We start from the raw sequence: 57,671 nt of genomic DNA on the forward strand, positions 1-57,671 counted from the left end.
CCTGCAGGTCCTTGAACACCTTGAGGTCCTTGAGGCCCAGTAGCGCCAGTAGCACCTGCAGGTCCTTGAACACCTTGAGCCCCCGTAGCGCCAGTAGCGCCTGCAGGTCCTTGAACGCCTTGAGGTCCTTGAGCCCCGGTAGCGCCGGTAGCCCCTGCTGGCCCTTGAACACCTTGAGGTCCTTGAGCGCCTTGAGGCCCTTGAGGTCCAGTAGCGCCTTGAGCGCCTGCCGGTCCCTGAGGCCCAGTAGCACCTTGAGCACCCGCCGGTCCTTGAGGTCCAGTAGCACCTGTTGCGCCAGTAGCACCGGTAGCACCAGTTGCTCCTCCTCCTCCAAGGCATCCTGACCCGTATTGAACTAGGATAGCTTGGATCTCTGTTATGAGTTTAACTAGTTTGTCGGTCGTACAACAATCTACTTTGAATAACTTAGCGATATACAATAAATAATTAAGCAGGCTTTGTAGTTCAACGTACAACGCTCCGCATGAGAAAGGTGTTGTTCTTAAAATAGTTAATAGATTAGCAATGATAGAATTTCCAATTTGTCTTTGTGCTGGAGATAAATCTAAGCAATTGAGAAATTTTTGTAAGTTATTTAGGGCAGCGATCAAGTTATCGATATTATTTTGAGAAGGGTTTTGAAAGACAGCTTGAATAGCTTGGCCAAGAGCTTGAAGAAGTCTAACGAATTCTGTAAGTTCGGACTTAGAGATGTTAATATGACTACAAGCTCTGACTTCGCAACAGTCATTACCATAAAATACTTTTCCTTTATTTTTATTGTTCATCTTTTCATTCCTTTCTTTCATAGAATCAATAGTCATTACTATATATTAAAATGAAATTTATACTAAATCCGTGATGGACAAACTACCATTTCTAAAAAAATAAGAAATTGGCCCGCTTGGCAAACAAATAAGTAAGATATAGAGAAGGTTTCATATAATGTAAAGAAGAAAAGTTCAACATAAAAAACTGCATGTCGATTGTTAAGGGATTTAACAATTGACATGCAGTTCGTGGATTGGATTTTATTTGTCTTGATTTAATCTTTCAAGGGCTGTTTTAGGTAAGATTGGAATTGAAATAGTAAAAGTAGTACCATCTTCATTACTAGTCATTTTTAATGTACCGTTATGATTTTGAATAATTTTTTTCGTTACTGCCAAGCCGAGTCCTGTACCGGAATCTTTTGTTGAGAAGAATGGATCAAATATATATTCTTGAATCGCTGATGGAATACCAGTTCCATTATCAGTGAAAGTAATACGAACAAAATTATCTAGGCGGTAACTAGTAATTTGGATAGAAAGTTTTTTTTCTCCTTGAGCATCGACAGCGTTCTGGAATAAGTTTAAAAAAACTTGCACAAGTTCATGACGATCAATATGAACTAAAATATCATCTAATTCGGTAGAAAAATTATAATCAATTGAAATGTTATGTAAAAAGACTTCGCTAGCTAGTAACTGTTGAATATAATCACGTAAAAATGTATTAATTGGAAAGGGTTCTCTTGTAAATTCACGTGTTTTTGAAATAGATAAAAATTTTGTAATGATACTATTTGCGCGATCTAATTCAGGAATAAGTAAGTTTTTAAATAGTTCTTTATTAGATGGAGAAACAGTTTCTTGTAAAAATTGTAAATAACCTCGTACGGTTGTAAGAGGATTACGTACTTCATGTGCAATACCAGCTGCAATTCGCCCTGCTAACGAAAATTTTTCTGCATCACGTTCTGTGTTTAAATAATGAAAGACACTAATAACTCTAAAAATTTCTCCGTTATAATCACGAATAATCCGGTTATTTAAAATGCCATAGTTTTTGTCTAAAACTTCTTCATTATATATTTCTGTGCCTGTTCTTAATGTTTCAAGAGCTTTAATTTTTTCTTCAGGTAATTTTAGTAATTGTTGAATTGGCTTTCCGATTATATCATTTCGGACTACACCAAAATCATCTGCCGCAGCCTGATTACATAAGGTTATATTTCCTTTATTATCAACAAAGGTTACATGATGTGAAAAAGCATCAAAAATATGAACAAAGTATGTTTCAAGTTGTTTAAATAAAAATAATGAATCGCAAGTAAGCTGAAAATCAGCCTCTTTATTCTCTTTTTGTATGTTTTGAATAGAATGAGTTGATCTCGTTTTCTTTATTTGTAAACCAATCTGTGGATTTTTATATGTGAAATGATGTGGTAATTGATTCACAAGTTCTTCATAAAAACGTACTTTATTTTCTAATTCTTCTATTCGTTTTTCATGAGACACAATATCATCTTTTGGAAGCATAAATAAATAACCCCTCAATTTAAAAATTCTTCCATCTAGTATATCATATTTTTATACGGATACTCTTAAAGAAGGGACTACTTAATGAAATTGATTGGTCGAAGTGTTCAGGAAGTGAGTAGAATGGATAGTAGGTGAAGTTAAAAAGGGAGGAATATATTTGCTTTTCATTGGAGTAACAGGGTGGGGAGATCATGATTCTTTATATATAGACCCCTATGAAAATAGAAATAAATTACGAACATATAGTGAGTATTTCCCTATAGTAGAAGTGGATAGTTCATTTTATGCGATGCAACCTGCACGAAACTATACGAAATGGGCAATGGAAACACCGAAAGATTTTTCTTTTATCGTCAAAGCATATCAAGGAATGACAGGACATATGAAAGGTGAAATTCCTTTTTCTACGTTCGATGAGATGTTTGATGTATATAAACAATCTACTCTTCCTTTAATTGAAGCTGGTAAATTAAAAACGATTTTATTTCAATATCCACCATGGTTTGATTGTAAAAAGAAAAATGTAGATTTTCTCCGATATACGAAAGAAAAAATGGAAGGTTTGCCGTGTGCAATAGAATTTCGAAATCAAACATGGTTTTATCCAGAAATGAGAGATAAGACGTTACAGTTTCTAGAGCAAGAGAAATGGATTCATACAATTTGTGATGAGCCACAAGCAGGGATGGGTTCAGTACCACTCGTATTAGAAGTAACGAATGCAGAGATGGTGTTAATACGTTTTCATGGCCGAAATGTTCATGGCTGGCTTGATAAAGGGGAAAATTGGAGAGCGGTTCGTTGCTTATATCGCTACAACAATAAAGAATTAGAAGAATGGGTAGAAAGACTAGAACAATTAAAAAAGAAGACAAAGGACATATACGTACTATTTAACAATAATTCAGGCGGAGATGCGGCTGATAATGCGAAACAGCTTATGAAAATGATGAACATTACATATGGTGAGCCAAAGCCTGAGCAATTAAATTTGTTTGAGTGATAATAAACAAGAAAGGCACTGTACAAACAGGGGGAATGTACAGTGCCTTTCTATATGAAAAAGAGGGGTAACAATGTTACTGAGCGTTTGGTTGATTCATCAATTGTTGGCTTCGTAATAAATGATAATGGTTATCATTATCATTGTCAATGGTTTTCCTGAAAATAAATAAAAAATTTTTTGTGAGGTAGTAACGATAGGGAGATGCCTAATAGAAGTTTGGCTAAAGTAAGGAATTGTTTCGAGGTAGATTTCCGGCAAACCCCTGATAAAGTATAAAAAAAGAACAGCAATTAATGCTGTTCTTTGCTAGTGATGAATTGTTGTAAATCAAAAGGAGTTATCGCTTGGATAAATTCTTTTGAGATAAGTGTTTGAACAAGAGTACTCTCAGAAATAGAAGCACCTGTTTTCTTTTCATAAGCTTGTTTTAATAAATCAAGTTTTTCAGCCGTTTCTTTCGGTAATTCAATTGTTAAAGTGTTCATAATTTCTCCCCCTTACTATTAGAGTACCACTACAATATAGGAGAGACAAGAAAAGAGAATGTGAAACATAAAAAAGGTTACCATTTATAAATGGTAACCTTTTTTATGTATAAGAGTTATTAAGCAATACCGATATACTTTAAAGTTTTTGATGGAGTACTATGATCAAAGAAGTGTTGTAAAAATGCGATATCAACACCTGATTTGTATGCACAATATCCCCAAGTTTTTCGAAGTGTATGTGAGCTAATCCCTTCTAATCCAACTTCTTTTGCAGCTTTGTTTAAAATGTACCACGCATGTTGTCTCGTAATAGATTTTGTTCCTTTTTGAGACTTTAACAATGGTTCATTACGTTTCCAAGTTTTACGTTCTTTCATATAGTCTTCGATCGCGTGCTGTAAGTCTTCATTTACAGCGAACCATTTATGTTTCTTTACTTTTTCATTGTAAAATAAAATGGAATGGCGAACATTTTCATTTTCATCGATTACATCACTAACTTTTAATTGTAAGATTTCGCTTACTTTTAAGCCAGAATTTACAGCTAATACGAATAATAAGCCATCACGTTTCGAAGATTGTAAAAGTATATTTTTGATAGTTTCTAATTGTTTTTCGTTTTGAATAGGTTGTCCTGCTTGTTTCATTTCACGCACTCTCCTCTTTTATATGTGTAAAGGAAAGGATTAACTTGTTTCTTACTATAAAGGGAGAGTGTGAATTTCATGTGAACTCCTAGTGAAATTAAGACAAATTATTTGACTTCTTTTACTTTTTGTAAATTAAAGTAGAATACAACACTATTAGTCGTATTATATACACCGTACTCGGCATGGTGGAGGTCTAAAATATTTTTAACAATAGATAATCCAAGACCAGTACCACCAGTATGACGGCTACGCGATGCATCTAAACGATAGAAACGATCCCAAATTTTTTCAAGACTTTCTTCTGGAATAGGGTTTCCTGTGTTTTCGATTTCAACTTTTACTGTATCTTCCATTTCCATAACGGAGACTTGTATTTTTTCTCCATCTGGTGTATAGCGAATTGCATTGCTAAGTAAATTCACAACTACTTGTTCAATACGACTACGATTCGCTTTCACAAATATAGAAGGGTCTACATCTATATTCACTTGTAAATGCTTTTCCTCCATGCTAAATAATAACTTTGTATAGACTTGTTGAATTAATTCACCGATTGAGAACGTCGTCATATCTAGTTTGTACGTACCTGATTCTAATTTTGCTAATTCTAACATTTCAACAATAAGTCTGTTCATATTTTCAGTTTCTTCTAAAATAACATCTGTGTAATACGTCGTATCTTTACTAACGCCATCTTTAATTCCCTCAGCGAAACTTCTAATTACACTGAGCGGTGTTTTTAATTCGTGTGATACACCAGAAATGAATTCTTTTCGCGTTTTTTCTAATTGACGTTCACGTTCAATATCTTGTTGTAATTTTGTATTGGCAACATTTAATCGATCGATTCGGTCTTTTAAATTTACAGATAACGTATTAATACTACCGGAAAGCCCTCCAATTTCATCGTCTGCTGTTACAGGTAATTTTTCGCTAAAATCAAAATTGGCCATTTTCTTTGTAACGCGATTCATTTTAATTAATGGTTTTACAATGATTTTTGAGTAGTAGAAGGATAACAAAATAATTACGAGAAATACGATGATTAAGGCATAGACATAATAATCTTTCAAAACGAGCATCGCTTCATTAACAGGTTGCAAAGATGCTATCGCAAAAGCATATTCTGTAATCTCTCCATTTTCTATAATAGGTTTTACAAAGATACTATTCTTTATATTCTCCCCGCTATCTATTATATAAGTGTTTAATTGCTGCGAGTTAGCAGTGCCATTTCTAATAAGCTCTGCAAAATATTGAACGGCTTGCAATGTTTCAATATCATTTGCAAGACGAACCTCCGCTTTCGATGGAAGCTGTAATTTAGAGATCGTACCAGTAAACTCAATTTGAGTAACAGTTTTGTATCGGTTTGTAAGTCTATTTTTAGAAGGGTTACCATTAATAGATGAAAAATCTGAATTGGTATATTCGTTTTGCCATCGATTATAATTTGTTGTCAATTTTATTGGTGTTATTGTTTTGTTTTGTAGCAAACCGACGACGTTTATCACATCGTCTTTTTTCAATCCTAAGTTTTCGAATTTCTTATATTCTTCGGGTGTTAAAAGATTATTGAGAGGAATAGAATATGTCTCATTATTTTTAGGATTAAATACATCAATATAGTAATTGTTGTCGCTTTTAATAATGCCATTCGTATTTAAAAATTGCATGTCAGCATTTGTTTTATCATGAAATTCTTGTTTTAGTTTTCGAATTTCTTCATAAGTTTTCCCACTTTTTTCGTACGTATCTACGAACTTTTCAAAAGCAGTTTGAACTGTTTTTACTTTTTTATTAATATAAAATTTCTCTAAAAATAGAGATTGTCCTAGGAAAAATAGGAGGAATATGATTGTAAATAATGTTGATGTTAATAGAAATAGTTTAAAGACGATACTTCTGTTTTTCACTGCGTCACCTCTTGTGAGAAATACTGTAAATGGTTTCTTTATTATAACAAACGTTACAAAAAAGTAGAGGAGAAAATCTGTCTCTTCTGGAAGTAGTTTTTAATAAAAAGTCACATAAAAAGAACTCGACAGACGTATGACGAGTTCTTTAATGTATTATTGTTGAATTGCTGCATCTAAAGCGATTTCAATCATTTCGTTAAATGTAGTTTGACGCTCTTCAGATGTTGTTTCTTCACCAGTGAAAATGTGATCGCTTACTGTTAATACAGATAACGCATTTACACCGTATTTCGCTGCTAATGTGTAAAGCGCAGTTGTTTCCATTTCTACTGCTAGTACACCGTAATCTCCAAGCTTTTTAACCATGTCCATGCTTTCGCGGTAAAATACATCTGCTGTTAAAACGTTACCAACACGAACGTGTAGGCCTTTTTCAGTTCCAGCATCGTAAGCTTTCTTTAGAAGATCGAAGTTTGCAGCTGGTGCAAAATCAAATCCTGGGAATGTTAAACGGTTCATATTAGAATCCGTACAAGCTGTCATTGCAATAATAACGTCACGTACTTTTACGTCTTTTTGAATGGCACCGCAAGTTCCAACGCGAATTAAATTTTTAACTCCGTAGCTTTGGATTAATTCGTTTACATAAATAGAAATAGAAGGAACACCCATACCTGTACCTTGCACAGATACACGTTTTCCTTTATAAGTTCCAGTGAAACCTAACATACCACGCACGTTATTATAGCAAGTAACGTCCTCTAGAAATGTTTCAGCAATATATTTTGCACGCAATGGATCACCAGGTAATAGAATAGATTCAGCAATTTCGCCTTGTTTTGCTTCAATATGTACACTCATGAAAAGTCCTCCTTATAATGTATTGATAGAAATCAATATCATTTGCATTATACACTACGAATCCTTTCAATTAAAATCTTTTTATTATTTGTAATATGTGCAAAACAGAAGGATTTCATAAATTGTCATCTAGAATATATATGTAAGAAGTTTTGTATGAATAGAGACTATAAAAATGGTAGGTGATGTTTTGAAAAATCTTGTCATTGGACTCGTTGCTTTGCTATTTGTTGTAGTAGGCGGATTTTACATAAAAAAGTATCAAGAAACTACAGAGACTGTAGGTGATGTTCAGGAAGTAAAATGGGATGTGGCAAATGGAAAAGGAAATGAGAAAGCAGATATTGTGTTTCAATTATTAAATAATAAAAGTAGCGAAGTGCGTGGTGTGAATGATCAAATTCGGGCAGTTATTGTAGACGGACAATTAAAACATGTACAACAAATGAAACCTACATTCGCAGGAAATGGATCATATAAGGTATCTTCTAAAATAGCGAAAGATGAAGGATATACAATATTTTTATATGAAGACAAAAATAAGTCTGTGCAATCATTTGCGAAGAAAGATTTTGGGAAGGAAATAGAGGAGAAAAATAAGAAAAAAGTAAAATTTCCAATCGATAGTGTACTTACAAAAAAAATAGGGGAGTATGAAGTTTCTCTTTTATTCGGTGCACTGCATCCGAATGAGCCAGTGACGTTAACATTTCAATTTCAAGCGAAAAAGGGTGAAAAATTGAAATTACATTCAGAGAGAGGAGAAGTGGAGGCGCTCTATATTGTGGACGAAACGAGAGAAAATTTTTTATATGCAATCCCTGTTGATACAGATGGACAATTACAATACCGTATTACATTTCCTGCTGAAGGAACGTACAAAATATGGGGAGATTTCTATATAAATGGTAAGAAATATGAAAAAGAATTTATTGTACAAGTTCAAAAAAGGAAAAACAGCTAACTATTTAGCTGTTTTTTCTTTTTCCTATTAATTTTGTTACAGAGAGCATTGTAATTGGTAAAGAATGATTCTTTCTAAATGCTAAATATTTACCGCTCCATGCTGGTTTATATTTTTCTTTAAAATGTCGTAACCCGCTGAAACTATATGTGTAACGAACATTATTAAAGATGGCAGCAGCAACCCGTTCAGACCAGAAAGATTGTGTCGATAAACCTACATTTGAAAGTGGTGCCATACCAATATTAAAGGAGTGGTATTCATTTTCTTTTGCCCACTGGAATAGGTGGATGAAAATTGCATCCATAATGCCGCTAGGCGCATCTGGATAATAGCGCATTAAATCAACAGACAATGATCCGTCTTGATATACGGGCATAAATGTCGTGAATGCAATGATTTTTCCATCTGCATCAGATAATGTAGCGATAGGAGCACGGCTAATATATTCACGATCAAAGTATCCGAGTGAGAAACTTTTCTCTTTTTTTCCACCGAGCCACGCATCTGAAACTTTTCTTAATTCTTCAAATAGTTCATCTGAGAACGGCGGCTGGTGAATAGAGAATGTATAGCCTTCTCGTTCAAAACGGTTGAAAGTTGCTCGCATACCGGCACGTTTTTTTCCTGTTATTGTAAATGTGTTCAAGTCAACGACAGCCTCTTCACCAAGCTTAAAGAAGTTGTAACCAAAATCATGATATAAACTCATCCATTTACTTTCGATTTGGTAGAATACACAAATGTATCCAAATCGGTCAGCTTCAGCTAAAAACTCTTGTAACACAGTACGGTAGGAGGAAGGATCTCCAATTGGATCACCTAGCACAACAAGACGTTTTCCAGTTATAGAGAAGAGAAGGAGCGCTTTCCCATCACTACTAAAGAAGAATTGTTTATCACCTAAAAAACCTAAATGACTAAGTACATTTCCACCATGTTCATCTAAAAAGTTTTGCAATCTTTTATCGTTAGCTGGTTGCCCGGGAAATTCATTTCGATAACGATTAGCAATGAGTGAGCCAATCAGTAAAAATGTAGGAACGAAAAAGGCAGCTGCTAATGCACTTCGTTTTACTTGCGTAATATTACGAACGACAAAATCAGGTTTAAAAGCTTCTTTTGCACCTGCAAATAAAATCCCTAAGTTTTTATATAAATATAAAGTTATAAGTAAGAATATAAAAACTTTTACGATATCAGAAAGTGAGACTTCCATTTTCTCGCGTACAAATCTTTTACGAAGCATATATAATACAGCGAGTACAATTAATAAAATAAACGTTTCTTCAATATCAATCCCTTTTAGCGTATTAAAGATAGCTGCTCCGATTAAAGAAACAATCGTCATATAGTAAGAACGCTTTGTTCCATAATATATGCCTCGTGAAAGGATTAGGAGGAGAATACCGAATGTTAGTGATAAGCTAAAAGAAAATTGAATAAGATGTTTTGGAGCTAGAATATGTAAGGCGTGTGCTCTGTTTATACTTGTCGGTAGAATGGTCGATAAAATAACCATTAATCCAGCAAATACTGTTAAAGCAGCAGAGGCCCATGAACCTAGTTTTCCTAGAAAATCACGCTGCAAAGTCCATATAACACCAGTTGTTTCTAATGCAGGCGCAATAAAAGGTTTGTCTTCAAACTTTTTAATGGCCACGCCTGTCATTTCAAAAGCTGCAAAAATAAGACCGAGGCAGAATGGTAAAATGTAATAGACGAGGCGATATAATAACATAGCAGGTAGTAATACGCCTGTATCAATGCCATATTGTCCGAGCCCAGTTAAAAAGACAAGGTCAAATGAACCAAGTCCACCAGGTACAAGACTAACAACACCAGCTAAAGCAGCAATGACATACACACCTAAAAACTTTTGAAATTCGATATCAATGCCAAATAATATTAGTATGACGTACATAACAATGCCAGCAGATACCCACTCAACTAATGAAACTAATGAGTATAAAACAGTTGGATTTTTCTCTTCTTCTCGTTCATCTTGTCCTTCGGTTTGCTTTGGTTTTCTATTTTTTAGTTTAGAAAAGCCGATGTATATAGGGACGAAAAGGGCGAAGAAGATCAAAACAGGCCATAGCCACGGTTTTTCATGCAAAATAAAACTTGTGTCTAATATTCCAATAAGGCCGAGGAATGAAAGAATAGCGAGTCCGTTAATAAAAGCAGTTGTCATCCAGGCGATACTTTTAATCAGCTTGCCATTTTCTTTTATGTATGGACGATAAAGCATCGTACGTACACCCGCTCCAACGAGACCACCAAATCCAATAAATCCATTTAAGGTATTAGCAATCCATGAGATACGAAAAATCTTTTGGACAGGTATATCAGCTTTTAAATAACGAAGCATAACATAGTCGTAAAAGAACATTGTTGATACGGCAAATGCACCAAGTGTAATTGCTAAAAAGACTCCTCCGGTTGGAATGTTTTTAATTGTATTGATTGCTTCTAAAAAAGAAATGCCTGCTAATTCTTTTTTTGCTTGAAAGAATACAATAGTTAATACAACAAATGGGAAGATAATTTTCCCGATTTGTAAGAAACGTTTCCATGAAAACGACATAAATACAACTCTCCTTGTATAAGAAAACTGAGACAATAATATTATTATGACAAACTTCAAGAAAAATAAAAAGGTAAATTCCTGTATGAGGAAGCTATTTTTTTATAGGGATTATATTTAAAAGAGTATTTCGTTTGTCAGAAAATTAAGTTAAAATAAATTGAAAGAAGGAAGAGAGGGGAAGTAGATGATTATAATAGGTTATGCGGGATATGAGCTAGAGAAAGCAAAACCTAATACATCAGAAGATTTCTTTAATAGATCTGAAGTGACATATATATTAAATGATAAAGAAAGAACCTTTTCTGTTTTATATGTTCGATATTTTGAAGAAGTTTTACAAGAAATTACTCCTTTTGAAGGAAATCCGGTATGTAAAGTAGAAAATCAAGACATATATTTGCGGGATATTGTAGCGATCTGTTGTTTACTGAAAGAGAATGAGCTTCGCATGCAAAAACGTTTGTATTTAAATAATATAGAAGAATTCCAACAATATTTTGATGAGGAAATAGTCGTGAAAGTACAAGAAATATTGGCTGAATTACATAAAAATAAAAGAGTAGAAATAGCGTGAACTGGCAAAGGAGAGGGAAAAATGTCTAATCTAATGGTGGAAAATCAAACAGAACAAGTTTCTATGTTTTTAGAAGATGTTATTCATTTGATAACCAATTATGTAAATTATCATACGTTGCCTTCTTTATTAGAAGAGACACCGGCAGGAAACGAACAATATTATAAAGGGTTATTAGCGTCAATAAGACGTCTTCTCGTTTTTTGTGAAGAAGGGCATGATGCGTGTTTTGTTTTGTTAAATAGCCAGCCATTTCGAAAGACAGCAGCTGAAAAGATTTTATATAAAATTTATCATCAAGTAATTGCAGAGTTTTTTTCACCAAAGAGTGATCATTGGTATGAAAATAGTCGATCTGCTTATACAGGGAAAAACTCCATCGTTTTTCAACAAACGCCACCTGCATCTATAGAGCAAGTAATGAAGAATTTAGAAGGTAAATTTCAATTGATGCGTGAAGAACTAGAATATTATGAGACGGATTACCAAACAAAGATGTTACACAAATATTAATTGTGAAAAAGAAGCTAAGGGTACTTAGCTTCTTTTCCTTTTGCACAGTTATATAAGGGATTTCCTTTGAATATATTTAAGGGGATAGCATTAAGGAGGTGTAACATGAGTCAGCAAGGTGTATTCACAGATTACTTTCATGAAGTAGAAAGCTGGTGTGAAAGTGTTCTTCACGTATTAGATAGCCGTGCAATGGAAGTGTATGATGTCCATATGCTTGCTTATAAAATTCAAACGTTATTAGATCGTATGAAAGAGCATGAGTATGATACAGATGCAGAGTTTATGTATGAAATAAGTGATGATGTAGAACATATTCAGCATCATTTGCAGGAAGTATTCGTGCAGGGAGAAGAGGAATATGAACTATGTGAAAGAGGGGATAGTGAACGAGCTGTTCCAATTGGAGGGCATACACTCCCGCCACTACCATATCCATATAATGCGTTAGAACCGTATATTTCTAGAGAAATTATGATGTTACACCATGATAAACATCATCGTAGTTACGTGGAAGGATTAAATAAGGCAGAGAAGATGATGGAAGAAGCGAGAAAAACAAATCAATTTGATTTAATTAAGCATTGGGAAAGAGAAGCTGCTTTTCATGGATCAGGTCATTACTTGCACACAATATTTTGGAATAACATGAAGAAAGGTGGCGGCGGAAGTCCAAGAGGGGCTCTTTCACACCGGATTGAACAAGATTTTGGAAGTTTCTTGCGTTTTCAAAAACATTTTACAGAAGCAGCCTCTAAAGTGGAAGGTTCAGGATGGGCAATTCTCGTTTGGGTTCCGCGCTCGGGAAGATTAGAAATTTTACAGAGTACACTTCATCAATTATTTACACAATGGGATACGATACCGCTCCTTGTACTAGACGTGTGGGAACATGCGTATTATTTACAATACCAAAATCGAAAAGATGAATATATTAAAAATTGGTGGAATGTTGTAAATTGGCCGGATGTAGAAAAAAGATTTGAAAGTGCAAAACAAATAGAATGGACACCTTATTAGACGCAGGTTCTCTGCGTCTTTTTTATTGGTAGGAGAGGGAGATTTCGTTCATATTTTAAAAGGCCAAGCATACACTTGTACAAAAAGTGCCAAAAGGACGTGGGGGGAAATATGAGACGAATTTGTGTAATCATTACGCTTCTTATTATGTACGCAAGCGTTATACCAATTCCTACATATGCAAAGATGACCAGCAATGTTAGTGCTCGAAATGCTGTATTAATGGAGCAACAGTCAGGTCGCGTATTATACGGAAAAGCAGAACATGAGCCGCAAAAGATTGCTAGTATAACAAAAATTATGACTGCCTTGTTAGCTGCTGAGTCAGGAAAAATGAAAGAAATGGTCTCGGTTAGTAATGAAGCAGTGAGAGTAGAAGGCTCAGCAATTTATTTAAAGCCTGGACAGAAAGTAAAATTAGAGGATTTAGTATACGGACTCATGCTTAGATCTGGTAATGATGCAGCACAAGTAATTGCTGAAAATGTAGGAGGGAGTATAGAAGGGTTTGTATATTTAATGAATGAAAAGGCGAAACAAATTGGAATGAAAGATACTCACTTTTCAAACCCACATGGTTTGGATGGAGATGGATCCCATTATTCGTCGGCCTATGACATGGCACTTTTAACAAGGTATGCAATGGGGAACGAAACCTTTAAGAAGATTTTTGGGACAAAAACGTATAAATCAGATTCGTGGGATTATCCGTGGAAAAACAAACATAAACTTGTGACGTCTTATTATGAATTTGCAACAGGAGGAAAAACGGGTTTTACGAAGAAAGCAGGACGGACGCTTGTTACAACAGCATCAAAAGATGGACTAGATTTAATTGTCGTGACTTTGAGCGCTTCTAGCGATTGGGATGATCATATGAATTTATTTGATAAAGGTTTTGAACGTTTCAAACAAACAAACGTTGTAGGACAAGGAGCTCTTGCTGAAATAACTGAAAAGAAATATGCCAATCATGTTTATACGAAAAATAGTTTTGCGGTACCTTTAACTGAGCAGGAAAGAAAGAATGTCGTATTAAAAGTTGAACTCGATAAAAGTGCGAAACTTAAGGATGGAGTAAAGGTTGGAAAGACAGAAATTTATGTTGGCAATGAGAAAGTTGGAGAACGAAATTTATTTTATAGTAAACGAAAGTTAGTAGCTACAACGGGAGTGTATTGGAATAATGTGAAAGAAATTTTTTCTCATATGATAGGTGTTGGAAGCGATGGTTAATCTCGTATGGGTAGCGATGGCAGTCATAGGGATTGTATATGCCATGATAAATGGAACGATGGAAGCAATCAATAAAGCAGTATTTGATGGAGCAAAAGACGCAGTAACAATTTGTATAGGGCTCATTAGTGTTTTAGTATTTTGGCTCGGTTTAATGAAAGTTGCAGAGGAAGCAGGGTTGTTAAAAAAGTTAGTGTCACTTTTTATGCCGATAGTAAAAAGATTGTTTCCAGAAATACCAAAGGACCATCCGTCAATGGGATTTATTTTATCGAATATGATGGCTAACTTTTTTGGGTTAGGTAATGCTGCGACCCCTCTTGGTATAAAAGCGATGGAACAATTGAAAGAGTTAAATGGGGGAAAGGATTCGGCGAGCCGTTCTATGGTGACGTTTCTTGCGTTAAATACATCAGCGATTACTTTAATTCCTACTACTGTCATTTCGATTCGAATGACGTATGAATCAGCGAATCCAACTGAAATTGTTGGGGTAACATTCATTGCACAAGTACTCTCTATGATCGGAGCGATTTGGATTGATCGCTATTTTTACCGAAGAAGGAGTAGGAAGGGGCGGAAAAAATGAGTATTGTTAATACGATATCATTATGGGTAATCCCTTGTGTAATTGGTTTTATTCTTTTATATGGAACGATAAAGAAAGTGCCGACGTATGAATCGTTCGTTGAGGGGGGAAAAGAAGGAATTCAAATTGCAATCTCTATTTTACCGTTTATGGTTGGAATGCTCGTATCTATTTCTATATTTCGAGCTTCAGGTGCATTGGATGCAATGATATCAGTAATGAAGCCGATGTTAGATTTAATTCATGTCCCAGCAGAAATTGTTCCACTGGCACTTATACGCCCTATTTCGGGCTCTGCTGGTTTAAGTATTACGACCGATTTAATTGCCACATATGGGCCAGACTCGTTCATTGGGCGATTGGCTTCTACGATGCAAGGGAGTACAGATACGACTTTTTATATTTTAACAGTATACTTCGGAGCTGTTGGAATTAGAAAAATGGGAGATGCATTAAAAGTAGGACTTTTTGCTGATTTAATCGGAATTATTTGTTCGATTGTGTTTGTTTCTTTAATGTTTAAGTAATACTATTCATTTTTTATGCTATTTCGCTTATAATACGTATACGACCACTATTAAGGTGTTGCTTAATAGTGGTTTTTTTATGCGGTATTTTTGACAAAATAATGAACTTTTATTGTGAGCAATATGAAAAATATGGACAATAATAAAAGGTAAAACCATGATTTGACCTTTATATGTTTATTATCATCGCTATGTTGTTTAAGTAAGAGGAAGCGAAAAGCCGTTAAGCGTATGCGGTTGCCAAGTCTTTCTAATGTAAGGTAAGATAAATTCGAGGTGAAAAAAAGAAATGGAACGATTACAAAAAGTGATTGCGCAAGCAGGTATTGCATCGAGAAGAAAGGCTGAGGAATTAATTCAGCAAGGAAAAGTGAAAGTTAACGGAAAAATAGTGAAGGAGTTGGGAACGAAAGTAACTCCTCAAGATAAAGTAGAAGTAAATAACATCCCTCTTGAAAAAGAAGAACCTGTTTATTTTTTACTATATAAACCAACTGGCGTAATTTCAAGTGTATCAGATGATAAAGGAAGAAGTGTTGTAACAGACTTTTTCCCGGAAATTACACAACGTTTATTCCCAATCGGACGATTAGATTATGATACGTCTGGCGTATTATTAATGACAAACGATGGGGACTTCGCAAATGTATTAATGCACCCTAGATATAAAGTTGAAAAAACATATGTTGCAAAAATAAAAGGTCCTCTAACAGGTGAGAAAATTCGCATGTTAGAACGCGGTGTTATGTTAGAAGACGGAAAAACAGCACCAGCGCGTGTGAAAATCATTTCTTGGGACAAGCGTAAAGAAATGGCGATTGTACAATTAACAATTCATGAAGGTCGTAACCGTCAAGTACGTCGTATGTTTGAAGCTTTAGACTGTAAAGTAGTGAAACTAAAGCGTGAACGCTATGCCTTTTTAGAAGTGGGTAGCTTGCGACCTGGTGATGCAAGAGAATTGACACCGCATGAGGTGAAACAATTACGTGCATTGGCTTCTACAAAGCCTCGCTAATCGATATTGTGAAACTTTCACCAGTGGAATGCTCCGCTGGTGATTTATTAAAAATACATATATTCATCACTCGTCGAAGAGAGGGGAAACAATATGAAAAAAAATCGCTTATTATTTCGCGTTATTATTCTGCTCATTTTAAGCGGTGCTGTAGGATTTACACTTTATCAAGGATATTTCTCTAAAGAAGAGAAAATGGAAATTGGAAAAGAAGCACCTAACTTTGTTGTGACAGATTTAGAAGGAAAGAAAATTGAGCTAAAAGATTTTAAGGGAAAAGGTGTATTTTTAAACTTTTGGGGTACGTGGTGTAAACCTTGTGAGAAAGAAATGCCTTATATGAATGAACTATATCCAAAGTATAAAGAAAAAGGCGTTGAAATCATTGCTTTAGATGCAGATGAAACGGATATTGCTGTTAAGAATTTTGTGAAACAATACGATCTTAAGTTCCCCGTTGCAATCGATAAAGGTGGAGAAATTATAAAAACGTATGGAGTAATACCATTACCAACAAGCTTCTTGATTGATAAAGATGGTAAGGTGATTCAAGAGATTAAAGGTGAACAAACGAAGGAACAATTGGAGGAGTATTTAAAGAAAATCACTCCGTAATAAAGAAAACCTTTACATACAAGGCGCTTACCTATAGTGCCTTTGGTTTAAAAATTCTGAGTATTGTGGTAACTTGAGGTTAGAATATACAATAGTACATATAGATACAGGGGCGGTGAGAGTGTTGAAAGAAGTTAAATGTGAATGTGGACATGTGAATCCGATAGGAACTGTTTTTTGTGAAGCTTGTGGGAAACCATTTGAAAGCAATGAAAATACAAAACTATTGGATATGCGCTATGAGGGGAGTGCTCGGAGATCTCTCACGCAAACAAAAACGATTATTGATAAAATTTGGAGCTTTTTCTCTTCTGTAAAAGTAGGTGTATGGCTCATTGTAATCACTTTAGCTGCATCGGCGATAGGGACTATTTTTCCGCAAGAAATGTACATAACTCCAGGAATTGCACCAGCTGAATATTATAAGCAAGAATACGGATTTTTAGGGCAATTATACTATCAATTAGGCTTTAATAATTTATACGGTTCATGGTGGTATATGATGTTAATTGCTTCAATTGGTATTTCTCTTGTGATATGTAGCTTAGACCGTGTCATTCCACTTTATAAAGCTTTAAAGAAGCAAGGGGTAAAAAGACACCCTAGTTTTTTAAAGAGACAAAGATTATATGGCACTGGTACACCGCAAGAGGGAGATTTTGAAAAAGTTCAAAAGAATTTAAAGAAAACGAACTATAATGTGAAAGTGGAAGACGGAAACGTTTTAGCAGAAAAGGGACGTTTCTCGCGTTGGGGTCCATATGTAAATCACATCGGTCTTATTATCTTTTTATTCGGTGCGATGCTTCGTTTTTTACCGAGTATGTATGTAGATGAAACGCTTTGGTTACGTGATGGTGAAACGAAAGAAATACCAGGGACGGATGGCCAATATTATTTAAAAAGTGAGAAGTTTATAAAGGAAGTTTATGATAAAAGTAAGGACAAGGAAGTTTTTGATGAAGCAATTGACCGTGTAGGTGATAAAATGATTGCGAAAAACTTCCAAACGAATGCCGTATTATATAAAGCGGTAGGTGAAAAGATAGCTGGACAAAAACCAAAATTGGAAAAAGTAAAAGAAGTTGAAATTCGAGTAAATGAACCGCTGAAATTTGATCAATTTGCTGTTTATCAATTGAGTTATAGAGAAAATGAATTTAAAAGTATGTCCTTCCGTTTGCAAAATAAAGAAAATAATCAAAAGTGGGGACCGATTAAAGTTGATTTAACAAACCCTGCAGAAAAATATGATTTAGGAAATGGTTATTCTTTAGAACTATTAAGCTATTTCCCTGATTTTTATTTTGATGAGAATGGAAGGCCAAATACAAAAACAAAATTACCAAACAACCCTGCATTTGTATTTAAAATGTTTACGCCTGAAACACCAGATGGTGAAGTGAGTTTTGTTGGTATTCAGCAAAATATAGAACCTGATGGAAATAATAAATATAAAATGTCGTTTGCAGGCGTGGAAATGCAAAATGCAACAGCACTTACTGTAAGGAAAGATTTAACGCTTTGGATTCTCGGTATTGGAGGATTTATATTTATGGTTGGTGTCATTCAAGGAATGTATTGGAATCATCGCCGTATTTGGATACAACGCGTTAATGATGAATGGTGGATTGCAGGACATACGAATAAAAACTGGTTCGGTTTAAAGAAAGATATTGAAAGAGTACTAGAAGGTACAGCAATTCCGCAACCAAATGATAAAGTAGTCGATAAAAAAATTAGTTAAGGTGGGGAAACGATATGGTGCAAATAAGTAGTAACTTTCTCTTTACCGCATTTATTTTATATTTAATTGCCACTCTATTTTTTGGGGGAGCAATTAAAGAAAAGGGTCATAAATGGGCAAACGTAGGAATAACGATTACAATTTTAGGGTTTATTGCACAAACAGTTTATTTTGTAACAAGGTGGATCGCATCAGGTCATGCGCCAGTTAGTAACTTTTTTGAATTTGGTACGTTTTTCGGCATGATGCTTGTCGGAGCATTTATTGTCATGTACTTTATGTACCGCGTAAGTATAATCGGACTATTTGCATTACCAGTTGCGCTTTTATTAATTGCTTATGCAAGTATGTTTCCGAGGGAAATATCACCGCTTATTCCATCTTTAAAAAGTAATTGGTTACATATTCACGTGACGACTGCGGCTGCAGGACAAGCAATTTTAGCAATTAGTTTTATTACGGGCGTTATGTATTTATTGAAAAATGTAGATCAATCAGTGAAAAGTAAACGTACATTTTGGCTAGAGACTGTAGTATTCACACTTGTTTGTACAGTTGGGTTTATTGGAGTGACAACGGTATTTTCTAGTATGAAATATGAAGCGAAGTTTCAATGGATTGATAAAAATGAACAACAAGTGGAAATGAAATACAATCTTCCGGCTTTAGTGGGGCCGCATGAAGGGAAGTTACTGACAGAAAATAAATTAGAGCCGACAGTTGAAGTTCCGGCGATTGTAAATGCGAAAAAATTAAATACTGTTATTTGGTCAGTGTTAGTCGGAACGTTACTCTATATCGTATTAAGGCTAATTTTACGTAAACGAGTATCAGCGGCACTTCAGCCGTTAGTGAAAAATACGAATAGCGATTTGTTAGATGAAATAGGATATCGTTCTATTGCAATTGGATTCCCAGTTTTCACATTAGGTGCATTAATTTTCGCCATGATTTGGGCTCAAATAGCGTGGACACGTTTTTGGGGCTGGGATCCGAAAGAGGTTTGGGCACTTATAACGTGGCTCTTTTATGCGGCAGTATTACATTTACGTTTATCAAAAGGGTGGCACGGAGAGAAGTCAGCATGGTTAGCTGTAATTGGTTTTGCAATCATTATGTTTAACTTTATTGTAGTAAACTTAATTATCGCGGGTTTACATTCATACGCATAGAGAAATAAAATAGGAGAGTGTATGTCACTTTCCTATTTTATTTTTGTCAACTTTTCTTCTTTTTTGAGAAAAACATGACAAAGTAGCGGTTGATTTTGTAAAATGATGTCGAGGACATTATATACTGTTCAAAAAAAATACATAGTTTTGGAAAAAAATTGAACAAACTTTATTATTCTTGTGAAGCATAATATGGGAAGTGAAACATTTAGAAGGTTGCTTAAATAAACGAGAATAGCGCAACATAATAGTATAGAAGGGTAGGTGTGAACCGTTGTGGTAAAAGTACGCAACGGGTAGAAATGGAAAATGAATCAAGAATTTTAATTGTAGACGATGAGGATCGTATTCGTCGTTTGTTGAAAATGTATTTAGAGAGAGAACAATACACAATTGAAGAAGCAGACAATGGTGATACAGCTTTAGAAATGGCGCTGCAAAATGATTATGATTTAATTTTATTAGATCTTATGATGCCGGGTAAAGATGGTATCGAAGTATGTAAAGGGGTTCGTGAGAAGAAAGCGACGCCAATTATTATGTTGACAGCAAAAGGTGAAGAAGTAAATCGAGTACAAGGGTTTGAGGTAGGAACTGATGATTATATTGTGAAACCATTTAGCCCACGTGAAGTAGTGCTTCGAGTGAAAGCGGTCTTACGCCGTTCTGTACCAACAACATTCTTTACACAAGATACAACGACAAAAGATGTTACTGTATTCCCTCATTTAACAATTGATAATGATGCACACCGTGTTACAGCAGATGGTAATGAGGTGAACTTAACACCGAAAGAATACGAATTACTATTATTCTTAGCGAAAGCGCCTGATAAAGTATTCGATCGTGAGCAATTGCTAAAAGAAGTATGGCAATATGAATTCTTCGGAGATTTACGTACAGTTGATACGCATGTAAAGCGTTTACGTGAGAAGTTAAGTAAAAAATCACCCGATGCTGCGAAGATGATTGTTACCGTTTGGGGAGTAGGTTACAAGTTTGAGGTTGTGAACGACTGATGCTTTGGAGAAGTGTAGTAGGGAAGTTATGGATGACCATATTACTTCTCGTTTCGTTCGTGCTTGGATTTGTTGCGATTTTACTTTCACAGTTTTTTAGAACATATTATGTTGATATGAGTGAAGCTAGGCTTCAAAAAGTTGCAACAAGTGTTTCAGAGTTAATTGAAGAAGGTGCCGATGTAAAAACGATTGAGAATATCGCATACAAATTCTCTGATCCACTTTCAAGGATCATTATTGTAGAAGATGGAAAAGAAATATCTTCTTCACCGAAACAAGAAGGATTAGTCACTCTTACAATGGATGACTTAAAAGAAGATAAAGAATTAGCGGCTGTGTTTACAGACAAAAAAGAAATTAAGAATAACATTAGAAAAGCCTCTAATAGTAGAAAGAATAAAAATACTGAAAATGATATTATGATTGTTGGAAAACCAGTACAGTCAAAAAATCAAAGTGCAGTGTTTGTATACGAATCTTTACAAGTGCCGATACAAGGTATGGAAAGAACGACTGATTTTATATTCTTATCAGCAGGGATTGCGATTATATTAACAACTTTCTTTGCATTCTTCTTATCTACTCGAATTACAGCACCGCTTCGTAAAATGCGTGAGGTTGCTTTTGAGGTATCGCGTGGGAAGTTTGATGCAAAAGCTCCTATGGTATCCCAGGACGAGATTGGTGAGCTTGCAACAGCCTTAAATCAAATGGGGAAACAGTTGAAGTTTAATATGAATGCCCTGCAGCAAGAGAAAGAACAGTTAGCTAGTATTTTAAGTAGTATGGCAGATGGGGTTATTACATTAAATCAAGAGGGTGAAGTCGTTGTAATCAATCCGCCGGCTGAACATTTCTTACAAGTTTGGCAAGAAGAAAAAGAGATAGAGCTCAGTAAAAAACTACCTTCTGAACTTGTTGAACTATTCCATCTCGTTGTAGAAAGCGAACAACAACAAGTGGTTGAAATTAATTTACAAAAAGGTAACTATGTAGTTCTTATGACGCCGCTTTACAATCAAACGAAAATTCGTGGGGCTGTAGCTGTATTGCGTGATATGACGGAAGAACGCCGTCTTGAGAAAATGCGCCAAGACTTTATTGCGAACGTATCACATGAACTTCGTACACCGATGGTCATGCTCCAAGGGTATAGTGAAGCAATTTTAGATGATATTGTGCAAACAAAAGAAGAAATTAACGAGTTTGTTCAAATCATTTATGATGAATCCGTTCGTTTAGGGAAACTTGTAAATGAATTGTTAGATTTAGCGCGTATGGAAAGTGGTAATGTAGAGTTACATATAGGTGAAGTTGATATTCATCCTTTCGTTGAAAAAATAGGTCGTAAATTCCAGGGAATTGCAAAGGATAAAGAAGTCGCGTTAACGGTTGATTTCAAAAATCCAATTGAGCAATACCCGTTTGATGCAGATCGTATGGAACAAGTATTGACGAATTTAATTGATAACGCAATACGTCATACGAACGCAGGTGGACATGTAACGCTTGTAATTGATACGAAAAATAATGGTCTTATTTTTGAAGTACAAGATTCGGGCGCTGGTATTCCAGAAGAAGATATTCCATTTTTATTTGATCGTTTCTATAAAGCTGATAAAGCAAGAACACGTGGGAAAAAAGGTGGAACAGGACTCGGGCTTGCGATTGCAAAAAATATTGTGCAAGGCCATGATGGGAAAATTGCTGTTTCAAGTGTCGTTGGAGAGGGAACTACATTCTCTGTATATTTACCGAATCGTATAATTTAGATATACGTTTTTAAAGTTGATAATGAATAAAGTTCTACTGTTGTTTATTTTTTTGTAAAATCAATTAAATAAATAATAGTAGAACTTTTTTTCTAACTTAGTCGAATGAAGAATGATGAGAGGGGTGTCGTAAAGCGATGAAATTATATACAAAAACAGGAGATAAAGGGACAACAAGTGTAATAGGAGGCAGAGTGGATAAAGATAATATCCGAGTTGAAGCATATGGCACAATAGATGAGGCGAATTCTCATATTGGATATGCGATGACTAAACTACAAGGCGGGTCTTTCGGAGATATTTACAATGAACTTGAAACGATTCAACATGAACTATTTGATTGCGGGGGAGACTTGGCGATAGTAGGCGAGAAAATTCCTTATAAAGTAAAAATTGAAATGGTCGAAAACTTAGAAAGTAGGATCGATTCGTATATAGAAGAAGCACCGCCGCTAGAACGGTTTATTTTACCAGGTGGAAGCGAGTCGGCAGCTGCTATTCATATTGCACGTACAGTTGTAAGGCGAGCAGAACGATGTATCGTGTCCCTGCAAAAAGAAGGAGAAATAAATGAAGTTGTTCTAAAGTATGTAAATAGATTATCTGATTATTTATTTGCAGTAGCTAGAGTAATAAACGCTCGATTACAAGTAAAAGATGTAGAGTATAATCGCAGTGCAATCGTTTTTCGTGATAAGAAAGAGAAGGAAGTGGAGTGATTCACTTTCTTTTTTTGTATAGTTTTTTCTGTAATATACCAAAATAGAGAAGGTATGGTCGTAATTAGAAAACGGAGGATGTATATGAAAGCTTTAAAATATGGCGTTATGTTATTGACAGTACTATTTTTATCTCAATTACATGTGTACGCAGAGGGAAATCAATGGGCATGGCCTGTTGAAGGACAGATAAGTGATTATTTTGGAACAAGGCACGGAAAACACTACGGTATAGATATAGCGGCACCGATCGGCGCGCCTGTGTCAGCTATTCAAGAAGGTAAGGTAACAAAGTCTTATTATTCAAGTAGTTATGGAAACGTTGTTTTTATTAAACATGGAGAATATGAGGCTGTGTATGCACATTTAAATAAGAGATATGTAGTTCAAGGGGATTATATTTCAAAAGGAGAAATAATTGGAGAAGTAGGAAATACAGGAGAATCCCGAGGTGCACACTTACATTTAGAAGTTCATCAAGGAAGATGGACGATGGCAAAAAAGAATGCGATGAATCCATTGCTTGTTTTACATGAACAAAGAAATGAAGCAGTTTCTTCATCGTTATACGTCGTCCAAAAAGGCGACACTCTAGTTAGCATTGCGCGGAAATTTAGAATGTCAGTTAAGGAAATTCAAGAAAAAAATGGGTTGCAACAAGAGCTGATTTATCCAAATCAACAATTATATGTAAAGTAAAAAAAGAGCTAGTTAAAACTAGCTCTTTTTTACCAAAAAATAAAGACACATATAAATCCAGAAATAGCTAAGTAGCTATATAAGTAAAATACTTTCGCTCTTGTTTTTTCGTTTGTTCGAAATAGTACAATAGTCGGTTCAATTAAACCAATTGTCAAACAAAGTAAACCAAGAAGCATACAACCGATTGAAATAGAGTACAGGGCGATTTGTGGCCCTTGAAATGGAATCATCCATTTTAATAAAAATGCAATGAGTGCAGTATAGCAAATGCTGCCGATGTATTTATTCAACGGTGCATTAGAACGGAAACCAGGAAGCTTTTTTAAGAAAGAGCGGGAAACAACTTCAATTTGTAAAGGTGTATGCTCTTCTATTATTTTTTGAGCTTCTTTTCCTTTTTGGAAAAGGGATAATATCCAGTTTCGCTCACCTTGAAAAATAAATTGTGAAGTTGTCAAATAATGATCAACCTTTACTTTATTCCAACTCTTCCATGGATGACGCTCACATAATTTTAATTTACTTTCTGACTTTTTATCATACTGATAAATACTGATGCCATCTTCATCGAAAGCAGCATAGTATGTCTCGCTTGAGAATGTGCCTAAATCAATTGGACAGTAGAAAAGTAATTCTTTTTTTAAGTAAAAGTATTCTTTCCTTAAGTTTTTTTTCATTGTTTCTCGAATAGAGTGTCTCTTTTCTTTCTTCATGACATTTCCTCCATAATCCAGAAAATGTTCTTATCTTAACAATTCAACATCTTATCACTTTTAATTATATATGACTAGGGGATTCATAGGAGAAATGCCGAATACTAAAAAATATGGAGTGTATTGTAAAATATAATGAATGATTTTGATTATGTAAAATTAATAACTTATTTTTAATAAGTTACGATTTTTTTGTTCACAATACGATCATGTTGTTGTATAATGAAGTAGAAAATAGAATATCGGTCTATCTTCGGGGCAGGGTGAAAATCCCGACCGGCGGTGATGAACTATATGTGATTTTGTTCTAAGCCCGCGAGCCGTTAAGGCAGGATTTGGTGTGATTCCAAAGCCGACAGTACAGTCTGGATGGGAGAAGATGGAGGTTCAAGCGTTCAAAAAAGATAGGTATTTGAACGTCTGTTTGATGTGCCTTAAATTCTCCCTTTGTGTAAAACACAAAGGGTTTTTTCGTTCTATGAAAAAGTAGGCATAGCAGAACCTTTCCACTTTCCATGAGATGATCGATGGAAAAGGAGAGAGAAAGATGAAACAAAAAAACAGTGTAGTGCAGATGGTGAGTGTAGCAATGCTAAGTAGTATTGCATATTTACTGATGATGTTGGATTTCCCGTTCCCAGGGCTTCCGCCATTTTTAAAAATTGATTTTAGTGATGTGCCAGCTCTAATTGCTGCGATTATTTTCGGGCCAGTTGCAGGGGTAATTGTAGAAGTGATAAAGAATATTTTACATTACGGGATTCAAGGGAGTTTAACGGGAGTACCAGTTGGAGAAATTGCTAACTTTATTGCAGGATGTTTATTTATTGGACCAGCAACTTTCTTATTTAGGAAGTATCGTACTGTTAAGAGTTTAACGACAGGATTAATGCTAGGGACAATTACAATGGCGCTCATTATGAGTGTATTAAATTACATCATCATATTCCCAGCTTACACTTGGTTTTTAAATTCACCAGCTATGTCTAGCGAAGCGATAAAAACAACGGTTGTAACGGCAATCTTACCATTTAATTTGATTAAAGGAATTGTTGTAACAATTGTATTTGTAGCGTTATTCTCACGCCTGAAAGTATGGGTATTTGCAAAAATGAAAAATGCATAAATATAAAATAAAACCATTAGTAGTATACAACTACTAATGGTTTTTTATTAAGGAGACTGAAAATAGAAAACAAAAAATACCCCTCAAATGAATGAGAGGTATTTTTTGAAGTTAATAAAAGACTATTCGAATTTTAAAGCATCGCCGTCGAATGATTCGTCAGCAACTTTAATTGAGTCAGTTGGACAACCTTCGAATGCATCCATCATATCTTCAAGTAATACATCTGGAATTTCAACGATACCTTGGTTATCGTCTAATGTTACGAATGCAATACCTTCATCATCATAGTCATAAATGTCTGGTGCAGCAGCGCCACAAGCACCACATGCAATACAAGTATCTTTATCAACGATTGTATATTTTGCCATCTTTTTTCCCTCCTGATAATATGTATGTGAAAAGCTCGCCATAAAAATTATAACCTTATTGTAAAACGGTTTTTAAAACTTTTCAACATAAAATTATAATGATAATCCTTATCAATTAGAGTGTCAACTAATTTTTGCATTATGTCATAAGATTTTCAAAATACGTAAATGTTATTTCGTTTGGTACAATATAATATATACAGGTATATATTGCCCATATGATAAGTTTAATGAGTAACGGTAGATGGCGCAATCATATCAAAAGTAATTAAGTTAGATTGAAAGGTGGAAGCGGTAATGCAACTACAATATACTGTATTGTATTGTTTAAAACAATTGAATGGTGAAAGAACCGTTTCTTCTATTTATTATTTATTAAAGGGAAAACGTTCTTCGCAAACGTTACAAGATGGAAATATGTTCCGAATTTCTTTTTTGTTTGGAATATATAAATCGTTAAATAGAAATGAATATGATCGTGAAGTTGCAAAGTTGTTGCAAGCAGATTTGATTCAAGAAATACATGAAAATACATATTTGTTAACGCCTAAAGGTAAAATGCAGTTACATACATGGGAGGAAGGGTATGCTTTTCCAGCCCATTTGCATGGTTTGCACTATGGTGAATTAGGTGAAACGTTTTGGAAAAGATTATCTTTAATTATTCAAACTGTATCTAATTTACAACAGAATAATACGAAGTTTATTCCTATTCAACAAGATACAGAAATAATGGTGTGGGTGAAGCGATTTTTAACAGGTATGCCGTATAGGCGAAGTGAATTGGCGAAAAGATTATGGAAAGAAATACATAATCTTTTAGGGAAATGTGATGTGATAGAAGCGACGATTGTAACATATAGATTAACAGGATATGAACGTATCGGTTGTACATTGCAGCAGTTAGCGGAAATTACGAAACGAGATATTTTCAGGGTATATTTCTTATTTTGGGGTACAATTCATTTCCTTATACAAGAAGTTCGCGATAAAGAAAATGAATTTCCGTTATTAGCTGAGATTATCTCTTATCCAAATGAGGGAGCTGAATTATTTAGTTTATCAACGAAAAAAACATATAATTTTTGGAGACAAGGGCGCTCATTAGAAGAAATAGCGACAATTAGAAATCTAAAGGTTGCAACGATAGAAGACCATTTTGTTGAAATTGCTTTGCGGGAAAGAGATTTTTCTATTGAGATGTTTATGGAAAAAGACAAAATAGATAAAGTAACAGAAGTAATTGATGCATTACAAACACGTAAGTTGCGTGAGTTGAAACAAGCTGTTGGAGAGGATATCTCTTATTTTGAAGTTCGTCTTGTATTGGCGCGGATGGAGGGTATAAATGAAACTTGAGGAATATTTATATAGGTGGTTTGGATATTCTGAATTTCGTCCAGGTCAAAAAGGGGTAATTACAGATTTATTGGAAGGAAAAGATGTTATAGCGATGCTTCCGACCGGAAGAGGGAAGTCTATGTGCTATCAACTTCCAGGGCTCATGCAAGAAGGGACAGTACTTGTTGTATCACCATTATTATCTTTGATGGAAGATCAGGTTACACAATTAAAATATGTTGTGAAAAACCGAGTGATAGCATTTAATAGTTTTCGGACATTACATGAAAAAAGAGAAGCAATGAAAAGGTTAGCTTCCTATAAATTTATTTTTGTTTCACCTGAGATGTTGCAGTCGGAATTGTTAATAAGAGAATTGAAGAAAGTTCATATTTCATTATTTGTTGTGGATGAAGCTCATTGTATTTCGCAATGGGGTTATGATTTTAGACCAGATTATAAAAAACTAAATGTAGTTATTGAAAATATCGGGTCTCCTACGGTGCTAGCATTAACTGCAACAGCGACGAAAGATGTACTCCGAGATATAGCAGAGAGTTTGAATTTGGAGAATGTGACGCAGCATGTGTATTCTATTGATCGTCCAAATATAGCAATGGAAGTACAATTTGTGGAGACGATAGAAGAGAAGAAAGAGGCGCTTTTGGAACAGGTGATGTATTTACAAGGGCCGGGGATTGTATATTGTTCAAGCAGAGCATGGACAGAACGTTTAACGGAATATTTAAGAGGAAAAGGCGTTACTGGTGTCGCTTTCTATCATGGTGGTATGGAACATGAAGAGCGCATGTTAATTCAACAGCAGTTTATGAATGACCAGTTGCAGCTTGTAATATGTACAAGTGCTTTTGGTATGGGAGTAAATAAATCAAATACGAGATATATTATTCATTTCCACTATCCGACTAATATAGCTTCTTATTTACAAGAAATCGGAAGAGCTGGAAGAGATGGTGAACCTAGTATAGCTATTTTACTATGCAGTCCGTTAGATCACGATTTACCAATTTCAATCATTGAAGATGAATTGCCAAGCCAGTCACAAATACAATTTTTATTTTCTTTACTGCAGGAAAGAATGTTTCAAACGAAAGAATTACCAATAGAAGAGGTAGAAGAAATTTGTTATAATGCAGCAAGATTTAATGAACAATATTGGCGTTTCATCCGCTATCATCTTGAAAAGCTTGGAATCATACAACAGAGAAAATTAATATTAGAGAGCTTGTCAGATGAAATTATGACAAGATTAATAGCTGAAGTAGAAATCAGGCTACGTAATAAATATAGTGAGCTAGAAAACATGAAATCATGGATACAAGTGAAAGAATGTAGACGTGAATATTTGCTGCGACAGTTCGGTTACAGAAAAGAGGGCGAGTTAAAGAATTGCTGCGACTATTGTCATATTACAAAAACAGATTATAAAAAAAGACAAGCGCAACAATCGGATTTCGACTATAATTGGGAAACAGAGTTACAAAAGCTTTTCGGTCTAGAAAAGATGGGGGAATGATGAACATTCAAAGGCATAATATTGAAGATATGAGTCCGAAAGAAATAAGGTTGAATCTGTATATCACACAGTTCATTATTATCGGTATCGGTTGTTTACTAGCATATATACTATTCCGAGATATAAAGTCGGTGTATAGTCTGTGGAAATGGGAACCGGTGTCTATACTTATAATAGGTGGCTTGTTAGCGATTGGTATTGTGTTATTAGATTATGTTGCAATGCGAGTATTTCCAGAGTCTTGGTTTGATGATGGTGGTATTAATGATAGGATGTTTCAAGGGATGTCAGTTATGCATCTACTTGTTATTACATTCATTATCGGCTTTGCAGAAGAATTTTTATTTAGAGGTGTAGTGCAGACGCACTTTGGAATTGTAATAGCGAGTTTCGTATTTGCAGTATTACATATTCGGTATATAAAAAAGCCATTTTTGTTTTGTTTCGTCTGTTTCATTAGTTTTGTTTTTGGCTATGTATTTGAATGGACAGGAAATTTGTTTATAACAATCTTTGCACACTTTCTTGTTGATTTTATAATGGGGCTCCAATTAAGAAAATAAATGGAAGGTGGTGGTGAACAACATGAGAAGACGAATTCCTGATTTTGAAGAGGAATTAGAAGTTGAGCGAGTGGAAGAAAAAGAAGGTTTACCGCCGCGTAGTGAAATTCATAGAAATAAAGAGAAAAAACAAAAGTTTAAAATGAATCATATTTTCGTCCGAGTTTTAACATTTCTATTCATATTACTACCAATTAGTATTTTATGGTATACGGATAAATATATTCAGGTGAAAAGTGATGGTAATAACGCTGGAAAAAGTGCATTTGAGGTCATTTTCTTTGATTCAGCTAAATCTCAGTCCGAGGCATCATCTGAGAAAGTTGTCACACATACGGTGAAAGAGGGAGAAACCTTAGAAAGTATAGCGAAGCAATATTTTTCAGATGAAACTGGGATCGAAGTGATTAAAAAGTATAATGATTTACAAAAAGATGAAGTGAATGTAGGTCAAGAATTAAAAATTCCGATAAAAGATAAGTCCACGAAGCGAGAGAGTTAGTAAAATACTTACTATAAAAACTGGGAATTATCTTTATGAGGAAGGGAGTAAAAAATATATGATATGGATTATCTTATTAAGTACTCTCGTTTGTATTGGTATTATATTTCTTCTTGTAATGTATACGGAAGCAACGCGTAATACGGTGCTAGAACATACTTTAATATTTGAAGAATTTCCGAAAAGTTTTCAAAAAGTAAATATATTTTTTATATCAGATATTCATAGAAGGGGCATTTCGAATTCGTTAATTGAACAAGTAAAAGGAAAAGTAGATCTTGTAATTATTGGTGGTGATTTAGCGGAAAAAGGTGTCCCTTTATCGAAAATCTCTGCAAATATACAAATGTTAAGAGCGATAGCTCCTGTATATTTTGTATGGGGAAATAATGATTATGAAATTGAATATCATGAATTGGATGCTTTATTATTAGAAAATAATGTGAAAGTTTTAGATAATACAAGAGTTGTATTTGAGTCTGAATTAGGAGAGAAAATTTGTTTGCTCGGTGTAGATGATGTTGGCTTGAAACGTGATCGTTTAGATTTAGCGTTGGCTGATTGTAAGGAAGATGGTTTTCGCATATTAATTAGCCACAACCCTGATATAATAAATAAAATGTCTGGAAAAGAACAAATTTCACTTGTGTTAAGTGGACATACACATGGAGGACAGATTCGATTATTCCCATCTAAAAAATATTTAAAAGGTGGCGTATATAAGCATTCAAATATGACTCTTTTTGTTAGTAATGGGTATGGAACAACGTTGGTTCCATTTCGCTTCCGAGCACCTGCTCAAACACATATTATTACGTTATGCGGAGGGAAATGATGCCAACTCTAAACGGAAAATATAATATAAAAGCTGTTTCGAATATAATTGGAATTCAACCAAGTACGCTTCGTGCATGGGAAAGACGATATCAAATGATTGCCCCAAAGCGGAATCATGCGGGGCATCGATTATATACAGAAGAGCATATTCAAATTTTGAAATGGTTAATGGACAAGGTTTCTGCCGGCATGATGATTGGACAAGCAGTTCAATTATTAGAAGGGAATCGTTTGCAGAATAATGTTCAAAATGAAATACATTACGATAGAGAAGTTGTTTTAGTGGACGATATACTACAAGCTTTGTTAAAATTTGATGAAATTACAACTTCTGCATTGTTAAACGAGGCTTTTAGTATTTATACAACAGAAAAAGTTATAGCAAGTATTGTTCTTCAAGTGTCAAATAAATTGTTAGCGTTAAAAAATAATAATGAAGTTACAATGGTGCAATTCCAATATGTCGTATCATTTTTACAAAACGCGTCTAGGGATGGTATATCATAATGCATCATCGTTTTCTTCTATACACAAAGTTGTCGTGTTAGAAAGTAATATGTCGAAAGGGTTTGTTTTCTCAACGTATTTACGATTAAAAGGATATGATGTGATATATATTCGGGCAAGCTTAGCGGAAGATAGTATTTCGTTAGCTGTTGAGCAAATAAGACCTAAATATGTAGTAATCTCTTTTGATGACGGACGAGAACGGAAGAACGCAATGAGCTATGTGGATTTTTTGCAAGAAAAAAATGAGAACCTTTCTGTTGGAATTATAGGAGAAATAGGTGCTCGAGATCAGTTGAACATTCAAACAAGCCTAATTGGTGATACGAAAGAAGAATGGGATGATTGGTTAAACATGTTAGAATAGTTGTTTGAAAAGAACCATCTATTTTCTATTTCATATAATAAAAATTATATTCATTGGTTGCGTAGGGAGGGTATGATATGAGGCTGGAACGATTAAATTACAATAAGATAAAAATTTTCTTAACATTTGATGATTTATCTGAAAGAGGATTAACGAAAGAAGATTTGTGGAGAAATGCACCGAAAGTACAGCAATTATTTCGTGATATGATGCAAGAAGCAAATAAAGAATTAGGATTTGAAGCGGATGGTCCGATTGCAGTTGAAGTATTTTCTCTACAAGCGCAAGGAATGGTCGTAATTGTAACGAAAGAACATCAAGAAGCGGATACAGATGATGAGTTCCGTGACGAGTTTATTGAAATGCAAGTGACTCTAGATGAAAGCGAGCATATCCTTTATGAATTTGCTACACTAGATGACGTAATTAACCTGTCGAATCGTTTATATAACCTTGATGTAACTGGCGGAAAATTATATACGTGGGATGGGCGTTTCTATCTTTGGATGGAAGAAGAGGAGCAAATTCAATTACTGAAGGCAGATTTTATAGCTATTTTAGCGGAATATGGTAATCCGTCTACAGCAACTATTTATCGTCTAATGGAGTATGGTAAAGAATTAATGGCTTCTCAAGCAATTGAACAAATACACAATTACTTTGTGAAAAAACAAAACCTTAGCTAATATAACCTAAGGTTTTGTTTTTTTTATTGTACTTAAATGTATCTTTTCAAAGTGCTGTACATGAATAAAATAAAAAATATTTAAATATTTAAGTATTTTACTTTTCTAAAAGTAATAAAAGGACTATAATGATAGTGAAAACGCTTGCAACAGAAAATACTTTGTATATATTTGTTAGCGTTTTCTATTGCATTCCAAATTTAACGGTGTATACTAGGCAATGAAGGTTTACTAAACAAGTGAAATTACAGGGGGTTTACTTACTATGGTAGCCGAAAAGGGAACTCAAACAAAAACACAACAACAAAGGGAACAACATTTTGAACTATTGAATTCAACACAAATTGTTATCAGTGAAGCGTTAGAAAAATTGGGTTATCCAAACGAAGTATATGAATTATTAAAAGAACCAGTTCGTATGATGACAGTGAAAATACCAGTTCGTATGGATGACGGGACTGTTAAAATATTTACAGGATATCGTGCACAACATAATGATGCTGTTGGTCCAACGAAAGGTGGAATTCGCTTCCATCCGAATGTAACAGAAAATGAAGTGAAAGCACTTTCAATTTGGATGAGTTTAAAATGTGGTATTGTCGACTTACCATATGGCGGAGGTAAAGGTGGAATTATCTGTGACCCACGTGAAATGTCATTCCGTGAGTTAGAAAGATTAAGCCGTGGTTATGTACGAGCAATTAGTCAAATCGTAGGGCCGACGAAAGATATTCCAGCTCCAGATGTATTCACAAACTCTCAAATTATGGCATGGATGATGGATGAGTATAGCCGTATTGATGAATTTAACTCGCCAGGATTTATTACAGGTAAGCCACTTGTATTAGGTGGATCACATGGACGTGAAACAGCAACAGCGAAAGGTGTTACAATTTGTATTCGCGAAGCTGCAAAAAAACGCGACATTGATATTAAAGGTGCGCGCGTTGTTGTTCAAGGATTCGGTAATGCTGGTAGCTTCTTAGCTAAATTTATGCATGATGCAGGTGCAAAAGTTATTGCAATCTCAGATGCTTACGGCGCATTGCATGATCCAAATGGATTAGATATTGATTATTTATTAGACCGTCGTGACAGCTTCGGTACAGTAACAAAACTATTTAATAATACAATTTCAAACAAAGAATTGTTAGAACTTGATTGTGACATTTTAGTTCCAGCTGCAATTGAGAATCAAATTACAGAAGAAAATGCTAATGATATTAAAGCAAAAATTGTTGTTGAAGCTGCAAATGGTCCAACAACATTAGAAGCAACTAAAATTTTAACAGATCGCGGAATTTTACTTGTTCCAGACGTATTAGCGAGTGCTGGTGGGGTAACAGTATCTTACTTTGAGTGGGTACAAAATAACCAAGGTTACTACTGGACTGAAGAAGAAGTAGAACAACGTTTAGAAAAAGTAATGGTAAGATCATTTGATTCTATTTATGAAACAGCACAAGTTCGTAAAGTGAACATGCGCTTAGCAGCGTATATGGTCGGTGTTCGTAAAATGGCTGAAGCAAGTCGCTTCAGAGGTTGGGTATAATATTATATTGTGAGAAAACGTGATTCCTTTCGAGGGAATCACGTTTTTTTTGTTGAAGTATTAGAGTGAGGTGTTGTAAACGGGAAATGAAATGATGGAACGAGTAGAACAATTAGAAGAAAGGGTTAAGAGGTTAGAGGGAGAACTCGTAAAAACGAAGCAAAATCGAAAAGCAAGTACCGCTCGGGTGTTCGGAGAAGGACTATTGTTTTTAATATTTGGTGCGGTTGTAGTAGGGCCGATTATCGCTTTTATATTGGTAATTATTAATTGGTTTGTTGAAAAATAAAATAAAAACAAAAAGAACGCTTGTTCTACACGAACAAACGTGCTATACTCTCCTTAGATAAACAAAACGGAAATGATTTTAAGGAGAGATAAATGATGAAAATGACAGTAGACCAAAGATTTATGATGCCAGCAGATGTTGTAGAACGAGTGGAAGTATTAAGAAACAAACAAAGTAAGCGCGGCACATTATTACAATCAGTAAATAAATTTTTCGGTTTAGATACGAAAGAAGATTGTGTTTGGTTTTACGGTTTTTATGGAGTTGCTGTAAGTATTTTATTATTTATGGTGTTCACATCAAATATTTTCGATTTTCTCTTCGCGTAAGAAATATGCTATAAGGACATTGCTACCGAATACATATATAAAGAAGTAAGGTAATCTTCTGAAGCGGGAGTTGGTAGTAATGGCGATGTTTCCTATAGAGCGTAACTATATTGGATATGGAAGTTCACGACCGGGTATTCCTCTTTCTAAAGTAAGGTTTATTGTAAGTCATGATACGGGGAATCCTGGTAGCAATGCGATTGGGAATCGGGATTATTTTAATGAAATACAGCCGAAAGCTTCGGCACATACATTTATAGATGACAAAACGATATTAGAAATTATTCCTATAAATGAAGTTGCCTACCATGTTCGATATGGTGTGCCGACAGATAATGACTTATATGGATATGATGCCAATAAGGCTGCCATTGGAGTGGAGCTTTGTTATGGCGGTGATGTTAACTTTTGGGAAGCATATACCCGTTTTACGTGGTATCATGCGTATTTATGTCAAAACTTCGGCTTGAATCCGAAAAAAGATATCGTATCACATAAAACACTTGACCCAGCTAGAAAGATTGATCCTGAAAATGTATTAGGGAAACAAGGTATTAAATTTCAGCAGTTTTTAGCAGATGTCTATCGGATGTACGTTTCGTTTAGATGACAAATATATGAAAAATGAATACAATAAAGATAGGTGCCTACTGCTGTAAGTAGGTTTTTTCTTGTTTTTATAAATAGTGTATTGGTAGAAGACTAGGAGTGAACCGAGTATGCAGAAAGAAACAGCTATTATAATTGGAGGCGGTCCGTGCGGATTAGCAGCAGCAATTTCGTTGCAAAAGGTAGGGATAAATCCGTTAGTAATTGAAAAAGGAAACATTGTAAATGCAATTTATAATTATCCAACTCATCAAACATTTTTCTCCTCTAGTGAAAAATTAGAAATTGGTGATGTAGCTTTTATTACAGAAAATCGTAAGCCTGTTCGAAATCAAGCGCTTGCGTATTATCGCGAAGTAGTAAAACGTAAATCTGTACGTGTAAATGCTTTTGAACGAGTGGAGAACGTTCAAAAAGATGGAGAAGCTTTTCAGGTTGAGACGACAAAGCGTGACGGAAGTAGAGAAATATATATAGCGAAATATATTGTAGTAGCAACTGGATATTATGACAATCCAAATTATATGAATGTTCCTGGTGAGGAATTGAAGAAGGTAGCTCACTATTTTAAAGAAGGACATCCTTATTTTGATCGAGATGTAGTCGTTATAGGTGGGAAAAACTCGAGTGTAGATGCCGCTTTAGAGCTTGTGAAAGCTGGTGCGCGTGTAACGGTTTTATATCGCGGAAGTGAGTATTCACCAAGTATAAAGCCGTGGATTTTGCCAGAGTTTGAGGCGTTAGTCCGAAATGGTATAATTGACATGCATTTCGGGGCTCATGTGAAAGAAATTACTGAACATACATTAACGTATACAGTTGATGGCGAAGCATATACAATCCAAAATGATTTTGTATTTGCGATGACTGGTTACCATCCTGATCATAGTTTCTTAACAAAGATGGGTGTTCGGATTGATGAAGAGACAGGACGTCCAATTTATGCACAGGATACGATGGAAACGAACGCTGAAAATATTTTCATTGCAGGTGTAATTGCTGCTGGAAATAATGCAAATGAAATATTTATTGAGAACGGTCGATTTCATGGGGATGCGATTGCGCAAACCATTGCAACAAGAGAAATATAAAAAGAAGCTGTCGAAATAAACTTCGACAGCTTCTTTTTTAATCGTGCATAAACATGTTTTGGATTGCTTCATGAGAAGTTGTATTCTCTAATGCAACTAATAATTTAATACGTGCTTTTTGAGCGTTTAAACCGTATGTGAATACAATACCCATATCTTTTAATTGTTTGCCGCCACCTTCATATGAATATACATCTTGAACGATGCCATTGAAACAGCGAGAAACTAATACGACAGGAATTCCTTTATTTATTAGTCGCTCTAGACTAGGAAGTGTTCTTGGAGGTAAATTACCTTGTCCAAGCGCTTCAATAACAATCCCATCTACCGGAAGATTTTCAATTGCTGCTAACAATGTATCGTCCATACCAGCGTACGCTTTTAGAACGACTACATTTTTAGAAACCTTATTTACTGAATATGTTTCGTGATGTACTAAAGCATGGTGGAATACAACACCACGTTTTGTTACCATACCAATTGGTCCATACTGTGGACTTTGGAATGTTGCTACATTACTTGTATGTGTTTTCGTTACGTTTGTAGCGCAATGAATTTCGTCGTTTAATACGACTAAAACGCCTTTTTCGGCAGCTTCACTACTGCTAGCGACTTTTACAGCTGATAAGAAGTTATATAGACCATCAGCACCTAATTCATTGCTAGAGCGCATTGCGCCTGTTACAACGATCGGAATAGTTGCTTGTACTGTTAAATCTAAGAAATAGGCTGTTTCTTCTAATGTATCCGTACCATGCGTAATGACTACGCCATGAATGTTGTCTTGTTTTACTCTTTCATCAATGATGACTTGTAATTGTAACATTTCGCTCGGTGTCATATGAGGAGATGGTAGATGAAACACATCTTCAACGATTAAATCAACATCGCCTTCTAAATCCGGAATGAATTTTAAAAGAGGATTTTTTTCACCTGGTTGTACGACCCCAGTTTCTTTATCTTCCTCCATTGCAATTGTTCCACCTGTGTGTAAAACTAGGATTCTTTTCAATGCTTATACCCCTTTCAAGTAAAAAAATACATTTAGAACATAACATGTTTTGAGTAAATTCGACAATGGAAATGTATAAAAGTATGCCTCGAAAATGACAATAAAATGAAATGCTATATGTACGATGTATAAAATTACGAAACGAAATGTGCAAATACAGTATAGGAGGGAGCCATTACGTTGAAAAAGATGGAGAGAATGCTTATTCGTATATTAATAATACAATTCATTTGTCTTTCTGTTGTGCAATTGTTATTTATACATAAGTCATCAGTGAAATATTTATCTAAAATTGTTTATTATGAAGGTGTCATGGTAAAAAACAAAGCAGAAATCTTACTGGTGAATAGGTAGTTTTCATTTTCTTCTATGAAGGATTATGCTACAATAATTGAGGATTTAATGACGTGAAGCAAATGAGAAGAAGCAGGAGAATACCTGCTTTTCGTTTTGTTTTACAAGTGAAAAAATGAGGTGTTACAATGGATAAACGAATTTCAATTGCTATAGATGGTCCAGCAGCTGCTGGAAAAAGTACAGTTGCAAAAGTTGTAGCGAAGAAGCTTTCTTACGTTTATATTGATACAGGCGCAATGTATCGTACAATTACATATGCAGCCCTTGAGCAAAAAGTGGACATTGAAAATGAAGAGCAGTTAATGGAAGTTGTAAAAAATGTAAAAATTGAGTTTCAGCAAGGAGAAAATACACAACTTGTATTTTTAAATGGACAAGATGTTTCGGAAGTCATTCGTACACCTGAGGTGACGAATCGAGTATCAATTGTGGCAAAACATCGCCTTGTTCGTGAAGAAATGGTACGTCGTCAACAAGAGTTAGCAGAAAAAGGCGGCGTTGTAATGGATGGCCGTGATATTGGTACACATGTGTTACCAGATGCTGAAGTGAAGATCTTTATGCTTGCTTCTGTTGAAGAAAGAGCAGAGAGAAGACATTTAGAAAATATGAATAAAGGCTTCGATTCTAATTTAGAGCAGTTAAAAGAAGAAATTGCTCAGCGTGATAAATTAGATTCAGAACGTGAAGTTTCTCCTCTAAAAAAAGCTGATGATGCATTGGAATTAGATACAACTTCTTTATCAATTGAAGAAGTTGTCCAAAAGATTATGAGTATTGTTTCAGGAGTGTTTGCGAAATAAAGAAAGGGCATAGCCCCTTTCTTTTTTTATTTATGAAATGTAAAGGATACGTGAATTGTGAGTCTCTTTCCTTGACAAATAATCAGATTTGTAAGAAGTTAATAAAAGAAGGATAAAACTTTCAGAATATATTCGCTATTATATTTCAAAACATACTTTCTTCAAGATGATTTTGCTGTATACTATTTATATAGGTTTAATATATTTTCTAGTGAAATGTATGAAGCTTACGTATGTGATGATAAATTCTTAAACATGCAAATGAAAACAATTGTTTTCATTTCGTATATACATAAAAAATGCTTTGTCAATTCTGTAGGGAGGTATTTCCATGGTAGAGAAAATGAATGAAGAAGTTATGGATTCAAAAGAATTACAAGTTGGTGACGTTGTTACAGGTTCTGTAACGAAAGTTGAAGAGAAACAAGTGCTTGTAAATGTTGGATACAAAACAGATGGCGTAATTCCAATTAGTGAATTAGCTAACGTTCATATTGAAAAAGCAAGCGATGTTGTAGAATTAGATCAAATACTAGAATTAAAGATTATTAAATTAGAAGAAAATGATCTTGTCTTATCTAAACGTGCTGTTGATGCAGAAAAAGCATGGATAGAATTACAAGAGAAATTTACTTCTGGTCACGTATTTGATGTTACCGTAAAAGATATCGTGAATGGTGGATTAGTTGTGGACCTTGGTGTTCGTGGTTTTATCCCAGCTTCACTTGTAGAAGTACATTATGTAGAAGATTTTACTGACTATAAAGGGAAAACATTAGCCGTGAAAATTGTTGAATTGGACCGTGAAAAAAATCGCGTGATTCTTTCGCATAAAGCGGTAGTAGAATTAGAACTAGATTCTAAGAAGAAAGAAGCAATTTCTTCATTAAAAGAAGGAGACGTTGTGGAAGGAACAGTACAACGACTAACGGATTTTGGTGCTTTCGTTAATGTTGGAGGTGTGGACGGTTTAGTTCATATTTCACAAATTTCACACGAACGTGTAGAGCAACCTTCTGAAGTATTAGAGCAAGGTCAAAAGGTAAAGGTGAAGGTGTTATCTGTGGATGCTGATACACAACGTATTTCTTTATCAATTAAAGCAGCTCAACCAGGACCTTGGGAAAATATTGCTGGTGAAGTAAAAGCTGGAGATATTCGTGAGGGAATAGTAAAACGTCTTGTTACATTTGGTGCATTCGTTGAAATTTTACCTGGCGTCGAAGGTCTTGTGCATGTATCTCAAATTGCAAATCGTCACGTAAAAAATCCAAATGAAGTATTGGAAATGGGACAAGAAGTAAAAGTGAAAGTACTTGAAGTTCATGTAGCAGAGAAACGTATTTCTTTAAGTATAAAAGAAGCGTTTGAGGAAAATAATGTAACTGAAGATTATAGTCAGTATGAACCGAATGCTGATTCTGCTACTTTCCAATTAAGTGACATTATTGGTGAACAACTGAAAAAATTAAAGAAATAAAGAGGGGTACAAGTGGTAAGGGCAAAACGTAAATTAGATCATATTGAATACGCTCTTTCTACTGGTCAGTCTCGTACGCATGGCTTTCATGATATTGATTTTGTGCATCAAAGCTTGCCAAATTCAAATTATGACACAATAACATGTGAAACAAAAATCGGCGAACTTTCACTAAGTTCGCCGATTTTTATCAATGCGATGACTGGTGGTGGAGGAGAGAAAACGTTACATATTAATGAGCAATTAGCATATGTAGCGAAACATCATAACCTTGCTATGGCTGTAGGTTCGCAAATGGCGGCGTTAAAAGATGAAAGTGAGGCAGCTTCTTATAAGATTATCAGAAAGGTAAATCCAAATGGTATTTTCTTTGCTAATTTAGGTAGTGAGGCAACTATCGAACAGGCAGAGCGTGCTGTTGATATGATTGAAGCGAATGCATTGCAAATTCATTTAAATGTCATACAAGAGTTAACGATGCCAGAAGGAGACCGTGACTTTACTGGTGTACTTCGGCGCATTGAGAAAATTGTTTTAAATAGTAAAGTTCCTGTCATTGTGAAAGAAGTTGGATTTGGGATGAGCAAGGAAACAATGCAACAGTTAGCGAGCATAGGTGTAACGGCAATTGATATTGGCGGACAAGGTGGTACGAATTTTGCTGCTGTTGAAAATGAAAGAAGACAGCGAATGCTTTCTTATTTTAATAACTGGGGCATACAAACAGCAACCTCGATTGTTGAAGCAACCTCTACAAATAATAACCTCTCTTTTATTGCATCTGGGGGTATACAAACAGCGCTTGACGTAGCGAAAGCAATCGCATTAGGGGCGAATACAACTGCTTTTGCTGGATACTTTTTACGCATTTTAATGCAAGATGGCATCGAGAAGTTAGTGGATGAAATTGATCTTCTACATACAGATTTGAAATTTATTATGACAGCTCTCGGTGCGAAGACGATAGAAGAGTTACAATCTGTACCTCTTGTTGTAAAGGGCGAAACGTATCATTGGTTAACGCAGCGTGGTATTGATACGACGCATTATAGTAGGAGATAAAAAATCAACCGAACGGTTGATTTTTTTGTATTCTATTCGTTTTAGTAATATAAGGTGAGGGATAGAATTGATATTCTATAAAAATAAAATTGTTAATATATATAAATTTTTTATTAAATAAGTTTTGATTAAAAATGTGGAAAGTTTGCTAATTAATTATTGAAGAAGATTTAATTTTGCCAAGGGAAAAGAGAGAAGAATAGAAATAAATTGTAGAAAGATTCGCATGTGAAATGTTATTTTGATATAAATAAAAAATATGAGGGATATGTAAAAGACGGTTTCGTACAATATCGAAACCGTCTTTTTGTATTCATTAGTGCTGATTTTGCTTACGAGCTTGCTCAGGTGTATCAAGTCCAGTTGCACCCGGATATTGTAGTGATTGGTCACGATCAGATTCAACGCGGCGAGATTCTCTTAGTTTTCGTTCTTGACGATCTTTACCCATAATGAATAGCACCTCCTTATTAAAAGTGTTGCTGTTATATGAAAAAACTATGCGCGAAGAAAGTGGATTAACTTTCATAAAAAGTTCCCATAATGGAAAACATAGGAGGTGAAATGATGGAAGGGAGTACTTTTTATTTTGTAGCTTGGATAGGGTGGATTGTCGTAACATTTTTTATGAAAAAGGACTCTATTCGGTGGAAGATAAGCGCCTGTATATTGATTTTTATTATTTGTTCTCCGTTACATGTAACGATTGCTTCATTCACGGTATCAGTAAATGCACTTTTACTTTCTGGTATAGCTTTTATAGGAATCACGCTCTATTCTATTTGGAAAAAATTATATAGCTTACTTTCGGCACTTATTATTGCAATGTTATATACAAGTTTTCATTTGTTAGAAGTATATGATCCGATTTGGATTGTGGTGGACAGGTTGTTTTTGTTAAGTAGTGCTCTTGTATATGCATCCGTTTTATTACATGAGGATCGCATATTACGACTATGTTCTCTTTATATAGGAATGTTGCAGGGAGAGTTGTTTGTGACAATTATTTTTCGGAAACTGCATTTTCCTTACGATTACGGTAGTTTAGCGTTTTTTGATATCGTCGCTGTTTCTACATTATTCATGGCAATTTTATTTTGGATTGCGAAAGTATCAGTACACATGGAACAGTTTAAGAGGAAAACACGTAAAAGAAAGGCGAGGGTAATACATGATTGAATATACACCGGCCATTTTATGCGGCGTAATAGCAGGGACAGTAACGAGAGTGCTTATGCTCCGGACAGATACGCGGCAATATCCGACGAGGCTCCACGGGAAAATTATTCATATTGCGATGGGGTTAATTGCGGCAGCTTTAGGAGCGATTGCGATTCCGTCTATATTGAAAAAAGATTTTTCTGCCATTACGTTTCTTACGTTAGCAGCAACACAGTTTCGTGATGTGCGTAATATGGAAAGAAATACATTGCAACAATTAGATGGTTATGAGCTTGTACCGCGTGGGAATACATATATTGAAGGAATTGCATTAGTTTTTGAAAGTCGCAACTATTTGGCGATGTTAACGTCGTTTGTAACGACGTTTGCTTATATAGGGTTCCGTTCATGGATTGCTGGAGTAGTTATGGCTATCATCGCATTTTTTATCGCGAAAAAATTAATGTCTGGTAAGAGGTTGCATGATCTTGTTGATATCGAGCATGTTCCACTTCGTTTTGAAGGAGCGGGGCTGTATATTGATAATATTTACATTATGAATATTGGATTGCCAGCAAGACAAGAGGAAATTATGAAGTATGGAATGGGTTTTATTTTAAGACCGAAATCAATTGATGCGATGGTGACAATCTCTAACTTAGGACAACGACAAGCTATTTTACATGATGTTTCTGTTGCTTTAGGAATTTATAGAGATTCTGGTACGCCGGCACTTGTACCGTTAGCAAAGCGTGATTTAGAGGATGGCAGGGTTGGAATCTTTGTCTTGCCACAAGATCAAGATGCGGAGAAAGCGATAGGTGTCATAGGGAACGTGCCGACGTTAGAAAGTGCTGTTCATATGTCATCGGAAGCCCCGAAAGGAAGGGGAGATAAGAGATGATGTTAGAAAGTGTAATTCTTGCAGTTATTACAACGACCCCGGAGAAATTTGCTGGTGGTGCTCCTCTGTTTACTTGTGAATCTAAAGAGGAATTAGAATTTGTTGCAAATAATTTAGAGGCAATTCTAGATGGCATTGCGCATCGCTTACAAGAGAATGTATATATTATTGTGAAACATTAGCAACGTGTGTTATAATGTGAGGTGTTTTGATACGTTGAGAAATATTCTGGAATGCAAATCCCTTCTTGCACAAAGAAGGGTTTTTTACATAATAAACAGAAGCAAGTTGAAAGGATGAAAGTATATGCCGAAACCAGTAATAGCAATAGTAGGCCGCCCGAACGTAGGGAAATCTACTATTTTCAATAGAATTGTTGGAGAGAGAGTTTCAATCGTAGAAGATATTCCAGGTGTAACGCGCGATCGTATTTATAGCGCTGGAGAATGGTTAAATCATGAATTTAACATTATTGATACAGGTGGAATTGATATTGGAGACGAGCCATTTTTGACACAAATTCGTCAACAAGCTGAAGTGGCAATTGATGAAGCGGATGTTATCATTTTTATGACAAATGGTCGTGACGGTGTAACAGCAGCTGATGAAGAAGTTGCGAAAATATTATATCGTTCAAATAAACCGGTTGTACTTGCAGTAAATAAAGTGGACAATCCGGAAATGCGCAGTGATATTTATGATTTCTATGCATTAGGATTTGGTGAGCCATTCCCAATTTCGGGTACACACGGATTAGGATTAGGTGACTTATTAGACGAAGCTGCACAGCATTTTCCAAAGATTGAAGAAGACGGATATGATGAAGATACAATTCGTTTCTCTTTAATTGGCCGTCCAAACGTAGGGAAATCATCACTTGTAAATGCTCTTCTTGGTCAAGAACGTGTAATTGTTAGTAATGTAGCAGGAACAACTCGTGATGCGGTCGATACACCATATAGTAAAGATGGGAAAGATTATGTAATTATCGATACAGCTGGTATGCGTAAAAAAGGGAAAGTGTATGAAAGTACAGAAAAGTATAGTGTACTTCGTGCACTAAGAGCGATTGAACGTTCTGACGTTGTTTTAGTCGTTTTAGACGGTGAAGAAGGAATTATTGAACAAGATAAAAAAATCGCTGGATACGCTCATGATTCAGGGCGAGCTGTCGTTATCGTTGTAAACAAATGGGACGCAGTGAAAAAAGACGAGAAAACAATGAAAGCATTTGAAGAAAACATCCGTGCTCATTTCCAATTTTTAGATTACGCACCGATTGTGTTCTTATCTGCGAAAACGAGAAAACGTACACAAACGTTAATACCGGTTATCGATGAGGTAAATGAAAGTCATAGTATCCGTATTCAAACGAATGTATTAAATGATGTAATTATGGATGCGGTAGCGATGAATCCAACGCCAACGCATAACGGTAGTCGTCTGAAGATTTTCTATGCAACACAAGTTGCGGTAAAACCACCAACATTTGTTGTGTTTGTAAACGATCCAGAACTATTGCATTTCTCATATGAGCGTTTCTTAAAGAATCGTTTACGTGAATCATTTGGCTTTGTGGGAACGCCGATTCACATTATCGCTAGAGCAAGAGACTAATGGAGAGGATGTGATTTTATGACAAAAATCACAGTAGTTGGAGCAGGTAGCTGGGGAACAGCGTTAGCGATGGTATTAGCTGACAATGGGCATGATGTACGTATTTGGGGAAATCGTTCTGAACTTATGGATGAGATTAATACAAAACATGAGAATAGTCGATATCTTCCGGGAATTACATTGCCAAGCACAATCGTAGCCTACTCTTCTTTAGAAGAAGCATTAGTAGATGTAAATGTAGTACTGCTTGTAGTACCAACGAAAGCGTATAGAGAAGTACTACAAGATATGAAGAAATATGTAGCGGGTCCGACTACTTGGATTCATGCAAGTAAAGGAATTGAACCTGGTACGTCAAAACGTATTTCGGAAGTGATTGAGGAAGAAATTCCAGAGGACTTAATTAAAGATGTTGTTGTACTATCTGGACCGAGTCATGCTGAAGAAGTTGGGTTACGTCAGGCGACAACTGTTACGTCTGCAGCAAAGCGTATGGAAGCGGCTGAGGAAGTACAAGATTTGTTTATGAATAGTTATTTCCGTGTATACACAAATCCAGATATCGTTGGAGTTGAACTTGGTGGTGCGTTAAAAAATATTATCGCATTAGCTGCTGGGATAACTGATGGTCTTGGATTAGGTGATAATGCGAAAGCGGCATTAATGACGCGTGGTTTAACGGAGATTGCTCGTTTAGGAAGAAAAATGGGTGGAAATCCGTTAACGTTTGCTGGTCTAACTGGTATGGGGGACTTAATTGTAACTTGTACAAGTGTCCATAGCCGAAATTGGCGTGCTGGGAATTTGCTTGGAAAAGGACACTCTTTAGAAGAAGTGTTAGAAAGCATGGGTATGGTTGTGGAAGGTGTAAGAACAACGAAAGCTGCGCATGAGTTGGCAGAGAAAATGGAAGTGGAAATGCCGATTACAGCTGCTTTATATGACGTCTTATTCAATGGGAATAATGTAAAAGATGCAGTAGGCTCATTAATGGGGCGTGTTCGAAAACATGAAGTGGAAGCTATACCTGACTTACTTTAAAGAAAAGCGACAGAAGTACAATTGTACTTCTGTCGCTTTTTATTTTTTTGGGTCTTTTCACCATTTTTTTATTTTTGCATAGGATGAAGAGTAACTTGAGGAGAGGGTGAAAAGAATGGATAACAACATTTTTAATAACATTGAAAAAGAAGCGAAAGTGAATAAAGAAGATATTTTTAAATTAGCATCATCTGTACAAAATGCGAATTTACGTGATGAGACTGTACTTCGTCAATTGATTCATCAAGTGGCTCTTATGGCAGGACGTGAAGTGCCGAAAGAACAAGAGGATCAAATTGTAAAAGCGATTATTAACAATAATATGCCGACAGATTTTGGCTCGTTAAGCAAAATGTTTAAAAAATAAAATATGAGAAACAAAGAGTTTGTAGATTGCATATGATAGCCATGAAAGTATGGGAATAGAGCTGTTTTGGGCATATTTGGTCAACCGAAGCGAGTGTATCACTCGCTTCGGTTTTATTTTTATCCCGCTTTAATGGGCAGTAAGACCCCCACCTCAAAATTCAGCGAAAGCAAAGAAGTTAGGTGGGGGATCAACTGCCCATAAAAGCCCGATTGGTTCAACTAATAATCAGTGGGAGATGAAGAACCCCCCACTGATTAAAGTTTCACTTTATCTAGATTTGTAGTAAAATGTTTTTTTTTGTATTTGTTTAAAGATTTTAATTTGTTAAAATAGTATAAAAATAGATTAATAAAAAGGGGGTGTGTATATGTCGGAAGGGCTTATAAAAATGTGGTTTGCTCTAGGGGCAATTGGATTTATGTTTTTTGCAGTAAGTTTTATTTTGCTAAGCAGATATAAAATAAAGAATAAATTTTTGAAAGGGATTACAGCGTTGGTAGCGTACACCCTTATGATTGTATCAGGAATTGTTATTTTTCTTGTTGTATTTAGTGGACCTGTACAGCAGTAAAGGGAATGGTACGGAGCGAGTTATATTAGTATGAAAAGGTGATTGCTAGTGAAAAAAGTCCATATTATTTTAATATTTTGTTGTATGAGCATTTTAACAGGATGTCTGTATCCAAAAGAAAATATGAAACAAAATGCTGTGCCTTATGAAGAGCAGCTGCAGGTCGTTCAAAAAGCTGTTGCGACATTTAAGGAGCAAAATGACGGGATATTGCCAATTAAGACGCGGGATATGAATACGCCTATTTATCAAAAATATCCAATCGATTTTCAAAAGATTTCTCCGCGTTACATACAAGAAGCGCCAGGGAATGCCTATGAAAGCGGGGGAGTATATCAATACGTATTAATAGACGTTGAAACAAACCCGACAGTAAAGTTAATTGATGTGAGGATGGCTGAACAAATTCAGCAATTATCATTAAAGCTTAGGATGTATCGAGATGAACATCAATATCCACCTTTTAAAAAGGTAATTTCAGATGGTGTGTATGAATTAGATTTCAAAAAACTTGGATATAAAGATGTACCGCAAGTGACAAGTCCGTATTCTGGTAAAGGACTTCCGTTTGTAATTAACGAAAAGGGAGAAATTTATGTTGATTATAGAATCGACTTATATGAAGCGCTGAAAAAAAACGAAGGACAATTTAAGGAGGGGGAAGATATTCGGAATATACTTTCGAAAGATTCTCCATTTGTACCTGCGTATTCTTTACCGTATACGGTAAAGAATGGAGAACCAATTTTTTTAAAATCATAAGTCATGAACCTTTCTTTTAGTGAATAAGTTCTAGAAGAAAGGTTTTTTATGTTACACAACTTGCGATGCAAACAAAAGGTATTTTTTTAATAGTCATATGAAATTGGACAAAATTATATGATATATTGTCCGAACTTCTAGAATACCATTATATTATATCAGATATTATAGGCAACGTTAGAGAAGGTATTAGTTGACTATAAACGTGGAATTATTCCCAAAAATATTGAGGGAGGGAATCACTTGGAAAAGGTAGATATTTTTAAAGATATTGCGGAACGCACAGGCGGTGATATTTATTTTGGAGTTGTAGGAGCTGTTCGAACAGGAAAATCAACATTCATCAAAAAATTTATGGAACTTGTAGTTATTCCTAATATTGAAAATGAGTCTGACCGTCAAAGAGCGCAGGATGAACTACCTCAAAGTGCTGCTGGCCGTACAATCATGACGACGGAACCGAAGTTTGTTCCAAACCAAGCGGTTTCTATCGAAGTAGATGAAGGTCTTGAAGTGAATATTCGATTAGTAGATTGCGTCGGATATACAGTTCCAGGAGCAAAAGGCTATGAAGATGAGAATGGCCCGCGCATGATTAATACTCCTTGGTATGAAGAACCTATTCCATTCCATGAAGCTGCAGAAATCGGAACACGGAAAGTAATTCAAGAACATTCAACAATTGGTGTTGTAATTACAACAGATGGAACGATTGGTGAAATTCCAAGAAGAGATTATATAGAGGCAGAAGAACGCGTCGTAAATGAGCTAAAAGAAGTCGGAAAACCTTTCATTATGATCATTAACACTGTACAGCCGTATCATCCAGATACAGAGCAATTGCGCCAAAGCTTATCTGAAGAATATGATATCCCAGTCATTGCGATGAGTGTTGAAAGTTTAAGAGAAACAGATGTATACAATGTACTTCGAGAGGCGTTATTTGAGTTCCCTGTTTTAGAAGTGAATGTGAACCTTCCGAGCTGGGTAATGGTGCTAAATGAAGGGCATTGGTTACGCCAAAGTTATCAAGAAGCCGTTCAAGAGACTGTGAAGGATATAAAACGTCTTCGTGATGTAGACCGTGTCGTATGGCAGTTTAGTCAGTATGAATTTATTGATCGAGCGAGCCTAGCTGGCATTGATATGGGGCAAGGCGTAGCAGAGATTGATCTATATGCACCAGATGAATTATATGATCAAATTTTAAAAGAAGTAGTAGGGGTAGAAATTCGAGGGAAAGATCATTTATTGAAGCTTATGCTCGATTTATCTCATGCGAAAATAGAATATGATCAAGTGGCGGATGCCCTGCGTATGGTAAAACAAACAGGATATGGTGTAGCGGCGCCTGCGTTAGCTGATATGAGCTTAGATGAGCCAGAAATTATTCGTCACGGTTCAAGGTTTGGTGTGAAATTAAAAGCGGTAGCACCATCTATTCACATGATTAAAGTTGATGTGGAGTCCACGTTTGAGCCAATTATTGGTACTGAAAAACAAAGTGAAGAACTAGTTCGTTACTTAATGCAAGATTTTGAAGATGATCCATTATCAATTTGGAATTCTGATATATTTGGACGTTCGCTGAGCTCGATTGTTCGGGAAGGTATTCAAGCGAAACTATCTTTAATGCCAGAAAATGCGAGATATAAATTAAAAGAAACGCTAGAAAGAATTATTAATGAAGGATCTGGCGGATTAATCGCGATTATATTATAAGAAAAAATCCCTCTCATCGTAGAGGGATTTTTTAAATTTTCGCATACAAAATAGGAAAATAAACAGCCATTATCTAATATATTGTTGTAAATTGTCAAGTTTCATCAGATTTTCACATTTTAAGAGTAACAATTTCCTTAAAAATATTGAATTATAAAGGAGAATCGTATAATATAGGCGTTGATAATGATTTATCTACATCTTTGTAGTATAGAATTTGTAAAAATTGCCTACAAATGAAAGTAAGACTCATTTTATGATCATTATACAGTCTTATCTTTGGGAGGAGGTGAATGGCATGAACAAGACAGATTTAATCAATGCTGTTGCAGAAGCAAGTTCCCTTTCTAAAAAGGACGCAACAAAAGCAGTAGACGCTGTTTTTGATTCTATCTTAGAAGCTTTAAAACAAGGTGATAAAGTACAACTGATCGGATTCGGTAACTTCGAAGTTCGTGAGCGTGCGGCTCGTAAAGGTCGTAACCCACAAACAGGTGAGGAGATTGAAATCGCTGCAAGTAAAGTACCTGCATTCAAACCTGGTAAAGCGTTAAAAGATGCGGTTAAATAATCCTTACATATTAACAGGGAAGAAGAGTTTCCTTTTAGGAAACTCTTCTTTTTGCTTTTAAAAACATAAATATGCTAGAATGTGTTCGTATCACTTTTAGGTTTTCGGGAGGGCTAGCGGATGGCAAAAGTTAATTTAGAACAAATTGAACATGCAGTACGTCTTATTTTAGAGGCAATCGGAGATGACCCAAATCGTGAGGGAGTACTTGATACACCAAAGCGTGTTGCAAAAATGTACGCAGAAGTGTTCTCAGGTATGCATGAAGATCCGAAAGAACATTTGCACAAAGTGTTCGGAGAAGATCACGAGGAGCTTGTACTAGTAAAAGATATACCGTTTTATTCGATGTGTGAGCATCATTTAGTTCCATTCTATGGAGTTGCTCACGTTGCATATATTCCGCAAGGCGGAAAAGTGACAGGGTTAAGTAAATTAGCTCGTACTGTAGATACAATTGCACGTCGTCCACAACTGCAAGAACGTATTACATCAACAGTAGCGAACTCTATTATGGAAGTACTAGAGCCGCATGGTGTAATGGTAGTAGTAGAAGCGGAACATATGTGTATGACGATGCGTGGTGTGAAAAAGCCAGGTGCAAAAACAGTAACAACAGCAGTACGTGGTGTACTAGAAAATGATGCTGCAGCACGTAGTGAAATTTTATCTTTTATTAAAACGAAGTAAAGAAAAGTGGGAAACTGCTTTTCTTTTTTTTTTTTTTTTTAATAAATGATATAGTTTTAGCAAGGCAGAGTGAGAATAGAAAGGCTACTTAAAAGAATAGAAGATGTTATGTAGTTCGATAGAAGTTTGGAAAGAGTAGCCAAGTTTTGGTTATAGAAAATAGAGTGTATGTGTTATAATAAGTTTTATGAATTAGAAAACAAGGGTGATTTTTGTGTGTGACATCTACGGAGGGTATGCGGGTATAAGAGAGAAATTGATGGTGAAATTACGCCATCCTTATTTTATAAACTATATTGAAGAACCATTTATTGATGAAGAGAAAATAGCATTGTTATATGGTGCTTTAAAAGGTGCAAATTTACATATAAAACAAATTGAGCATTATGTAGTGACGATTATGCTTGTGCAAATTGCGCTTGATACACATGAAAGAGTATCGAATAAAGTAGGGGAAGAAGCGAATGAATCGCATAAGCGCCGCCAGTTAACAGTGCTTGCTGGTGATTATTATAGCGGGTTATATTATTACTTATTATCTATGAATCGTGATATTGTTTTAATTCGTGCGCTTGCTGAAGGAATTAAAGAAATTAATGAACACAAAATAATGTTATATCAAAAAGCGCATAAAACGATGGATGACATACTGGAAAGTGTAGTAACGATTGAGTCTGCACTTTTGCAAAAAACATGTGATCATTTTCATTTATCGCATTGGAAATCGTTTATAACATATGTATTAGGGAAAAATCGTCTCCAAAAAGAATGTGAATTACATGTTGAAAAACAGCATTCACCTGTTTTTCAAGCGGTTCAAGAGATTTTGAACGATAAAGCGGATGCAGAAACAGTTATGAATGGATGGATGATGGAACTCGGAAAGAAAGAAAATCAATTTTTAGAAAATCACACAGATATAAGCGAAATAAACTCTGTGTTAAGAGATAAATCGAAGACATAAGCAATTTTACATTGGAAGAAGGTACGAGCATGCAACAATCAAAAGAAGAAAGAGTACATGATGTATTTGAGAAAATCTCTGATAAATACGATGTAATGAATTCTGTAATTAGTTTTCAAAGGCATAAAGCGTGGCGTAAAGAGACGATGCGCATTATGGATGTAAAACCAGGTAGTAAAGCGCTTGATGTTTGCTGCGGGACAGCGGACTGGACAATTGCGCTAGCTGAAGCAGTGGGTGAACAGGGCAAGGTTGTTGGTTTAGACTTCAGTGAAAATATGTTATCTGTTGGTAAGCAAAAGGTAGAGGCTTTACAATTAAAACAAGTAGAACTTCTACACGGAAATGCAATGGAACTTCCATTTGAAGATAACACATTTGATTATGTAACGATTGGATTTGGTTTACGTAACGTACCGGATTATATGCACGTATTAAAAGAAATGACGCGTGTAGTAAAACCGGGTGGAAAAGTAATTTGTTTAGAAACATCTCAACCAACAATGATTGGTTTTCGACAAGGTTATATTTTATACTTTAAATATATCATGCCGTTATTTGGAAAGTTATTTGCGAAAAGTTATAAAGAATATTCATGGCTGCAAGAATCTGCTAGTACATTCCCAGGTATGAAAGAATTGGCTAATATGTTCGAAAAAGCTGGACTTGAACGTGTGCAAGTGAAGCCATTTACTTTTGGGGTAGCAGCGATGCATTTAGGTATGAAACCAGAATCAAAATAGAAAAAAGAAGTTTTAGGTTAAGGTGAACAATATGAAGTTACAACTTATGTACTCTTTTTTACGATCGGATATTAATGTGATAGAAAAAGAATTAAAAAAGACAGTTGCTTCTGAACAGCCATTAGTAGAAGAGGCGGCATTACAACTTATTGAAGCTGGTGGGAAGCGAATTCGTCCTGTATTTGTGTTGCTTGCAGGGAAATTTGGAGATTATAAGTTAGACGCAATTAAGCATGTAGCTGTTGCGTTAGAACTTATTCATATGGCTTCTCTTGTTCACGATGATGTTATTGATGCCGCGTTTTTACGACGTGGTAGTGCAACTGTGAATGCGAAATGGGGAGATCGTATTGCCATGTATACAGGGGACTATTTATTCGCTAAGTCTCTTGAATGTATAACGAATATTGAAATTCCAGAGGCACATCAGGCTCTATCGCATACCATTTTAGAAGTTTGTAAAGGTGAAATCGAACAAATTAAAGATAAGTATGACTATGACCAAAATTTAAGAACATATTTAAGAAGAATAAAGCGAAAAACCGCATTATTAATTGCTGCAAGTTGCCAATTAGGAGCAATTGCTGCTGGCGCTAATCGTGATACAGTAAGTCGTCTGTTTTGGTATGGCTATTTCGTAGGGATGTCGTATCAAATTATTGATGATATTTTAGACTTCGTTTCCACAGAAGAGAAACTTGGAAAACCTGCTGGTGGTGATTTATTACAAGGAAACATTACGCTTCCTGCTCTATATGCTATGGAAGATCCGGTTCTTTGTAAGAAAATCAAATCTGTACATGAAAATACAACAGCGGACGAAATGAAAGAAATTATTGAGGCTGTAAAAAATAGTGATGCTATTGATAAAGCATTTGCGTTTAGTGAACGTTATTTACATAAAGCATTAGAAATTATAAAACCACTCCCACGTGGACAAGCAAAGTATGCATTACAAAATGTAGCAAAGTATATTGGGAAACGAAAATTTTAGTGTTTTTTCTAAAAAATAAAATAATCTCTCTATTTCAAAACTATTGCACAATTGTGATAAGGGTGTTAATATGTGTGTGGGGATATACAATTACATACATAATTCAGAAGTGGAGAGATTTTTTATGGAAAAAACATTTCTAATGGTTAAACCAGACGGTGTACAACGTGCCTTCATTGGGGAAATTGTAGCTCGTTTTGAGAAGAAGGGCTTTCAATTAGTTGGTGCAAAATTAATGCAAGTCACTCCGGAAATTGCTGGACAACATTATGCTGAGCACACAGAGAAACCTTTCTTTGGTGAATTAGTAGACTTTATTACATCTGGCCCTGTATTTGCAATGGTATGGCAAGGTGAAGGTGTAGTAGATACAGCTCGTAACATGATGGGTAAAACAAGACCACATGAAGCAGCTCCTGGAACAATTCGTGGAGATTTCGGTGTAACTGTTGCGAAAAATATTATCCATGGTTCTGATTCGTTAGAAAGTGCAGAGCGCGAGATTGCTATTTTCTTTAAAGAAGAAGAATTAGTTGACTACTCAAAATTAATGAATGAATGGATTTACTAATTATTTTGAAATAATTTGTAAACGCTTTAATCACTGTGATAATAGTAGAAAGTGCAAGGAGAATAGGGGTATTCTTCTTGCACTTTTTTTATTTCTATTAGTTACGAAGTTAGAGCTGTTATGATATATTGATATGTAAAGTAACGGCCTATCGGAGAATAAGCGAATGGCTGATGTATTCATAACTCTTTCATATTTTTAGAGTAATGAAAGATAATATTATTGCTTAATATAGCGAGATAAATACATATACGAAAAGAGGAATAACGTATGCGATATATTACAGCTGGTGAATCTCATGGTCCACAACTTACAACGATTATAGAAGGTGTTCCGGCCGGACTACCATTAGTAGCGGATGATATAAATGAAGAGTTAGCTAGAAGGCAAAAGGGATATGGGCGCGGTAGACGCATGCAAATTGAAACAGATCAAGTGCAAATTGTAAGTGGTGTTAGACATGGAGAGACATTAGGTTCTCCAATTGCGCTTGTTGTCGAAAACCGTGATTTTGCACATTGGACAAAAATTATGGGTGCAGAGCCGTTAACGGAACAAGAAGAAAAAGAAATGAAAAGGAAAGTAACAAAACCAAGACCTGGACATGCTGATTTAAATGGTGCGATTAAATATGGTCATAGAGATATGAGAAATGTACTGGAACGTTCTTCGGCTCGCGAAACGACAGTACGTGTTGCTGCTGGTGCGGTTGCTAAAAAAGTGTTGGCGGAACTTGGTATTGCAGTAGCAGGCCATGTAATTGAAATTGGTGGTGTACAGGCTAAGGAGACTACGTATCGTTCAATTGAAGAATTAAAAAGTATTACAGAAGCATCACCTGTACGTTGTTTAGATGAAGAAGCTGGTAATCAAATGATAAAAGCAATTGATGATGCGAAATCAAATGGTGATTCAATTGGTGGCATCGTTGAAGTAATTGTGGAAGGAATGCCGATTGGAGTAGGAAGCTATGTGCATTATGATCGAAAACTAGATGCAAAATTAGCAGCCGCAATGATGAGCATTAATGCTTTTAAAGGTGTTGAGATTGGAATTGGTTTTGAAGCAGCGCATAGACCGGGCAGCGAAGTTCATGATGAAATTGTGTGGAATGAAGAGCATGGATATACAAGAAGAACAAATAACGCGGGTGGCTTAGAAGGCGGTATGACGACTGGAATGCCAATTGTTGTACGCGGTGTGATGAAACCGATACCTACACTATATAAACCGTTGCAAAGTGTCGATATTGATACGAAAGAGCCTTTTACAGCAAGTATTGAACGTTCAGATAGTTGTGCTGTTCCAGCAGCTAGTGTCGTTGCAGAAGCGGTTGTAGCTTGGGAATTAGCTACAGCTGTAATAGAACAATTCGGATTAGATCGTATGGACCTTATTCGTGAAAATATTGAGAGACATAATGAATATGCGAGGGGATTTTAATGGGAAACATACATATTCAAACGAAATCAAAAGAATATGATGTATATGTAGGGAAAGAATCGTTGTCACATTTGACAACGATTGTTCAAAATATGAAGCCATCTGTATCAAACATCATGATTATTTCAGATGAAGCTGTTGCATCTTTACATTTACAGATGGTTGTAGATGCGTTGCAAATAGAGAAAAAAGTATTTTCATTCGTTGTACCGAGTGGTGAAAAAGAGAAGTCCTTTGAAAATTTCTATGCGGCTCATACGTCAGCTCTTGAAAATAAATTAGATAGAAATTCTTTAATTATCGCACTTGGAGGCGGGATGATTGGAGACTTAGCTGGTTTTGTTGCTGCGTCATTTATGCGTGGAATTCGCTTTGTTCAAGTTCCGACGACTTTATTAGCTCACGATAGCGCAGTAGGTGGGAAAGTAGCAATCAATCATCCGTTAGGTAAAAATATGATAGGTGCATTCCATCAACCAGAAGCAGTTGTATATCATACGCCGTTTTTACAGTCTCTTCCTGAAAAAGAGTGGCGCTCAGGTTATGCAGAAGTGATAAAACATGCTCTAATTGGTGATGTAAAACTATATCATTGGCTAAAAGAAGAAGTGCAAACATTAGCAGATCTTCGTGATGAGAAATTAATCCACATATTAACGAAGGCGATTCCTGTAAAGGCAAACATTGTAGCACAAGATGAAACAGAAAAAGGTGTACGTGCTCATTTGAACTTTGGACATACGTTAGGTCATGCTCTTGAAAAAGAACTAGGATACGGAAATATTACTCACGGTGACGGAGTAGCGGTTGGAATGTTATTTGCTATATTCTTAAGTGAGCAAGTGTATAAGGTTAATCTTGCTTATGAAGAGATGAAGCAGTGGTTTTTAAAGTACGGTTATCCAAAAATGCCAAGTGATTTGAATGTAGAACGCCTCGTCGGGTTGATGAAACAAGATAAGAAAGCGAATGCTGGAGCAATTCATATGGTACTTATGCAGGAATATGGGGTAGTAAATGTCGTATCTATTCCAGATGAGACTGTTCATATTGCGTTAGAGGCATTTCAAAAGGATATGGTTTAAGAGCTAAGGAGTGCTTGTTTCAAGGTGTCCTCGTAATAGTGACGGTTAAGATAAACGATTGCAGTGAGAGATTATAACCTCATTGTAATCGAATTGAATAAAACGACTGGGGGAAGAAAAATGAGAGTAAAAGAACAATTGTTAACTTTGAGAGCGTATGTGCCTGGGAAAAATATCGAAGAAGTAAAAAGGGAATATGGATTATCAAAAATTGTGAAATTAGCATCGAACGAAAATCCATTCGGTTGCTCAGCGCGTGTAACAGAAGCATTAACTTCTTTAGCGAGCCAATATGCCCTTTATCCAGATGGATATGCCTTTGAACTTCGGACAAAAGTAGCGGAACATTTAGGTGTAAAAGCAGAACAACTACTATTTGGTAGTGGATTAGATGAAGTCATTCAAATGATTAGCCGTGCATTACTACACGAAGGAACAAATGTTGTAATGGCGAATCCGACATTCTCGCAATACCATCACCATGCTGTTATTGAAGGAGCAAAAGTTCGTGAAGTACCACTTAAAGATGGCATTCATGATTTAGATGCGATGCTAGAGCAAGTAGATGATAAAACGAAGATCGTATGGATTTGTAATCCGAATAATCCGACAGGTACATATGTAGAGAAACAAAAATTACTTTCATTTTTAGAATCAGTTCCTAAGTCAGCGCTCGTTATTATGGACGAGGCATATTATGAATATGCGGGGGCAGAAGACTATCCGCAAACGTTGCCACTTCTTGAAAAGTATGGAAATCTTATGATTTTACGCACGTTTTCAAAAGCATACGGTTTAGCCGCTTTCCGTATTGGGTATGCGGTTGGTAATGAGCAGTTAATTGGGCAATTAGAAGTAGCAAGGTTACCATTTAATACATCGACTGTAGCGCAATCTGTAGCACTCGCTGCTTTAGAAGATCAAGCATTTTTACAAGAATGTGTGAAAAAGAATGAAGAAGGTTTACATCAGTATTATGCATTTTGTAAGGAATATAACGTATTCTATTATCCATCTCAAACAAATTTCATTTTCTTAAAGCTCGGTATTCCTGGTAATGAGGCTTTCGAACGATTAATGAAGAAAGGCTATATCGTTCGTTCTGGTGCTGCATTTGGTATACATGATGGCATTCGTATTACTGTCGGTTTGAAAGAAGAAAATGATGAAATTATAGAACTGTTGAAAGAGCTTGTAAACGAGCAAGTAAAGAAAGAAGAAACATACTCTTAAGAGTTTGTAAAGGCTCCTAATATAGGAGTCTTTTTTATTTAAATAAAGAAGAACTGTAAAGAGTTCGTGCGGGCTAATA

General features: G+C 35.5%; 61 protein-coding genes, 1 pseudogene and 1 riboswitch. Of the genes and pseudogenes, 51 read left to right on the top strand and 11 right to left on the bottom strand.

The window, feature by feature from the left end; genetic code table 11:
• Both RTP99_RS01000 and RTP99_RS01005 read right to left on the bottom strand, forming a co-directional pair.
• A partial coding sequence (locus RTP99_RS01000) for a collagen-like repeat preface domain-containing protein (RefSeq protein WP_312364657.1) occupies nucleotides 1-791 on the bottom strand: 791 nt, incomplete at its 3' end.
• A 243-nt stretch (nucleotides 792-1,034) separates the two neighbouring features.
• Nucleotides 1,035-2,306 carry a PAS domain-containing sensor histidine kinase gene (locus RTP99_RS01005; RefSeq protein WP_000937012.1) on the bottom strand — a complete coding sequence of 424 codons (1,272 nt, stop codon included), beginning with the start codon at nucleotides 2,304-2,306 and terminating at the stop codon, nucleotides 1,035-1,037.
• 160 nt (nucleotides 2,307-2,466) lie between these two features.
• Here RTP99_RS01005 and RTP99_RS01010 point away from each other — a divergent pair, with 160 nt between their 5' ends.
• A complete protein-coding gene (locus tag RTP99_RS01010) occupies nucleotides 2,467-3,312 on the top strand; it encodes a DUF72 domain-containing protein (RefSeq protein WP_000897341.1) in 846 nt (281 codons plus the stop codon).
• Between the two features lie 293 nt (nucleotides 3,313-3,605).
• Here the strand turns inward: RTP99_RS01010 and RTP99_RS01015 are convergent, their stop codons facing one another.
• From RTP99_RS01015 to deoD, 4 genes are all read right to left on the bottom strand, one after another.
• Nucleotides 3,606-3,800 carry a DUF3924 family protein gene (locus RTP99_RS01015; RefSeq protein WP_001094859.1) on the bottom strand — a complete coding sequence of 65 codons (195 nt, stop codon included), beginning with the start codon at nucleotides 3,798-3,800 and terminating at the stop codon, nucleotides 3,606-3,608.
• 119 nt (nucleotides 3,801-3,919) lie between these two features.
• A complete protein-coding gene (locus tag RTP99_RS01020; RefSeq protein ID WP_000806236.1) occupies nucleotides 3,920-4,450 on the bottom strand; it encodes a tyrosine-type recombinase/integrase in 531 nt (176 codons plus the stop codon).
• Between the two features lie 107 nt (nucleotides 4,451-4,557).
• Complete coding sequence (locus RTP99_RS01025; protein ID WP_000797531.1) at nucleotides 4,558-6,369, bottom strand: sensor histidine kinase; 1,812 nt, start codon at nucleotides 6,367-6,369, stop codon at nucleotides 4,558-4,560.
• A 156-nt stretch (nucleotides 6,370-6,525) separates the two neighbouring features.
• On the bottom strand, nucleotides 6,526-7,233 hold the full coding sequence (gene deoD, locus RTP99_RS01030; RefSeq protein ID WP_000110707.1) for a purine-nucleoside phosphorylase: 708 nt from the start codon (nucleotides 7,231-7,233) through the stop codon (nucleotides 6,526-6,528).
• Nucleotides 7,234-7,408: 175 nt separating this feature from the next.
• Here deoD and RTP99_RS01035 point away from each other — a divergent pair, with 175 nt between their 5' ends.
• Nucleotides 7,409-8,197: a hypothetical protein gene (locus RTP99_RS01035; protein WP_000232624.1), complete on the top strand. Its 789-nt coding sequence runs from the start codon at nucleotides 7,409-7,411 to the stop codon at nucleotides 8,195-8,197.
• 4 nt (nucleotides 8,198-8,201) lie between these two features.
• On the opposite strand, the gene mprF is transcribed toward RTP99_RS01035, so the two are convergent.
• Nucleotides 8,202-10,787, bottom strand: coding sequence for a bifunctional lysylphosphatidylglycerol flippase/synthetase MprF (gene mprF, locus RTP99_RS01040; protein ID WP_000010863.1), 2,586 nt, complete (start codon nucleotides 10,785-10,787; stop codon nucleotides 8,202-8,204).
• 187 nt (nucleotides 10,788-10,974) lie between these two features.
• On the opposite strand from mprF, the gene RTP99_RS01045 reads away from it, so the two are divergent.
• The 14 genes from RTP99_RS01045 (at nucleotide 10,975) to RTP99_RS01110 (ending at nucleotide 24,013) form a co-directional block, all read left to right on the top strand.
• On the top strand, nucleotides 10,975-11,364 hold the full coding sequence (locus tag RTP99_RS01045) for a hypothetical protein (RefSeq protein WP_000583785.1): 390 nt from the start codon (nucleotides 10,975-10,977) through the stop codon (nucleotides 11,362-11,364).
• A gap of 21 nt (nucleotides 11,365-11,385) precedes the next feature.
• Nucleotides 11,386-11,877, top strand: a complete 492-nt coding sequence (locus RTP99_RS01050) for a YpuI family protein (RefSeq protein WP_000067566.1) — start codon at nucleotides 11,386-11,388, stop codon at nucleotides 11,875-11,877.
• Between the two features lie 105 nt (nucleotides 11,878-11,982).
• Nucleotides 11,983-12,897, top strand: a complete 915-nt coding sequence (locus tag RTP99_RS01055; protein ID WP_000082669.1) for a superoxide dismutase — start codon at nucleotides 11,983-11,985, stop codon at nucleotides 12,895-12,897.
• Nucleotides 12,898-13,008: 111 nt separating this feature from the next.
• A complete protein-coding gene (dacB, locus tag RTP99_RS01060) occupies nucleotides 13,009-14,133 on the top strand; it encodes a D-alanyl-D-alanine carboxypeptidase DacB (protein WP_001252623.1) in 1,125 nt (374 codons plus the stop codon).
• Nucleotides 14,126-14,722: a spore maturation protein SpmA gene (spmA, locus tag RTP99_RS01065; RefSeq protein ID WP_000247807.1), complete on the top strand. Its 597-nt coding sequence runs from the start codon at nucleotides 14,126-14,128 to the stop codon at nucleotides 14,720-14,722. The genes dacB and spmA overlap by 8 nt, the downstream gene beginning before the upstream one ends.
• A complete protein-coding gene (gene spmB, locus RTP99_RS01070; protein WP_000029511.1) occupies nucleotides 14,719-15,249 on the top strand; it encodes a spore maturation protein SpmB in 531 nt (176 codons plus the stop codon). Before spmA ends, spmB begins: the two co-directional genes overlap by 4 nt.
• Before the next feature lie 289 nt (nucleotides 15,250-15,538).
• Nucleotides 15,539-16,267: a 23S rRNA pseudouridine(2605) synthase RluB gene (gene rluB / locus RTP99_RS01075; protein ID WP_000440555.1), complete on the top strand. Its 729-nt coding sequence runs from the start codon at nucleotides 15,539-15,541 to the stop codon at nucleotides 16,265-16,267.
• Nucleotides 16,268-16,360: 93 nt separating this feature from the next.
• On the top strand, nucleotides 16,361-16,882 hold the full coding sequence (resA, locus tag RTP99_RS01080) for a thiol-disulfide oxidoreductase ResA (RefSeq protein WP_000742210.1): 522 nt from the start codon (nucleotides 16,361-16,363) through the stop codon (nucleotides 16,880-16,882).
• A gap of 121 nt (nucleotides 16,883-17,003) precedes the next feature.
• Nucleotides 17,004-18,629 carry a cytochrome c biogenesis protein ResB gene (gene resB, locus RTP99_RS01085; protein WP_046646883.1) on the top strand — a complete coding sequence of 542 codons (1,626 nt, stop codon included), beginning with the start codon at nucleotides 17,004-17,006 and terminating at the stop codon, nucleotides 18,627-18,629.
• A 14-nt stretch (nucleotides 18,630-18,643) separates the two neighbouring features.
• Nucleotides 18,644-19,801 carry a cytochrome c biogenesis protein ResC gene (gene resC, locus RTP99_RS01090; RefSeq protein WP_000250094.1) on the top strand — a complete coding sequence of 386 codons (1,158 nt, stop codon included), beginning with the start codon at nucleotides 18,644-18,646 and terminating at the stop codon, nucleotides 19,799-19,801.
• 302 nt (nucleotides 19,802-20,103) lie between these two features.
• The gene (resD, locus tag RTP99_RS01095) at nucleotides 20,104-20,820 is read left to right on the top strand and encodes a DNA-binding response regulator ResD (protein WP_000426862.1); all 717 of its coding nucleotides are present in this window, start codon (nucleotides 20,104-20,106) and stop codon (nucleotides 20,818-20,820) included.
• Entirely contained in the window at nucleotides 20,820-22,595 is a 1,776-nt protein-coding gene (resE, locus tag RTP99_RS01100) for a sensor histidine kinase ResE (protein ID WP_000964682.1), read from the top strand. The genes resD and resE overlap by 1 nt, the downstream gene beginning before the upstream one ends.
• A gap of 137 nt (nucleotides 22,596-22,732) precedes the next feature.
• Nucleotides 22,733-23,314, top strand: coding sequence for a cob(I)yrinic acid a,c-diamide adenosyltransferase (locus tag RTP99_RS01105; RefSeq protein ID WP_000781286.1), 582 nt, complete (start codon nucleotides 22,733-22,735; stop codon nucleotides 23,312-23,314).
• An 84-nt stretch (nucleotides 23,315-23,398) separates the two neighbouring features.
• Nucleotides 23,399-24,013: a peptidoglycan DD-metalloendopeptidase family protein gene (locus tag RTP99_RS01110; protein ID WP_000645699.1), complete on the top strand. Its 615-nt coding sequence runs from the start codon at nucleotides 23,399-23,401 to the stop codon at nucleotides 24,011-24,013.
• A 29-nt stretch (nucleotides 24,014-24,042) separates the two neighbouring features.
• Here the strand turns inward: RTP99_RS01110 and RTP99_RS01115 are convergent, their stop codons facing one another.
• Entirely contained in the window at nucleotides 24,043-24,729 is a 687-nt protein-coding gene (locus RTP99_RS01115; RefSeq protein WP_000711801.1) for a hypothetical protein, read from the bottom strand.
• 245 nt (nucleotides 24,730-24,974) lie between these two features.
• Nucleotides 24,975-25,114: riboswitch (FMN riboswitch) on the top strand.
• 162 nt (nucleotides 25,115-25,276) lie between these two features.
• On the opposite strand from RTP99_RS01115, the gene RTP99_RS01120 reads away from it, so the two are divergent.
• Nucleotides 25,277-25,855, top strand: a complete 579-nt coding sequence (locus RTP99_RS01120) for an ECF transporter S component (RefSeq protein WP_000810859.1) — start codon at nucleotides 25,277-25,279, stop codon at nucleotides 25,853-25,855.
• Nucleotides 25,856-25,977: 122 nt separating this feature from the next.
• Here RTP99_RS01120 and RTP99_RS01125 read toward each other — a convergent pair whose 3' ends face one another.
• Complete coding sequence (locus tag RTP99_RS01125) at nucleotides 25,978-26,226, bottom strand: ferredoxin (protein WP_001151996.1); 249 nt, start codon at nucleotides 26,224-26,226, stop codon at nucleotides 25,978-25,980.
• 297 nt (nucleotides 26,227-26,523) lie between these two features.
• Between RTP99_RS01125 and RTP99_RS01130 the strand changes: the two genes are divergently transcribed.
• From RTP99_RS01130 to RTP99_RS01185, 12 genes and pseudogenes are all read left to right on the top strand, one after another.
• Nucleotides 26,524-27,585, top strand: a complete 1,062-nt coding sequence (locus RTP99_RS01130) for a YpbB family protein (RefSeq protein ID WP_001177002.1) — start codon at nucleotides 26,524-26,526, stop codon at nucleotides 27,583-27,585.
• The gene (locus tag RTP99_RS01135) at nucleotides 27,575-29,104 is read left to right on the top strand and encodes a RecQ family ATP-dependent DNA helicase (protein ID WP_016717008.1); all 1,530 of its coding nucleotides are present in this window, start codon (nucleotides 27,575-27,577) and stop codon (nucleotides 29,102-29,104) included. The genes RTP99_RS01130 and RTP99_RS01135 overlap by 11 nt, the downstream gene beginning before the upstream one ends.
• Nucleotides 29,104-29,667, top strand: a complete 564-nt coding sequence (locus RTP99_RS01140; protein WP_001025765.1) for a CPBP family intramembrane glutamic endopeptidase — start codon at nucleotides 29,104-29,106, stop codon at nucleotides 29,665-29,667. Before RTP99_RS01135 ends, RTP99_RS01140 begins: the two co-directional genes overlap by 1 nt.
• Before the next feature lie 22 nt (nucleotides 29,668-29,689).
• Nucleotides 29,690-30,169, top strand: coding sequence for a LysM peptidoglycan-binding domain-containing protein (locus tag RTP99_RS01145; RefSeq protein WP_001254344.1), 480 nt, complete (start codon nucleotides 29,690-29,692; stop codon nucleotides 30,167-30,169).
• Nucleotides 30,170-30,227: 58 nt separating this feature from the next.
• Complete coding sequence (locus RTP99_RS01150) at nucleotides 30,228-31,004, top strand: metallophosphoesterase (protein ID WP_000637812.1); 777 nt, start codon at nucleotides 30,228-30,230, stop codon at nucleotides 31,002-31,004.
• A pseudogene (locus RTP99_RS01155) lies at nucleotides 31,004-31,880 on the top strand (MerR family transcriptional regulator). Before RTP99_RS01150 ends, RTP99_RS01155 begins: the two are co-directional and overlap by 1 nt.
• A 77-nt stretch (nucleotides 31,881-31,957) precedes the next feature.
• The gene (locus RTP99_RS01160; protein WP_001235392.1) at nucleotides 31,958-32,566 is read left to right on the top strand and encodes a genetic competence negative regulator; all 609 of its coding nucleotides are present in this window, start codon (nucleotides 31,958-31,960) and stop codon (nucleotides 32,564-32,566) included.
• Between the two features lie 265 nt (nucleotides 32,567-32,831).
• Complete coding sequence (gene gudB, locus RTP99_RS01165) at nucleotides 32,832-34,118, top strand: NAD-specific glutamate dehydrogenase (RefSeq protein WP_000225176.1); 1,287 nt, start codon at nucleotides 32,832-32,834, stop codon at nucleotides 34,116-34,118.
• A 91-nt stretch (nucleotides 34,119-34,209) separates the two neighbouring features.
• Nucleotides 34,210-34,407, top strand: a complete 198-nt coding sequence (locus tag RTP99_RS01170) for a hypothetical protein (RefSeq protein ID WP_073569243.1) — start codon at nucleotides 34,210-34,212, stop codon at nucleotides 34,405-34,407.
• Between the two features lie 92 nt (nucleotides 34,408-34,499).
• The gene (locus RTP99_RS01175; RefSeq protein ID WP_001983018.1) at nucleotides 34,500-34,736 is read left to right on the top strand and encodes a DUF3961 domain-containing protein; all 237 of its coding nucleotides are present in this window, start codon (nucleotides 34,500-34,502) and stop codon (nucleotides 34,734-34,736) included.
• A 79-nt stretch (nucleotides 34,737-34,815) separates the two neighbouring features.
• Nucleotides 34,816-35,346 (top strand): peptidoglycan recognition protein family protein, encoded by a 531-nt coding sequence (locus RTP99_RS01180; protein ID WP_001240643.1) that lies wholly within the window; start codon nucleotides 34,816-34,818, stop codon nucleotides 35,344-35,346.
• Nucleotides 35,347-35,455: 109 nt separating this feature from the next.
• A complete protein-coding gene (locus RTP99_RS01185; protein WP_001168496.1) occupies nucleotides 35,456-36,436 on the top strand; it encodes a YpdA family putative bacillithiol disulfide reductase in 981 nt (326 codons plus the stop codon).
• Nucleotides 36,437-36,473: 37 nt separating this feature from the next.
• Here the strand turns inward: RTP99_RS01185 and ansA are convergent, their stop codons facing one another.
• A complete protein-coding gene (gene ansA / locus RTP99_RS01190; RefSeq protein ID WP_000822020.1) occupies nucleotides 36,474-37,448 on the bottom strand; it encodes an asparaginase in 975 nt (324 codons plus the stop codon).
• Between the two features lie 180 nt (nucleotides 37,449-37,628).
• Between ansA and RTP99_RS01195 the strand changes: the two genes are divergently transcribed.
• The 4 genes from RTP99_RS01195 (at nucleotide 37,629) to RTP99_RS01210 (ending at nucleotide 41,150) form a co-directional block, all read left to right on the top strand.
• Nucleotides 37,629-37,802, top strand: a complete 174-nt coding sequence (locus RTP99_RS01195) for a YpfB family protein (RefSeq protein WP_000738060.1) — start codon at nucleotides 37,629-37,631, stop codon at nucleotides 37,800-37,802.
• 128 nt (nucleotides 37,803-37,930) lie between these two features.
• Nucleotides 37,931-38,608 (top strand): (d)CMP kinase, encoded by a 678-nt coding sequence (gene cmk, locus RTP99_RS01200; RefSeq protein WP_000361265.1) that lies wholly within the window; start codon nucleotides 37,931-37,933, stop codon nucleotides 38,606-38,608.
• A gap of 331 nt (nucleotides 38,609-38,939) precedes the next feature.
• The gene (rpsA, locus tag RTP99_RS01205) at nucleotides 38,940-40,088 is read left to right on the top strand and encodes a 30S ribosomal protein S1 (protein ID WP_000229550.1); all 1,149 of its coding nucleotides are present in this window, start codon (nucleotides 38,940-38,942) and stop codon (nucleotides 40,086-40,088) included.
• A 12-nt stretch (nucleotides 40,089-40,100) separates the two neighbouring features.
• On the top strand, nucleotides 40,101-41,150 hold the full coding sequence (locus RTP99_RS01210) for a type 2 isopentenyl-diphosphate Delta-isomerase (RefSeq protein WP_000251031.1): 1,050 nt from the start codon (nucleotides 40,101-40,103) through the stop codon (nucleotides 41,148-41,150).
• A gap of 316 nt (nucleotides 41,151-41,466) precedes the next feature.
• On the opposite strand, the gene RTP99_RS01215 is transcribed toward RTP99_RS01210, so the two are convergent.
• Nucleotides 41,467-41,601: a YpzI family protein gene (locus RTP99_RS01215; RefSeq protein WP_000513900.1), complete on the bottom strand. Its 135-nt coding sequence runs from the start codon at nucleotides 41,599-41,601 to the stop codon at nucleotides 41,467-41,469.
• A 116-nt stretch (nucleotides 41,602-41,717) separates the two neighbouring features.
• Here RTP99_RS01215 and RTP99_RS01220 point away from each other — a divergent pair, with 116 nt between their 5' ends.
• The 18 genes from RTP99_RS01220 (at nucleotide 41,718) to hisC (ending at nucleotide 57,592) form a co-directional block, all read left to right on the top strand.
• Nucleotides 41,718-42,329 (top strand): YphA family membrane protein, encoded by a 612-nt coding sequence (locus tag RTP99_RS01220; RefSeq protein WP_000399223.1) that lies wholly within the window; start codon nucleotides 41,718-41,720, stop codon nucleotides 42,327-42,329.
• Nucleotides 42,322-43,215, top strand: a complete 894-nt coding sequence (locus tag RTP99_RS01225) for a YIEGIA family protein (RefSeq protein ID WP_000575281.1) — start codon at nucleotides 42,322-42,324, stop codon at nucleotides 43,213-43,215. The genes RTP99_RS01220 and RTP99_RS01225 overlap by 8 nt, the downstream gene beginning before the upstream one ends.
• Entirely contained in the window at nucleotides 43,212-43,397 is a 186-nt protein-coding gene (locus RTP99_RS01230; protein ID WP_000979051.1) for a capping complex subunit for YIEGIA, read from the top strand. The genes RTP99_RS01225 and RTP99_RS01230 overlap by 4 nt, the downstream gene beginning before the upstream one ends.
• A 124-nt stretch (nucleotides 43,398-43,521) precedes the next feature.
• Nucleotides 43,522-44,832 carry a ribosome biogenesis GTPase Der gene (der, locus tag RTP99_RS01235; RefSeq protein WP_001125892.1) on the top strand — a complete coding sequence of 437 codons (1,311 nt, stop codon included), beginning with the start codon at nucleotides 43,522-43,524 and terminating at the stop codon, nucleotides 44,830-44,832.
• An 18-nt stretch (nucleotides 44,833-44,850) separates the two neighbouring features.
• Entirely contained in the window at nucleotides 44,851-45,873 is a 1,023-nt protein-coding gene (locus RTP99_RS01240) for an NAD(P)H-dependent glycerol-3-phosphate dehydrogenase (RefSeq protein ID WP_000161775.1), read from the top strand.
• A 115-nt stretch (nucleotides 45,874-45,988) separates the two neighbouring features.
• Nucleotides 45,989-46,240: a stage VI sporulation protein F gene (locus RTP99_RS01245; RefSeq protein ID WP_000369754.1), complete on the top strand. Its 252-nt coding sequence runs from the start codon at nucleotides 45,989-45,991 to the stop codon at nucleotides 46,238-46,240.
• 370 nt (nucleotides 46,241-46,610) lie between these two features.
• On the top strand, nucleotides 46,611-46,814 hold the full coding sequence (locus RTP99_RS01250; RefSeq protein WP_001288995.1) for a DUF2768 domain-containing protein: 204 nt from the start codon (nucleotides 46,611-46,613) through the stop codon (nucleotides 46,812-46,814).
• A 48-nt stretch (nucleotides 46,815-46,862) separates the two neighbouring features.
• Entirely contained in the window at nucleotides 46,863-47,576 is a 714-nt protein-coding gene (locus RTP99_RS01255; protein ID WP_000755476.1) for a hypothetical protein, read from the top strand.
• Between the two features lie 243 nt (nucleotides 47,577-47,819).
• Nucleotides 47,820-49,298 carry a stage IV sporulation protein A gene (gene spoIVA / locus RTP99_RS01260; protein WP_000416519.1) on the top strand — a complete coding sequence of 493 codons (1,479 nt, stop codon included), beginning with the start codon at nucleotides 47,820-47,822 and terminating at the stop codon, nucleotides 49,296-49,298.
• A gap of 298 nt (nucleotides 49,299-49,596) precedes the next feature.
• On the top strand, nucleotides 49,597-49,869 hold the full coding sequence (locus tag RTP99_RS01265) for an HU family DNA-binding protein (RefSeq protein WP_001043860.1): 273 nt from the start codon (nucleotides 49,597-49,599) through the stop codon (nucleotides 49,867-49,869).
• 120 nt (nucleotides 49,870-49,989) lie between these two features.
• Nucleotides 49,990-50,559, top strand: coding sequence for a GTP cyclohydrolase I FolE (gene folE / locus RTP99_RS01270; protein WP_001151482.1), 570 nt, complete (start codon nucleotides 49,990-49,992; stop codon nucleotides 50,557-50,559).
• 214 nt (nucleotides 50,560-50,773) lie between these two features.
• Nucleotides 50,774-51,523 carry a heptaprenyl diphosphate synthase component 1 gene (locus RTP99_RS01275; RefSeq protein ID WP_016717014.1) on the top strand — a complete coding sequence of 250 codons (750 nt, stop codon included), beginning with the start codon at nucleotides 50,774-50,776 and terminating at the stop codon, nucleotides 51,521-51,523.
• Between the two features lie 29 nt (nucleotides 51,524-51,552).
• On the top strand, nucleotides 51,553-52,266 hold the full coding sequence (gene menG, locus RTP99_RS01280; protein WP_001187662.1) for a 2-heptaprenyl-1,4-naphthoquinone methyltransferase: 714 nt from the start codon (nucleotides 51,553-51,555) through the stop codon (nucleotides 52,264-52,266).
• 31 nt (nucleotides 52,267-52,297) lie between these two features.
• Nucleotides 52,298-53,260, top strand: coding sequence for a heptaprenyl diphosphate synthase component II (hepT, locus tag RTP99_RS01285; RefSeq protein ID WP_000776070.1), 963 nt, complete (start codon nucleotides 52,298-52,300; stop codon nucleotides 53,258-53,260).
• A gap of 124 nt (nucleotides 53,261-53,384) precedes the next feature.
• Entirely contained in the window at nucleotides 53,385-53,831 is a 447-nt protein-coding gene (gene ndk, locus RTP99_RS01290; protein ID WP_000415885.1) for a nucleoside-diphosphate kinase, read from the top strand.
• A gap of 270 nt (nucleotides 53,832-54,101) precedes the next feature.
• Nucleotides 54,102-55,274, top strand: coding sequence for a chorismate synthase (gene aroC, locus RTP99_RS01295; RefSeq protein WP_001269364.1), 1,173 nt, complete (start codon nucleotides 54,102-54,104; stop codon nucleotides 55,272-55,274).
• Nucleotides 55,274-56,359: a 3-dehydroquinate synthase gene (aroB, locus tag RTP99_RS01300; RefSeq protein WP_000526826.1), complete on the top strand. Its 1,086-nt coding sequence runs from the start codon at nucleotides 55,274-55,276 to the stop codon at nucleotides 56,357-56,359. The genes aroC and aroB overlap by 1 nt, the downstream gene beginning before the upstream one ends.
• A gap of 120 nt (nucleotides 56,360-56,479) precedes the next feature.
• Entirely contained in the window at nucleotides 56,480-57,592 is a 1,113-nt protein-coding gene (hisC, locus tag RTP99_RS01305) for a histidinol-phosphate transaminase (RefSeq protein ID WP_001264027.1), read from the top strand.
• Nucleotides 57,593-57,671 lie beyond the last annotated feature (79 nt).

It is taken from the genome of Bacillus sp. (in: firmicutes) (assembly GCF_031983925.1).
GTDB lineage: Bacteria > Bacillota > Bacilli > Bacillales > Bacillaceae_G > Bacillus_A > Bacillus_A pacificus.

What these genes read in the sequence shown, in the direction of transcription:
- RTP99_RS01005 (WP_000937012.1), bottom strand. Translation starts at nt 2,306, where the DNA reads ATGCTTCCAAAAGATGATATTGTGTCTCATGAAAAACGAATAGAAGAA.
- RTP99_RS01015 (WP_001094859.1), bottom strand. Translation starts at nt 3,800, where the DNA reads ATGAACACTTTAACAATTGAATTACCGAAAGAAACGGCTGAAAAACTT.
- RTP99_RS01020 (WP_000806236.1), bottom strand. Translation starts at nt 4,450, where the DNA reads ATGAAACAAGCAGGACAACCTATTCAAAACGAAAAACAATTAGAAACT.
- deoD (WP_000110707.1), bottom strand. Translation starts at nt 7,233, where the DNA reads ATGAGTGTACATATTGAAGCAAAACAAGGCGAAATTGCTGAATCTATT.
- RTP99_RS01035 (WP_000232624.1), top strand. Translation starts at nt 7,409, where the DNA reads ATGGTAGGTGATGTTTTGAAAAATCTTGTCATTGGACTCGTTGCTTTG.
- mprF (WP_000010863.1), bottom strand. Translation starts at nt 10,787, where the DNA reads ATGTCGTTTTCATGGAAACGTTTCTTACAAATCGGGAAAATTATCTTC.
- RTP99_RS01045 (WP_000583785.1), top strand. Translation starts at nt 10,975, where the DNA reads ATGATTATAATAGGTTATGCGGGATATGAGCTAGAGAAAGCAAAACCT.
- RTP99_RS01050 (WP_000067566.1), top strand. Translation starts at nt 11,386, where the DNA reads ATGTCTAATCTAATGGTGGAAAATCAAACAGAACAAGTTTCTATGTTT.
- RTP99_RS01055 (WP_000082669.1), top strand. Translation starts at nt 11,983, where the DNA reads ATGAGTCAGCAAGGTGTATTCACAGATTACTTTCATGAAGTAGAAAGC.
- dacB (WP_001252623.1), top strand. Translation starts at nt 13,009, where the DNA reads ATGAGACGAATTTGTGTAATCATTACGCTTCTTATTATGTACGCAAGC.
- spmA (WP_000247807.1), top strand. Translation starts at nt 14,126, where the DNA reads ATGGTTAATCTCGTATGGGTAGCGATGGCAGTCATAGGGATTGTATAT.
- spmB (WP_000029511.1), top strand. Translation starts at nt 14,719, where the DNA reads ATGAGTATTGTTAATACGATATCATTATGGGTAATCCCTTGTGTAATT.
- rluB (WP_000440555.1), top strand. Translation starts at nt 15,539, where the DNA reads ATGGAACGATTACAAAAAGTGATTGCGCAAGCAGGTATTGCATCGAGA.
- resA (WP_000742210.1), top strand. Translation starts at nt 16,361, where the DNA reads ATGAAAAAAAATCGCTTATTATTTCGCGTTATTATTCTGCTCATTTTA.
- resC (WP_000250094.1), top strand. Translation starts at nt 18,644, where the DNA reads ATGGTGCAAATAAGTAGTAACTTTCTCTTTACCGCATTTATTTTATAT.
- resD (WP_000426862.1), top strand. Translation starts at nt 20,104, where the DNA reads ATGGAAAATGAATCAAGAATTTTAATTGTAGACGATGAGGATCGTATT.
- resE (WP_000964682.1), top strand. Translation starts at nt 20,820, where the DNA reads ATGCTTTGGAGAAGTGTAGTAGGGAAGTTATGGATGACCATATTACTT.
- RTP99_RS01105 (WP_000781286.1), top strand. Translation starts at nt 22,733, where the DNA reads ATGAAATTATATACAAAAACAGGAGATAAAGGGACAACAAGTGTAATA.
- RTP99_RS01110 (WP_000645699.1), top strand. Translation starts at nt 23,399, where the DNA reads ATGAAAGCTTTAAAATATGGCGTTATGTTATTGACAGTACTATTTTTA.
- RTP99_RS01115 (WP_000711801.1), bottom strand. Translation starts at nt 24,729, where the DNA reads ATGAAGAAAGAAAAGAGACACTCTATTCGAGAAACAATGAAAAAAAAC.
- RTP99_RS01120 (WP_000810859.1), top strand. Translation starts at nt 25,277, where the DNA reads ATGAAACAAAAAAACAGTGTAGTGCAGATGGTGAGTGTAGCAATGCTA.
- RTP99_RS01125 (WP_001151996.1), bottom strand. Translation starts at nt 26,226, where the DNA reads ATGGCAAAATATACAATCGTTGATAAAGATACTTGTATTGCATGTGGT.
- RTP99_RS01130 (WP_001177002.1), top strand. Translation starts at nt 26,524, where the DNA reads ATGCAACTACAATATACTGTATTGTATTGTTTAAAACAATTGAATGGT.
- RTP99_RS01135 (WP_016717008.1), top strand. Translation starts at nt 27,575, where the DNA reads ATGAAACTTGAGGAATATTTATATAGGTGGTTTGGATATTCTGAATTT.
- RTP99_RS01140 (WP_001025765.1), top strand. Translation starts at nt 29,104, where the DNA reads ATGAACATTCAAAGGCATAATATTGAAGATATGAGTCCGAAAGAAATA.
- RTP99_RS01145 (WP_001254344.1), top strand. Translation starts at nt 29,690, where the DNA reads ATGAGAAGACGAATTCCTGATTTTGAAGAGGAATTAGAAGTTGAGCGA.
- RTP99_RS01150 (WP_000637812.1), top strand. Translation starts at nt 30,228, where the DNA reads ATGATATGGATTATCTTATTAAGTACTCTCGTTTGTATTGGTATTATA.
- RTP99_RS01160 (WP_001235392.1), top strand. Translation starts at nt 31,958, where the DNA reads ATGAGGCTGGAACGATTAAATTACAATAAGATAAAAATTTTCTTAACA.
- gudB (WP_000225176.1), top strand. Translation starts at nt 32,832, where the DNA reads ATGGTAGCCGAAAAGGGAACTCAAACAAAAACACAACAACAAAGGGAA.
- RTP99_RS01170 (WP_073569243.1), top strand. Translation starts at nt 34,210, where the DNA reads ATGATGGAACGAGTAGAACAATTAGAAGAAAGGGTTAAGAGGTTAGAG.
- RTP99_RS01175 (WP_001983018.1), top strand. Translation starts at nt 34,500, where the DNA reads ATGATGAAAATGACAGTAGACCAAAGATTTATGATGCCAGCAGATGTT.
- RTP99_RS01180 (WP_001240643.1), top strand. Translation starts at nt 34,816, where the DNA reads ATGGCGATGTTTCCTATAGAGCGTAACTATATTGGATATGGAAGTTCA.
- RTP99_RS01185 (WP_001168496.1), top strand. Translation starts at nt 35,456, where the DNA reads ATGCAGAAAGAAACAGCTATTATAATTGGAGGCGGTCCGTGCGGATTA.
- cmk (WP_000361265.1), top strand. Translation starts at nt 37,931, where the DNA reads ATGGATAAACGAATTTCAATTGCTATAGATGGTCCAGCAGCTGCTGGA.
- rpsA (WP_000229550.1), top strand. Translation starts at nt 38,940, where the DNA reads ATGGTAGAGAAAATGAATGAAGAAGTTATGGATTCAAAAGAATTACAA.
- RTP99_RS01215 (WP_000513900.1), bottom strand. Translation starts at nt 41,601, where the DNA reads ATGGGTAAAGATCGTCAAGAACGAAAACTAAGAGAATCTCGCCGCGTT.
- RTP99_RS01220 (WP_000399223.1), top strand. Translation starts at nt 41,718, where the DNA reads ATGGAAGGGAGTACTTTTTATTTTGTAGCTTGGATAGGGTGGATTGTC.
- RTP99_RS01225 (WP_000575281.1), top strand. Translation starts at nt 42,322, where the DNA reads ATGATTGAATATACACCGGCCATTTTATGCGGCGTAATAGCAGGGACA.
- RTP99_RS01230 (WP_000979051.1), top strand. Translation starts at nt 43,212, where the DNA reads ATGATGTTAGAAAGTGTAATTCTTGCAGTTATTACAACGACCCCGGAG.
- der (WP_001125892.1), top strand. Translation starts at nt 43,522, where the DNA reads ATGCCGAAACCAGTAATAGCAATAGTAGGCCGCCCGAACGTAGGGAAA.
- RTP99_RS01240 (WP_000161775.1), top strand. Translation starts at nt 44,851, where the DNA reads ATGACAAAAATCACAGTAGTTGGAGCAGGTAGCTGGGGAACAGCGTTA.
- RTP99_RS01245 (WP_000369754.1), top strand. Translation starts at nt 45,989, where the DNA reads ATGGATAACAACATTTTTAATAACATTGAAAAAGAAGCGAAAGTGAAT.
- RTP99_RS01250 (WP_001288995.1), top strand. Translation starts at nt 46,611, where the DNA reads ATGTCGGAAGGGCTTATAAAAATGTGGTTTGCTCTAGGGGCAATTGGA.
- RTP99_RS01265 (WP_001043860.1), top strand. Translation starts at nt 49,597, where the DNA reads ATGAACAAGACAGATTTAATCAATGCTGTTGCAGAAGCAAGTTCCCTT.
- folE (WP_001151482.1), top strand. Translation starts at nt 49,990, where the DNA reads ATGGCAAAAGTTAATTTAGAACAAATTGAACATGCAGTACGTCTTATT.
- menG (WP_001187662.1), top strand. Translation starts at nt 51,553, where the DNA reads ATGCAACAATCAAAAGAAGAAAGAGTACATGATGTATTTGAGAAAATC.
- hepT (WP_000776070.1), top strand. Translation starts at nt 52,298, where the DNA reads ATGAAGTTACAACTTATGTACTCTTTTTTACGATCGGATATTAATGTG.
- ndk (WP_000415885.1), top strand. Translation starts at nt 53,385, where the DNA reads ATGGAAAAAACATTTCTAATGGTTAAACCAGACGGTGTACAACGTGCC.
- aroC (WP_001269364.1), top strand. Translation starts at nt 54,102, where the DNA reads ATGCGATATATTACAGCTGGTGAATCTCATGGTCCACAACTTACAACG.
- aroB (WP_000526826.1), top strand. Translation starts at nt 55,274, where the DNA reads ATGGGAAACATACATATTCAAACGAAATCAAAAGAATATGATGTATAT.
- hisC (WP_001264027.1), top strand. Translation starts at nt 56,480, where the DNA reads ATGAGAGTAAAAGAACAATTGTTAACTTTGAGAGCGTATGTGCCTGGG.